The sequence below is a fragment of the Variovorax sp. PBL-E5 genome (assembly GCF_901827185.1).
Lineage (GTDB): Bacteria > Pseudomonadota > Gammaproteobacteria > Burkholderiales > Burkholderiaceae_C > Variovorax.
Genome location: NZ_LR594671.1, coordinates 2,793,428 through 2,851,098, shown reverse-complemented (window position 1 = coordinate 2,851,098; position 57,671 = coordinate 2,793,428). Strand labels below are relative to the sequence as shown.

The 57,671-nt window shown below is 67.5% G+C and carries 47 protein-coding genes (1 of these 47 cut by a window edge); 36 read left to right on the top strand and 11 right to left on the bottom strand.

Going from position 1 to position 57,671, the window contains the following annotated elements:
- From WDLP6_RS13855 to WDLP6_RS13820, 8 genes are all read left to right on the top strand, one after another.
- Positions 1 to 533: the 3' portion of a LysR family transcriptional regulator gene (locus tag WDLP6_RS13855; RefSeq protein ID WP_162567762.1), read on the top strand. The gene continues 385 nt to the left of window position 1, outside the view; the window shows 533 of its 918 coding nt (coding positions 386–918); its start codon lies off the left edge, out of view; the stop codon is at positions 531 to 533.
- Between the two features lie 100 nt (positions 534 to 633).
- Positions 634 to 1,275 carry a peroxiredoxin gene (locus WDLP6_RS13850; RefSeq protein ID WP_162592788.1) on the top strand — a complete coding sequence of 214 codons (642 nt, stop codon included), beginning with the start codon at positions 634 to 636 and terminating at the stop codon, positions 1,273 to 1,275.
- A 6-nt stretch (positions 1,276 to 1,281) separates the two neighbouring features.
- Complete coding sequence (locus WDLP6_RS13845) at positions 1,282 to 1,860, top strand: RBBP9/YdeN family alpha/beta hydrolase (protein ID WP_162592787.1); 579 nt, start codon at positions 1,282 to 1,284, stop codon at positions 1,858 to 1,860.
- Positions 1,857 to 2,858, top strand: a complete 1,002-nt coding sequence (locus tag WDLP6_RS13840) for a sulfate ABC transporter substrate-binding protein (protein ID WP_162592786.1) — start codon at positions 1,857 to 1,859, stop codon at positions 2,856 to 2,858. Before WDLP6_RS13845 ends, WDLP6_RS13840 begins: the two co-directional genes overlap by 4 nt.
- Positions 2,859 to 3,755 (top strand): sulfate ABC transporter permease subunit CysT, encoded by an 897-nt coding sequence (cysT, locus tag WDLP6_RS13835; protein WP_162567758.1) that lies wholly within the window; start codon positions 2,859 to 2,861, stop codon positions 3,753 to 3,755.
- A complete protein-coding gene (gene cysW / locus WDLP6_RS13830; protein WP_162592785.1) occupies positions 3,752 to 4,669 on the top strand; it encodes a sulfate ABC transporter permease subunit CysW in 918 nt (305 codons plus the stop codon). Before cysT ends, cysW begins: the two co-directional genes overlap by 4 nt.
- Entirely contained in the window at positions 4,666 to 5,775 is a 1,110-nt protein-coding gene (locus WDLP6_RS13825; RefSeq protein ID WP_162592784.1) for a sulfate/molybdate ABC transporter ATP-binding protein, read from the top strand. The genes cysW and WDLP6_RS13825 overlap by 4 nt, the downstream gene beginning before the upstream one ends.
- Before the next feature lies 1 nt (position 5,776).
- Positions 5,777 to 6,301 (top strand): disulfide bond formation protein B, encoded by a 525-nt coding sequence (locus tag WDLP6_RS13820; protein WP_162592783.1) that lies wholly within the window; start codon positions 5,777 to 5,779, stop codon positions 6,299 to 6,301.
- On the opposite strand, the gene WDLP6_RS13815 is transcribed toward WDLP6_RS13820, so the two are convergent.
- Both WDLP6_RS13815 and WDLP6_RS13810 read right to left on the bottom strand, forming a co-directional pair.
- Positions 6,271 to 6,963, bottom strand: coding sequence for a mobilization protein (locus WDLP6_RS13815; protein ID WP_162567754.1), 693 nt, complete (start codon positions 6,961 to 6,963; stop codon positions 6,271 to 6,273). The genes WDLP6_RS13820 and WDLP6_RS13815 overlap by 31 nt on opposite strands.
- Positions 6,964 to 7,028: 65 nt before the next feature.
- Complete coding sequence (locus WDLP6_RS13810; RefSeq protein ID WP_162592782.1) at positions 7,029 to 7,778, bottom strand: hypothetical protein; 750 nt, start codon at positions 7,776 to 7,778, stop codon at positions 7,029 to 7,031.
- A gap of 115 nt (positions 7,779 to 7,893) precedes the next feature.
- On the opposite strand from WDLP6_RS13810, the gene smc reads away from it, so the two are divergent.
- The 5 genes from smc to def all read left to right on the top strand — a co-directional run bounded on the left by smc (position 7,894) and on the right by def (position 15,737).
- Positions 7,894 to 11,409, top strand: a complete 3,516-nt coding sequence (gene smc / locus WDLP6_RS13805; protein WP_162592781.1) for a chromosome segregation protein SMC — start codon at positions 7,894 to 7,896, stop codon at positions 11,407 to 11,409.
- Positions 11,410 to 11,428: 19 nt separating this feature from the next.
- Positions 11,429 to 12,526 (top strand): cell division protein ZipA C-terminal FtsZ-binding domain-containing protein, encoded by a 1,098-nt coding sequence (locus WDLP6_RS13800; RefSeq protein ID WP_162592780.1) that lies wholly within the window; start codon positions 11,429 to 11,431, stop codon positions 12,524 to 12,526.
- A gap of 27 nt (positions 12,527 to 12,553) precedes the next feature.
- Positions 12,554 to 14,629 carry an NAD-dependent DNA ligase LigA gene (gene ligA / locus WDLP6_RS13795; RefSeq protein WP_162592779.1) on the top strand — a complete coding sequence of 692 codons (2,076 nt, stop codon included), beginning with the start codon at positions 12,554 to 12,556 and terminating at the stop codon, positions 14,627 to 14,629.
- A 95-nt stretch (positions 14,630 to 14,724) separates the two neighbouring features.
- Complete coding sequence (locus WDLP6_RS13790; protein ID WP_162592778.1) at positions 14,725 to 15,153, top strand: hypothetical protein; 429 nt, start codon at positions 14,725 to 14,727, stop codon at positions 15,151 to 15,153.
- A gap of 44 nt (positions 15,154 to 15,197) precedes the next feature.
- On the top strand, positions 15,198 to 15,737 hold the full coding sequence (gene def, locus WDLP6_RS13785) for a peptide deformylase (RefSeq protein WP_162592777.1): 540 nt from the start codon (positions 15,198 to 15,200) through the stop codon (positions 15,735 to 15,737).
- Between the two features lie 121 nt (positions 15,738 to 15,858).
- Here the strand turns inward: def and WDLP6_RS13780 are convergent, their stop codons facing one another.
- Complete coding sequence (locus WDLP6_RS13780; RefSeq protein WP_162592776.1) at positions 15,859 to 16,263, bottom strand: DoxX family protein; 405 nt, start codon at positions 16,261 to 16,263, stop codon at positions 15,859 to 15,861.
- 148 nt (positions 16,264 to 16,411) lie between these two features.
- Between WDLP6_RS13780 and WDLP6_RS13775 the strand changes: the two genes are divergently transcribed.
- Genes WDLP6_RS13775 through WDLP6_RS13765 form a run of 3 tightly spaced genes read left to right on the top strand, consistent with a single transcriptional unit; the run spans position 16,412 to position 19,502 of the window.
- Positions 16,412 to 17,446 carry an amino acid ABC transporter substrate-binding protein gene (locus tag WDLP6_RS13775; RefSeq protein WP_162592775.1) on the top strand — a complete coding sequence of 345 codons (1,035 nt, stop codon included), beginning with the start codon at positions 16,412 to 16,414 and terminating at the stop codon, positions 17,444 to 17,446.
- Positions 17,443 to 18,447: an amino acid ABC transporter permease gene (locus tag WDLP6_RS13770; protein WP_162592774.1), complete on the top strand. Its 1,005-nt coding sequence runs from the start codon at positions 17,443 to 17,445 to the stop codon at positions 18,445 to 18,447. The genes WDLP6_RS13775 and WDLP6_RS13770 overlap by 4 nt, the downstream gene beginning before the upstream one ends.
- Positions 18,444 to 19,502 (top strand): amino acid ABC transporter permease, encoded by a 1,059-nt coding sequence (locus tag WDLP6_RS13765; protein WP_162567744.1) that lies wholly within the window; start codon positions 18,444 to 18,446, stop codon positions 19,500 to 19,502. Before WDLP6_RS13770 ends, WDLP6_RS13765 begins: the two co-directional genes overlap by 4 nt.
- Before the next feature lie 6 nt (positions 19,503 to 19,508).
- Here the strand turns inward: WDLP6_RS13765 and WDLP6_RS13760 are convergent, their stop codons facing one another.
- Positions 19,509 to 22,097: a [protein-PII] uridylyltransferase gene (locus tag WDLP6_RS13760; protein WP_162595093.1), complete on the bottom strand. Its 2,589-nt coding sequence runs from the start codon at positions 22,095 to 22,097 to the stop codon at positions 19,509 to 19,511.
- Between the two features lie 29 nt (positions 22,098 to 22,126).
- A complete protein-coding gene (gene map, locus WDLP6_RS13755) occupies positions 22,127 to 22,951 on the bottom strand; it encodes a type I methionyl aminopeptidase (RefSeq protein ID WP_162592773.1) in 825 nt (274 codons plus the stop codon).
- Between the two features lie 126 nt (positions 22,952 to 23,077).
- Here map and purL point away from each other — a divergent pair, with 126 nt between their 5' ends.
- Positions 23,078 to 27,187, top strand: coding sequence for a phosphoribosylformylglycinamidine synthase (gene purL, locus WDLP6_RS13750; RefSeq protein ID WP_174259936.1), 4,110 nt, complete (start codon positions 23,078 to 23,080; stop codon positions 27,185 to 27,187).
- A 144-nt stretch (positions 27,188 to 27,331) separates the two neighbouring features.
- Here purL and WDLP6_RS13745 read toward each other — a convergent pair whose 3' ends face one another.
- From WDLP6_RS13745 to WDLP6_RS13725, 5 genes are all read right to left on the bottom strand, one after another.
- Positions 27,332 to 28,117 (bottom strand): foldase protein PrsA, encoded by a 786-nt coding sequence (locus tag WDLP6_RS13745; RefSeq protein ID WP_162567742.1) that lies wholly within the window; start codon positions 28,115 to 28,117, stop codon positions 27,332 to 27,334.
- Positions 28,118 to 28,222: 105 nt separating this feature from the next.
- Complete coding sequence (locus WDLP6_RS13740) at positions 28,223 to 28,483, bottom strand: BolA family protein (RefSeq protein WP_162595091.1); 261 nt, start codon at positions 28,481 to 28,483, stop codon at positions 28,223 to 28,225.
- On the bottom strand, positions 28,483 to 29,022 hold the full coding sequence (locus WDLP6_RS13735; RefSeq protein WP_162567741.1) for a septation protein A: 540 nt from the start codon (positions 29,020 to 29,022) through the stop codon (positions 28,483 to 28,485). Before WDLP6_RS13735 ends, WDLP6_RS13740 begins: the two co-directional genes overlap by 1 nt.
- Positions 29,019 to 29,447, bottom strand: a complete 429-nt coding sequence (gene msrB / locus WDLP6_RS13730; protein WP_162567740.1) for a peptide-methionine (R)-S-oxide reductase MsrB — start codon at positions 29,445 to 29,447, stop codon at positions 29,019 to 29,021. Before msrB ends, WDLP6_RS13735 begins: the two co-directional genes overlap by 4 nt.
- Positions 29,444 to 30,925: a protein adenylyltransferase SelO gene (locus WDLP6_RS13725; protein WP_162592772.1), complete on the bottom strand. Its 1,482-nt coding sequence runs from the start codon at positions 30,923 to 30,925 to the stop codon at positions 29,444 to 29,446. The genes msrB and WDLP6_RS13725 overlap by 4 nt, the downstream gene beginning before the upstream one ends.
- A gap of 117 nt (positions 30,926 to 31,042) precedes the next feature.
- Between WDLP6_RS13725 and WDLP6_RS13720 the strand changes: the two genes are divergently transcribed.
- Positions 31,043 to 32,686, top strand: coding sequence for a 3-(methylthio)propionyl-CoA ligase (locus tag WDLP6_RS13720; protein ID WP_162592771.1), 1,644 nt, complete (start codon positions 31,043 to 31,045; stop codon positions 32,684 to 32,686).
- A gap of 18 nt (positions 32,687 to 32,704) precedes the next feature.
- Here the strand turns inward: WDLP6_RS13720 and WDLP6_RS13715 are convergent, their stop codons facing one another.
- Entirely contained in the window at positions 32,705 to 38,557 is a 5,853-nt protein-coding gene (locus WDLP6_RS13715; protein WP_162592770.1) for a DUF7379 domain-containing protein, read from the bottom strand.
- A gap of 263 nt (positions 38,558 to 38,820) precedes the next feature.
- Between WDLP6_RS13715 and WDLP6_RS13710 the strand changes: the two genes are divergently transcribed.
- The 18 genes from WDLP6_RS13710 (at position 38,821) to WDLP6_RS13625 (ending at position 57,660) form a co-directional block, all read left to right on the top strand.
- A complete protein-coding gene (locus WDLP6_RS13710) occupies positions 38,821 to 40,059 on the top strand; it encodes a branched-chain amino acid ABC transporter substrate-binding protein (RefSeq protein ID WP_162592769.1) in 1,239 nt (412 codons plus the stop codon).
- Between the two features lie 72 nt (positions 40,060 to 40,131).
- A complete protein-coding gene (locus WDLP6_RS13705; RefSeq protein WP_162567735.1) occupies positions 40,132 to 41,085 on the top strand; it encodes a branched-chain amino acid ABC transporter permease in 954 nt (317 codons plus the stop codon).
- Between the two features lie 3 nt (positions 41,086 to 41,088).
- Entirely contained in the window at positions 41,089 to 42,384 is a 1,296-nt protein-coding gene (locus WDLP6_RS13700) for a branched-chain amino acid ABC transporter permease (RefSeq protein ID WP_162592768.1), read from the top strand.
- Entirely contained in the window at positions 42,381 to 43,151 is a 771-nt protein-coding gene (locus WDLP6_RS13695; protein WP_162592767.1) for an ABC transporter ATP-binding protein, read from the top strand. Before WDLP6_RS13700 ends, WDLP6_RS13695 begins: the two co-directional genes overlap by 4 nt.
- A gap of 4 nt (positions 43,152 to 43,155) precedes the next feature.
- Complete coding sequence (locus tag WDLP6_RS13690) at positions 43,156 to 43,851, top strand: ABC transporter ATP-binding protein (protein ID WP_162567732.1); 696 nt, start codon at positions 43,156 to 43,158, stop codon at positions 43,849 to 43,851.
- Between the two features lie 146 nt (positions 43,852 to 43,997).
- Positions 43,998 to 46,103: a 3-hydroxyacyl-CoA dehydrogenase NAD-binding domain-containing protein gene (locus WDLP6_RS13685; protein ID WP_162592766.1), complete on the top strand. Its 2,106-nt coding sequence runs from the start codon at positions 43,998 to 44,000 to the stop codon at positions 46,101 to 46,103.
- A gap of 19 nt (positions 46,104 to 46,122) precedes the next feature.
- Positions 46,123 to 47,592, top strand: coding sequence for a M20 family peptidase (locus tag WDLP6_RS13680; RefSeq protein ID WP_232077459.1), 1,470 nt, complete (start codon positions 46,123 to 46,125; stop codon positions 47,590 to 47,592).
- Between the two features lie 34 nt (positions 47,593 to 47,626).
- The gene (locus WDLP6_RS13675) at positions 47,627 to 48,802 is read left to right on the top strand and encodes an acetyl-CoA C-acyltransferase (protein ID WP_162592764.1); all 1,176 of its coding nucleotides are present in this window, start codon (positions 47,627 to 47,629) and stop codon (positions 48,800 to 48,802) included.
- Positions 48,803 to 48,878: 76 nt separating this feature from the next.
- A complete protein-coding gene (locus WDLP6_RS13670) occupies positions 48,879 to 49,382 on the top strand; it encodes a nucleotidyl transferase AbiEii/AbiGii toxin family protein (protein WP_162592763.1) in 504 nt (167 codons plus the stop codon).
- Positions 49,375 to 49,584, top strand: coding sequence for a hypothetical protein (locus WDLP6_RS13665; protein WP_162592762.1), 210 nt, complete (start codon positions 49,375 to 49,377; stop codon positions 49,582 to 49,584). Before WDLP6_RS13670 ends, WDLP6_RS13665 begins: the two co-directional genes overlap by 8 nt.
- Entirely contained in the window at positions 49,581 to 51,413 is a 1,833-nt protein-coding gene (locus WDLP6_RS13660) for an acyl-CoA dehydrogenase (RefSeq protein WP_162592761.1), read from the top strand. Before WDLP6_RS13665 ends, WDLP6_RS13660 begins: the two co-directional genes overlap by 4 nt.
- Entirely contained in the window at positions 51,413 to 51,619 is a 207-nt protein-coding gene (locus tag WDLP6_RS13655; protein ID WP_162567727.1) for a hypothetical protein, read from the top strand. The genes WDLP6_RS13660 and WDLP6_RS13655 overlap by 1 nt, the downstream gene beginning before the upstream one ends.
- Positions 51,616 to 52,410: an SDR family oxidoreductase gene (locus WDLP6_RS13650; RefSeq protein ID WP_162567726.1), complete on the top strand. Its 795-nt coding sequence runs from the start codon at positions 51,616 to 51,618 to the stop codon at positions 52,408 to 52,410. The genes WDLP6_RS13655 and WDLP6_RS13650 overlap by 4 nt, the downstream gene beginning before the upstream one ends.
- Position 52,411: 1 nt before the next feature.
- Positions 52,412 to 52,861 carry a PaaI family thioesterase gene (locus WDLP6_RS13645; protein ID WP_162592760.1) on the top strand — a complete coding sequence of 150 codons (450 nt, stop codon included), beginning with the start codon at positions 52,412 to 52,414 and terminating at the stop codon, positions 52,859 to 52,861.
- A 26-nt stretch (positions 52,862 to 52,887) separates the two neighbouring features.
- Positions 52,888 to 53,904, top strand: coding sequence for an NADP-dependent oxidoreductase (locus tag WDLP6_RS13640; protein ID WP_162592759.1), 1,017 nt, complete (start codon positions 52,888 to 52,890; stop codon positions 53,902 to 53,904).
- Positions 53,905 to 54,024: 120 nt separating this feature from the next.
- Positions 54,025 to 55,701, top strand: a complete 1,677-nt coding sequence (locus WDLP6_RS13635; RefSeq protein WP_162592758.1) for an isovaleryl-CoA dehydrogenase — start codon at positions 54,025 to 54,027, stop codon at positions 55,699 to 55,701.
- Between the two features lie 26 nt (positions 55,702 to 55,727).
- Positions 55,728 to 56,666, top strand: a complete 939-nt coding sequence (locus tag WDLP6_RS13630; RefSeq protein WP_162567722.1) for a glutathione S-transferase family protein — start codon at positions 55,728 to 55,730, stop codon at positions 56,664 to 56,666.
- 88 nt (positions 56,667 to 56,754) lie between these two features.
- Complete coding sequence (locus WDLP6_RS13625; protein ID WP_162592757.1) at positions 56,755 to 57,660, top strand: SDR family oxidoreductase; 906 nt, start codon at positions 56,755 to 56,757, stop codon at positions 57,658 to 57,660.
- The last annotated feature ends 11 nt before the right edge of the window (positions 57,661 to 57,671 follow it).

Genomic DNA, 57,671 nt, shown 5'->3' with positions numbered 1-57,671 from the left:
ACCGGCCGGTCGATCCGGTCGAGGAGGGCGTGGATCTGGCGCTGCGCGTGCGGCCGCAGATCGAGGACAGCGCCACGCTCGTGGCCAAGACCTTCGGCGTCAGCCGCGGCATCCTGGTCGCGAACCCGGAGCAGCTCCGAAAGCAGGGGCCCGTGCGCACGCCGGCCGATCTGTCGAAGCTCGACACCGTCTCGATGTCGAGCGGCGAGGGACGCACTCACTGGCGCCTCGAAGGGCCCGATGGCGCCGTGGAGACGCATTCGCACACGCCTCGCTATGTGGCCGACGATCTGTTGACGCTCAAGTTCGCCGTGGTGCAGGGGACCGGCGCGTCGGTGCTGCCGGACTACATGTGCCGCGGCGAACTGAAGGCCGGCCAACTGGTGGAGGTCTTGCCGGGATGGGGGCCGGCGCCGGGCATTACGCACGCCATGTTCCCGGCGCGCCGGGCGCTCGTCCCCGCCATTCGGCGTCTGATCGATTTCCTGGCCGAAAACCTGAACGGCGACGAACCTCACGCGCTGGCCGGCTGAGCTCGTTATGCGCAAAACGCCATATTCAAACAAGTAGATATTCGTTTACGGATGAAGAGCGGATTCCGACAATCCTCAGTTCACCTTCTCCGGAGCAACCATGGCCACCCTGCGACTCGGCGACATCGCCCCCGATTTCACCCAAGACTCCAACGAGGGTCCGATCGATTTCTACAGGTGGGCCGGGGATGCCTGGGTGGTGCTGTTCTCCCATCCCGCCGATTTCACGCCCGTGTGCACCACGGAACTGGGCAAGACCGCCGCGCTGTCGGGCGAGTTCGCCAGGCGCGGCGTCAAGCCGATCGCGATCAGCGTCGATCCGGCGGACAAGCACAAGGAATGGATCGGCGACATCAACGACACGCAGAACACCACCGTCGACTTTCCGATCCTGGCCGACGCCGACCGCAAGGTGGCCGACCTCTACGACCTGATCCATCCGAACGCTTCGACCACGGCGACCGTGCGCAGCGTGTTCATCATCGATCCGAAAAAGGCAATCCGCGCCACCATCACCTATCCCGCGAGCACGGGCCGCAACTTCGACGAGATCCTGCGCGTGATCGATTCGCTGCAGCTGACCGACAGCCACAAGGTCGCGACGCCGGTGAACTGGCAGGACGGCGACGATGTCGTGATCAGCCCGAGCATCCAGGACCCGGCGGAGCTCGCGCAACGCTTCCCGAAGGGCTTCAAGGCCATCCGGCCCTATCTGCGATTGACACCGCAGCCCAACAAATAAGCCCGCGTGACGAAACCGACCATCGTCATCGTGCCGGGCTGGCGCGATTCCGGGCCGGGACACTGGCAGAGCCTGTGGGCGGAGCGCATGCAGGGCGCGGTGCGCGTGGTGCAGGACGACTGGCTCACGCCGGGCCGCGCGGCGTGGGTATCCATGCTCGAGACCCGCGTGCTCGAATGCCCCGGTCCGGTGGTGATCGTCGCGCACAGTCTCGGCTGCATCGCGACCGCGCATCTGCCCGAGGCCGCTGCCGCACGCATCAGCGGCGCGCTGCTGGTGGCGCCGGCCGACCCCGAGCGCCGCGCGGTGCTGTCGGATTTCGCGCCCGTTCCCCATGCGAAGCTGCCGTACCGCAGCATCGTGGTGGCGAGCAGCAACGACCCCTATTGCCCGGTCCGGCTGGCCGGCGCCTATGCCCGTGCCTGGGGCAGCGAATTCGTTCGCATGCAAAATGCCGGCCACATCAACCTCGAATCGGGGCATGGTGACTGGCCGCTCGGTCTCGCATTGCTCCAATCCCTGACGGACGAGCCCGCGAGCCTCCCGGCCGGCCGCAGCAATATCGAACCTTTGGCAACCCTATGACTTCCAGAATCAAGATGATCCTCGGCGCCCTCGTGCTCGCCGCAAGCGGCGCCGCATCCGCCCAGACCACCTTGCTCAATGTCTCCTACGATGTGGCGCGCGAGTTCTACAAGGACTACAACACCGCCTTCGTCGCGCATTACAAAGCGACCACCGGCAAGGACGTCAAGATCGACCAGTCGCATGCCGGCTCCAGCGCGCAGGCGCGCGCGGTGGCCGACGGCCTCGATGCCGATGTGGTGACCATGAACACCACCACCGACATCGAGTTCCTCGCCAATGCAGGCGTGGTGGCCAAGGACTGGGCCAAGCGCTTCCCGAACAACGCGGCGCCGACCACCTCGACCATGCTGTTCCTCACGCGCAAGGGCAACCCCAAGGGCATCAAGGACTGGGACGACCTGATCAAGCCCGGCGTGCAGGTCGTGGTCGTCAATCCCAAGACCGGCGGCAACGGCCGCTACGCCTACCTGGCTGCGTGGGGCTACGTGAAGAAGAAGGGCGGCACCGACGCCCAGGCCGCCGAGTTCGTCGGCAAGCTGTTCAAGAACGTGCCGGTGCTCGCGCGCGGTGGCCGCGATGCGACGACCGCCTTCCTGCAGCGCAATATCGGCGACGTGCTGATCACCTTCGAATCGGAGGTCGTGTCGATCGACCGCGAGTTCGGCGCCGGCAAGGTCGATGCGGTGTATCCGTCGATCAGCATCCTGGCCGAGAACCCGGTCGCGGTGGTCGAACGCACGGTGGCGAAGAAGGGCACCGGCGAACTCGCGAAGGCCTACCTCGACTACCTCTATTCGGACGAGGCGCAGGAGATCGCGGCCAAGCACGCGCTGCGCCCGCGCTCGGAAGCGGTGCTCAAGAAATACGCCGCGACCTTCAAGCCGCTGCAGCTTTTCACGGTGCAGGAACTGTTCGGTAGCCTCAGCGAAGCGCAGAAGGTGCACTTCAACGACGGCGGTCAGTTCGACAAGCTGTACACGCCTGGCGCCAAGTAAATGGCTGGGGTTGTATCGTCGGCGCTGCCGTCCGCCACGGCGGCGCCGCTTGCGCGTGCGGGCAATACCGGCGTGTCGCGGCGCGTGCTGCCCGGCTTTCACATCACGCTCGGCTTCTCGCTGCTGTACCTGTGCCTGATCGTCCTGATCCCGCTGTCCGCGCTGGTCTTCAAGACCTTCACGATGAGCTGGGACCAGTTCTGGGTCGCGGTGACCGCGCCGCGCGTGATGGCGTCCTACCGCCTGACCTTCGGCGCGTCGCTGATCGCCGCGCTGGTCAACCTCGTCTTCGGCCTGCTCGTGGCCTGGGTGCTGGTGCGCTACAAGTTCCCGGGCAAGCGCATCGTCGATGCGCTGGTCGACCTGCCGTTCGCGCTGCCCACCGCGGTCGCCGGCATCTCGCTGACCGCGCTCCTGGCGGGCAACGGCTGGATCGGCCAGTACCTCGAACCGCTCGGCATCAAGCTGGCCTTCACGCCGGCGGGTATCGTGATCGCGCTGATCTTCATCGGCCTGCCGTTCGTGGTGCGCACGGTGCAGCCGGTGCTCGAAGACACCGAGAAGGAACTCGAGGAGGCCGCGACCAGCCTGGGTGCGACCCGGCTGCAGACCTTCACGCGGGTGATCCTGCCCTCGATCATGCCGGCGCTGCTGACCGGCTTTGCGATGGCCTTCGCGCGCGCGATCGGTGAGTACGGCTCGGTGATCTTCATTGCCGGCAACATGCCGATGATCTCGGAGATCACGCCGCTGATCATCATCGGCAAGCTCGAGCAGTACGACTATGCAGGCGCCACCGCGGTGGCCTTGGTGATGCTGGTGCTGTCCTTCGTGCTGCTGCTGGTCATCAACGGCCTGCAAGCCTGGCAGCGGCGCCGCTCGGGGGCTTCGTCATGAGCGCGCCAGCCAGGGTGGTCCGGCGTGCCGCGGCCGGCACCACCGAATCGGCCTGGGTGCGCTGGACGTTGATCGGCATCGCGCTGGCCTTCATGCTGCTGTTCCTCGTGCTGCCGCTGGCCGCCGTCGCGGCCGAAGCGCTGCGCAAGGGATTCGGCGCCTACTTCCAGGCGCTCGAGGAGCCCGATGCCTGGAGTGCGATCCGCCTGACCCTGCTCACGGCCGCGATCGCCGTGCCGGCCAACCTGGTCTTCGGCGTGGCAGCGGCCTGGGCGATCGCCAAGTTCGAATTTCGGGGCAAGGCTTTTCTCACGACGCTGGTCGATCTGCCCTTCGCCGTGTCGCCGGTGGTCGCGGGGCTGATCTACGTGCTGGTGTTCGGCGCGCAGGGCTGGTTCGGTCCCTGGCTGGCCGCACACGACATCAAGATCATCTTCGCTGTGCCCGGTATCGTGCTGGCCACAGTGTTCGTGACCTTTCCCTTCATCGCGCGCGAGCTGGTGCCGCTGATGCAGGCGCAGGGCACCGAGGAGGAGCAGGCCGCCATCGTGCTCGGTGCCACGGGCTGGCAGACCTTCTGGCACGTGACCCTGCCGAACATCAAATGGGGGCTGCTGTACGGCGTCATTCTGTGCAATGCGCGCGCCATGGGCGAGTTCGGCGCGGTGTCGGTCGTGTCGGGCCACATCCGCGGCCAGACCAACACCATGCCGCTGCATGTCGAGGTGCTCTACAACGAGTACCAGTCGGTGGCCGCGTTCGCGGTGGCCTCGCTGCTGGCCATCCTGGCACTGGTCACGCTGGTGATCAAGTCCTTCATCGAGTGGCGGCACGAGCGCGAGATGAAGGCCATCGCAGAACTGCCGCCGGAGCGGCCGCAACCCGCCGTCGCGGCCCTGGGAGGAACATCATGAGCATTGAAATCCGCAACGTCAGCAAGCGCTTCGGCGAGTTTCACGCGCTGCGCGATGTCAGCCTCGACGTGGCGTCAGGCGAGCTCGTCGCGCTGCTCGGCCCCTCGGGTTGCGGCAAGACCACGCTGCTGCGCATCATCGCGGGGCTGGAGACCGCCGACACCGGCAGCATCCTGTTCGCCGGCGAGGACACGACCGACGTCCATGTGCGCGAGCGCCAGGTCGGCTTCGTGTTCCAGCACTACGCGCTGTTCCGGCACATGACGGTGTTCGAGAACGTCGCCTTCGGCCTGCGCGTGAAGCCGCGCGGCGTGCGCCCGGCCGAGGCGCAGATCAAGGCCAAGGTGCACGACCTGCTCAAGCTGGTGCAGCTCGACTGGCTGGCCGACCGCTATCCGGCACAGCTGTCGGGCGGCCAGCGCCAGCGCATCGCGCTGGCCCGTGCGCTCGCGGTCGAGCCCAAGGTGCTGCTGCTCGACGAGCCTTTCGGCGCGCTCGACGCCAAGGTGCGCAAGGAACTGCGCCGCTGGCTGCGCCGCCTGCACGACGAGCTGCACGTGACCAGCATCTTCGTCACCCATGACCAGGAGGAAGCGCTCGAAGTGGCCGACCGCGTGGTGCTGATGAACAGCGGCCGCGTCGAGCAGGTCGGCTCGCCGCAGGATGTGTGGGACCGGCCGGCCAGTCCCTTCGTCTATGGCTTTCTCGGCGACGTCAACCTGTTCCATGGCCGCGCCCACGAAGGCGAGGTGCATGTGGAAGGCATTCGCATCGATACGCCGGAAAGCCGCGGGTTGCGTGACGGCAAGGCGCTGGCCTATGTGCGGCCGCATGACCTCGACATCGCGCGCTATGTGCCGGCCACGACAGCGAACGGCTCCGCACGGACCCAGGGCATCGTCGCGACGCTGAGCCGTGCCATTGTGGTCGGTCCGATCGCAAGGCTGGAACTCGAACCGGTCGAATCGAATCCTGATAATCCGGGGTCCGGAACCATCATCGAGGCGCAACTTCCTGCGCAACAGTTCCGGGATCTCGGCTTGCGGGAAGGCGAAACAGTGGTCGCCACGCCGCGCCGGGCCCGTGTGTTCGTGGAGGGACCATAGCTTGATCGACTGGTATTTCGGTGCGCCGCGGCGCGCGTTGGCGCTGATCTGCGCCGCCTGCGTGGCGATGCTCGCCTTCGGGCTGTATCTGCAACATGTGGTGGGCCTGGAGCCGTGCCCGATGTGCGTCGTGCAGCGTTATGCGCTGGTGCTGCTGGCGGTCTTCGCCGGGCTGGCGTCCACGAGCCGCCGTCGCGGCTTGCAGTGGACGGGCGCCATGCTCGCACTGGTCATGGCCGTCGGCGGCGCCTACACCGCTGCGCGCCAGAGCTGGCTGCAATGGCATCCGCCGGAAGTGGTGAGCTGCGGCCGCGACATCTACGGAATGATCGAGACCTTTCCGCTGCAGCGCGCCTTGCCGATGATCTTCCGCGGCAGCGGCGACTGCTCCAAGATCGACTGGACCCTGTTCGGCCTGTCGATCGCGAACTGGTCCTTCATCGCCTTCACGGTGCTGGGCCTGCTGCTCCTCGTGCTGCTGCTGCGCCGCGCGGGTCAGAGCGGCAGGGTGTCGAAGGCGGCATAGGCCGTCGCCAGCCAGCCCTTCACGCGCTGGCGCTCCAGCAGCCCGAGTGCGTGCGGGCCTTCGCGGTCGTTCACCGCCTTCCAGAAGCTGGTGTTGCGCCCGTCGATCTTGCGCATGCTGGCGTCGTGCAGGCGCGGCAGTGCAATGACGCGGGCGCCGTTCGTGATCGCCTTGCTGAGCGACTGCGAGCCGAGCAGCAGCGCGAAGTCGTTGCCGCGGCCGTAGTTCTGCACCACGATGTAGTTGGGCCGGTTGCCGAAGGTGTCGACCAGCGTGCCGAGCAGGTCGCTCGAATCCTTGCCGTCGTCGAGCACGTGCCAGAAGTTGACCGCCACGCCGAGTTCGGCGAACACGTCGAACAGGTCCGACTCCTTGATCCATCGCGACAGCGGTGCCAGCGTCTGTGCCGCGAGGTCGACGATCACGCTTTGATGGGGATTGGCCTCGAAGCCGTTCACCACCGTGTCGAGGCCCTCGAAACTGTCGACCACCACCTGCGAGGCGAAGCCTTCGTAGAAGCGGGTGAACGAGTTGTGCGAGCGGTCGGTGTCGAAGCCGACGAAGGGCCGGCTGTGGTCGATGAAGTACTGCGCCAGAACCCGTGCCGTGACCGACTTGCCGACACCGCCCTTTTCGCCGCCGATGAAATTGATCGAACTCATGGAATTCCTCGGAGAGAGTGGGATGGAAAAGTGCGAAGCATTCTAGGTGCGGCGCCGCGCGCGGCCTACCTCGGCACCATCGAGAAGAAGGGTCCGAGGCTGCCGAGAAACCAGTTCTGGCCGAAATCGAGCGCCGCACGGCGGTACTTCTCGTCGGCCTGCGCGGCCAGCAGATCGAGGCGCGCCACCACCTTGGAGAGCTCGCGGTCGACCACCAGATTGCGGCCGCGCTCGCTGATCTCGGTGGCCAGCAGCAGGGGCTGGCCGTCCGGGCCGGTCTTGGAGCCGATGAGCCAGAGCGAGATCTCGACATTGCGTGCGGCCCGGTAGCTGTTCTCGGCATTCACGCCGTCGAGCATGCTCTGCTCCCAGGTGCCGCCATTGGCCTGCTTGAGCAGCGACGCCCAGCCGACCACCAGCGCCGCGACGCGGTCGCCCGCATAGGGCTTCGGATGGGTCTCGAAGGCCATGCGGATTGCGTCGATGCCGGTCGCACCCTGCAGGTCGGGCAGGGAGCTCTGTTGCGAGATGGCGTCCCAGGTGCGTTGAATGGCGTCTTCCGCGCTCGTGGCCCATTTGTGCCATTCGCGCGGGTTGCGGCGATAGAGCGACAGCTGCACCCGGCGGATCGATTGCAGGTTGTCGCGCAGCGCGAGGTTGGCGATGCGGTTGGCGCTGGTCTGGATCCATTCGTTGCCGGCGTAGGGTTGCGCGCGCTCCGTCGTCGTGCAGGCCGCAAGGCCCAGCAGCATCGCGGCCACGCCGAACAGCAGCGCGCGATGCCATACGCAAGGGGAAACGGGGAAATCGCTCATGGGCCGCACGTTATCATCGTCGCCTCGGGTGTCGGCCGGTCTTCGGACTACGGGCCGCTGAATTTTTCTTACAAATCAACACCTTGGCAAAAGCCAGGCTCAAGGCCGACCCGTCGTGCGTCTCAATTCCATCAAGCTTTCCGGCTTCAAGTCCTTCGCCGAACCCACCAACTTCCTGCTGCCAGGTCAACTCGTCGGCGTCGTCGGGCCCAACGGCTGCGGCAAGTCGAACATCATGGATGCGGTGCGCTGGGTGCTCGGCGAATCGCGTGCTTCGGAGCTGCGCGGCGAGTCGATGCAGGACGTCATCTTCAACGGCACCACCACGCGCAAGCAGGCCAGCCGTTCGAGCGTCGAGCTGGTGTTCGACAACGCCGACCACCGGGCCGGCGGCCAGTGGTCGCAGTTCGCTGAGATCGCGGTGCGGCGCGTGCTCACGCGCGACGGCAATTCGAGCTACTACATCAACAACCAGCCGGTGCGCCGGCGCGACGTGCAGGACGTGTTCCTCGGCACCGGCCTCGGCCCGCGTGCCTACGCGATCATCGGCCAGGGCACGATCAGCCGGATCATCGAATCCAAGCCCGAGGAGCTGCGCCTCTTCCTCGAAGAAGCCGCCGGCGTGTCGAAGTACAAGGAGCGCCGCCGCGAGACCGAGAACCGCCTGGGCGACACGCGCGAGAACCTCACGCGCGTCGAGGACATCCTGCGCGAGCTCAACAGCAACCTCGAGAAGCTCGAGAAGCAGGCCGAGGTCGCCGCGCGCTACAACACGCTGCAGGGCGATGCCACGCGCAAGCAGCACCAGCTCTGGTTCCTGAAGCGCAGCGAAAGCGAAGCCGACCAGGGCAAGATCAAGGCCGACGCCGAGAAGGCGATCAACGACCTCGAATCGCGCACCGCCGACCTGCGCCACATCGAAGCCGAACTCGAGACCGTGCGCCAGGCACACTACGCCGCCGGCGACCAGGTCAACCAGGCGCAGGGCAAGCTCTACGAGGCCAGTGCCGAGGTCGGGCGGCTCGAAGGCGAGATCCGTTTCGTGGTCGAGGGCCGCCAGCGCGTCGAGCAGCGCCTCGGCCAGCTGCGTGAGCAGATCGCGCAATGGAGCACGCGCCGCGAGGATGCCGAGGCCGAGATCGAAACCCTGGCTGGCCAGGGCGTCAATGCCGAGGAGCAGGCCGAGCTGCTGGCCGCGCAGCTCGAAGAGCACGACGCCCGCATGCCCGAGCTCGAAGAGGCGCAGCAGCGCGCGCAGGACGAGGCCAATGCGCAGCGCGCCACGGTCGTCCAAGTGCAGCAGCAGATCCAGGTGCTGGCCGCCGATCAACGCAATATCGAAGATCAGAGCCGCCAGCTCACGCTGCGCGCCGAACGCTTGCGCAGCGACCAGAGCGCGCTTGCCGCCCCCGACGAAACCCGCCTGCGCGATCTGCAGGCGCAACTGGCCGCGGCGCAGGAGGCCTCCACCGAAGCCGATGCCCGCCTGCACGAGCTGCAGGAAGCCGTGCCGCAGCTCGACGACGACCGCCGCAACCGCCAGCAGGCCGTCAACACCGAAGGCGCGCGCCATGCCGAACTCTCGGCACGACTGGAAGCGCTGCGCGCGCTGCAGGAAAAGGTCAAAACCGACGGCAAGCTCGCGCCCTGGCTGGCCAAGCACGGCCTCGAAAGCCTGCAAGGCCTGTGGAGCCGCATCCACATCGAGCAGGGCTGGGAGAACGCACTCGAATCCGCATTGCGCGAGCGCCTGGGTGCGCTCGAGGTCAGCCGGCTCGACATGGTCCGTGCCTTCGGCGGCGATGCACCGCCGGCCAAGCTGGCCTTCTACACGCCGCCAGTGGCGGGCCTGCCGCAAGCGCCCAGCGCCTTGCCGCGCCTGTCGGATCTGCTGCGCCTCGGCGATGCCGGACAACAGGCCTTGCTGGCCGAATGGCTGCATGGCTGCCACACCGCCGCGACGCTCGAAGAGGCGCTGGCCCAGCGCGACAAGCTGCAGCCCGGCGAGGTGATCTACGTCCAGAGCGGCCATGCCGTCACCGCGCACAGCGTGAGCTTCTACGCGCAGGATTCCGAGCAGGCCGGCCTCCTGGCGCGCCAGCAGGAAATGGAGAACCTCGAGCGCCAGCTGCGCGCCCAGACGCTGATCAGCGAGGAGTCGCGCACTGCCCTGGCACGCGCCGAGGCCGCGTACGGCGATGCCGCTCAGCGGCTCGTCACGGCGCGCCGCGAAGCGGCCGAGACACAGTCGCGCGCGCATGAACTCCAGGTCGAGACGCTGCGCCTGTCGCAATTGGCCGAGCAGACCCGCGCGCGCAGCGAGCAGCTGTCATCGGACCTCGGCGAAGTCGACGCCCAGCTCGAAGAGCTGCAGGAAAAGCGCGTCGCCGCCGAAGGCCGCTTCGACGAACTCGACATGCAGCTGGCCGACAGCCAGGAGCGTCATGCGCAGCTCGACGAGCGCGTGATCGAGGCCGCCCGCGTGCTGGCCGCCAGCCGCGAGCAGCATCGCAGCCTGGAGCGCCAGGCCCAGGAGGCCACCTTCGCCCAGCGCACGCTCGAAGCGCGGCGCGGCGAACTCGGCCGCGCCATCGAGACCGCCGTGCAGCAGACCACCTCGCTCACCGAAGAGGACGAACGCGCGCGTGCCGAACTCGGCCGCCTGTCCGACGCAGCCGCACAGGCCGGCCTGCAGGATGCGCTGGCGCTCAAGCTCGAACGCGAAACTGCGCTCGGCGGCTCGCGCAGCCAGTACGACGACCTCACGCTCAAGCTGCGCGCCAGCGACGAACGGCGCCTGCAGCTCGAGCGCGAACTCGATCCGCTGCGCCAGCGCATCACCGATTTCCAGCTCAAGGAACAGGCTGCGCGCCTGGGCTTCGAGCAGTACCAGCAGTTGCTGGCCGATGCGCAGGCCGATCTCGAAGCGGTCGCGCTGTCGATCGAGACCGACAAGGTGCGGCTCGGCGGCCTGCAAAGCGAGATCGACCGCCTGAACCGCGAGGTCGCTTCGCTCGGTGCGGTCAACCTCGCCGCGCTCGACGAACTCGCCGTGGCCAGCGAGCGCAAGACCTTCCTCGATGCCCAGTCGGCCGACCTGAACGAGGCGATCACCACGCTCGAGGACGCGATCCGCAAGATCGACGCCGAAACCCGCGACCTGCTGGGCGGCACCTTCAAGATCGTCAACGAGCACTTCAGCCGCATGTTCCCCGAGCTCTTCGGCGGCGGCAATGCGCGGCTCATGATGACCGGCGACGAGATCCTCGATTCGGGCGTGCAGGTCATGGCGCAGCCGCCGGGCAAGAAGAACCAGACCATCCACCTGCTCTCGGGCGGCGAGAAGGCGCTGACGGCCATCGCGCTCGTGTTCGCGATCTTCCAGCTCAATCCGGCACCTTTCTGCCTGTTGGACGAGGTGGATGCGCCGCTGGACGATGCCAACACCGAGCGCTATGCCAAACTCGTGACCGCCATGAGTCGTGAAACCCAGTTCCTCTTCATCAGCCACAACAAGATCGCGATGGAGATGGCCGAACAGCTGATCGGCGTGACCATGCAGGAACAGGGTGTGTCACGCATCGTGGCGGTCGACATGGAAGCTGCGGTGTCCATGGTCGAAGCCGCTTGAACAGGGACATGGACCGCGCATGAGCAGCCTCACCGTCGCGCTGGCGATCCTCGGCGGCCTCGTGCTGGCCGCAGTCGTCGGCTTCAACACGTGGATGTCGCGCCGCAACGAGCCGCGCCAGCCCGATGCGCGAGACAGAGAAGCGCCCGACACTGTTCGGGCGGAGTCGACGCAGGACCAGGAACCGGTGCTGCATGTCGAGCCGCAATTGATGCACGGCACCGAGCGGCACGAGCCGCTGTTCGACCCCGACCTGCCGGCGCCCAGCGCGTTGCCCATGCCGACGGCCGAGCGGCGCGGCGGGCTCGATCCGTTGATCGACGTGATCGCGCCGGTGTCGCTCGATGGCCTCGCCTCGGGCGATGCGGCCATTGCGGCCATGCCGGCCACGCGGCGCGCCGGCAGCAAGCCGGTCGCGATCGAGGGCCTCAACGAACACACGGGCGAATGGGAACTGCCGGCGCCGGGTCAGCGCTACGGTGCCTTCCAGGTCGGCGTGCAGCTGGCCAATCGCACCGGCGCGCTCAACGAGATCGAGTACTCCGAATTCGTCGTCAAGGCTCAGGCCTTTGCCGATGCGCTCAACGGCGCGCCCGAGTTTCCCGAGATGCTGGACGAGGTGGCGCGCGCCCGCGAGCTCGATCAGTTCGCGAGTTCGCACGATGCGCAGCTGAGTTTCGTGCTGCGCGCGCTGCATGCGGCATGGAGTCCCGGCTACGTGCAGCAGAACGCGGCGCGCCTGGGCTTCGTGGCGGGCATCATTCCGGGCCGCATGGTGCTGCCCGCGGGCGAGGTCGGCCTGCCGCCGATCCTGGGCCTGTCCTTCGACACGCAGGCCGCGCTGGCCGACGATCCTGCGCAGTCGGCGATCCGCGAACTCGCGCTGAGCCTCGACGTGCCGCAGGTCGATCGCGGCGAACGGCCCTTCGAGCGCATGCGCGAGGCCGCGGCCACGCTGGCGCGCGAGATGGACGGCGTCGTGACCGACAGCGATGGCCAGCTGCTGCGCGACGACACGATGGACGTGATCGGTGCGGATCTCGAACAGCTTTATGACACGCTGGATACGCGCGATCTCTCGGCCGGCTCACCGCTGGCGCGGCGCTTGTTCAGCTAAGCTGTCCGGCTTGTTCAGGAGACTTTCATGACAACGCGAGAGAAGGCGGCTCGCGAAGCGGCCGCATTGGCTGAACAGCTGCACCGCCACGCGCATCTCTACTACGTGCTCGATGCGCCCGAATTGCCCGATGCCGAGTACGACAAGCTGTTCCAACGCCTGCAGGCCATCGAAGCGGAATACCCCGAGCTGCGCACGCCCGATTCACCCACGCAGCGCGTCGGCGGCAAGCCGCTCGACGGCTTCGTCAAGGTGCGCCACAAGGTGCCGATGCTGTCGATCCGCACCGAGACCGACATCACGCCCGCGGGCGCGAGCGCCTTCGATGCGCGGGTACGCAAGGAGCTCGGCCTGGCGGAGGACGCGCCGCAGGTCGAGTACGTGTGCGAGCTCAAGTTCGACGGCCTGGCCATCAACCTGCGCTACGAGCACGGCGTGCTGGTCCAGGCCGCGACGCGCGGCGACGGCGAGATCGGCGAAGAGGTGACACAGAACATTCGCACGATGCAGCAGATCCCCCTGCGCCTGCATGGCGAGGCTTCGGCGCTGCCGCCGGTGGTCGAGGTGCGCGGCGAGGTCTACATGCGGCGCGACGACTTCGAGAAGCTCAACGAGCGGCAGCGCGAGAAGATCGCTGCCGGCCAGAAGAACGAGAAGGTCTTCGTGAACCCGCGCAATGCCGCGGCCGGCGCCGTGCGCCAGCTGGATCCGGCGATCGCGGCCGACCGGCCCCTGAGCTTCTTCGCCTACGGCCTCGGCGAGGTCACGCCGCCGGAGCAGGGCGGGCCGGACTGCGCGACGCAATTCGACTGGCTGACCCAGTTCGATACCTGGGGCTTTCCGGTTTCGACGAAGAGAACGCGCGCCCGTGGTGCGAGCGACCTGATCGAGTTCCACGAGACGATGGGACGTGAGCGCGATACCTTGCCCTACGACATCGATGGAGTCGTCTACAAGGTCGACAGCCTCGAGCTGCAGCGGCAACTCGGCTTCGTCTCGCGCGAGCCGCGATGGGCCGTCGCGCACAAATACCCGGCGCAGGAGGCGATGACGCGCGTGCTGGGCATCGACGTGCAGGTCGGGCGGACCGGCAAGCTGACGCCGGTCGCGCGGCTGGACCCGGTATTCGTGGGCGGCACCACGGTGGCGAACGTGACGCTTCACAACCTGTTCGACATCCGGCGCAAGAAGGTGCGCGTGGGTGACATGGTCATCGTGCGGCGAGCGGGCGACGTCATTCCCGAAGTGGTGGGCATCGTGGGCGATTCGCGTCGGTCCTATGTTCCGAACTTTCGCATGCCGCGTCACTGTCCGATCTGCGAAAGCGACGTCGTGCGCGAGCGGGGCGAAGTCAATCACCGCTGCACGGGCGGCCTCTTCTGCGCGGCCCAGCGCAAGGAAGCCATCCTTCATTTCGCCGCGCGGCGCGCACTCGACATCGAAGGCCTCGGCGACAAGCTGGTCGAGCAGCTTGTCGATGCCGACCTGATCCGGACCTTGCCCGATCTCTACAAGCTCGGCTTCACCACGCTGGCAGGCCTGGACCGCATGGCCGACAAGTCGGCCAAGAACATCGTCGATGCGCTCGAGGCGTCGAAGAAGACCACGTTGCCGCGCTTCCTGTTCGGCCTCGGCATCCGCCATGTCGGCGAGAGCACCGCGAAAGACCTGGCCAAGCACTTCGGCACGCTGGACGCGATCATGGATGCCAGCGAGGAGCATCTGCTGGAGGTCAACGACGTCGGGCCGGCGGTCGCGACCAGCCTGCGCACCTTCTTCGATCAGCCGCACAACCGCGAAGTGGTCGAGCAGCTGCGCGCCTGCGGCGTGCACTGGGAAGAGGGCGAGCCGGCCGCGCGCATCCCGAAGCCGCTGGCGGGCAAGACCTTCGTCATCACCGGTACTCTTCCTACGCTCAGCCGCGACGAAGCGAAGGACAAACTGGAATCGGCCGGCGCCAAGGTGGCGGGCTCGGTGAGCAAGAAGACCGACTATGTGGTGGCGGGAGAGGAAGCCGGCAGCAAGCTCGACAAGGCGCGCGATCTTGGCGTGGCCGTGATCGACGAGGAGCGCATGCTGGAGATTCTTCGGAGCGGACTCTGAGCGTCGCACCTGTCTTTACCGGACGTTACGCAGGCTTCACACGTGCGCGGTCAACAGCGCCTACAACCGTCCGTTGAAAGAACCAGGAGTCCATCATGAACAGAATTCGTCTACTCGGTACTTGCATTGCGCTCGGCGGTGTCGCCGTCCTGAGCGGCTGCGTCGCGGTCCCCGCGGGGCCGGCTTACGGCGGGGCGGTCTATTCGGGCGGACCCGTGTATTCGGAACCCTACTACGACCCGGCGCCCGTCGTGGTGGCGCCGCCCTCGGTGTACATCGAAGGCGGTGGCGGCTATTACGGACGGCCCGGCTACTACGGGCGACCGGGCTATTACGGCAGGCCGGGTTACTACGGCCCGCGTCCCGGCTTCGTGCCGCGACCGGGCGTCGGGCCGCGTCCGGGCATGGGGCCGAGGCCGGGCTTCCCGCGCGGCGGCGTGGCACCCGGTGCAGGCGTGGGCGGCCTGCGGCTGCCGCCCACGGGCATGCCGCGTGGCGGCGGTCAGCACGGCGACGGACCCTGACCCCACGGCCGACCGCGTGATGGGGCCATCGCGATAATCCCGCCATGGCCATTCGCGAAATTCTCAAGATGGGCGACCCGCGCTTGCTGCGCATCGCGCAGCCCGTCGCCGCCTTCGACACCGACGAGCTTCATCTGCTGGTGCGCGACATGTTCGAGACCATGCACGCCGTCCACGGCGCGGGGCTCGCGGCGCCGCAGATCGGCGTCGACCAGCAGCTCGTGATCTTCGGCACCGACGCCGTCAATCCGCGCTATCCGGACGCGCCACTGGTGCCGCGCACCGTGCTGCTCAATCCCGTCATCACGCCGCTGGGCGACGAGGAGGAAGAGGGCTGGGAAGGCTGCCTGTCGGTGCCCGGCCTGCGCGGCGTCGTGCCGCGCTTCGCGCACATCCGCTACACCGGCTTCGATCCTTATGGCGATCCCATCGACCGCACCGTCGAGGGTTTCCATGCCCGCGTGGTGCAGCACGAGGTCGATCACCTGCTGGGCAAGCTCTACCCGATGCGGGTGCGCGACTTCTCACGCTTCGGCTACACCGAGATCCTGTTTCCGGGCCTCGATGCGAGCGAGGACGATTGAGAGCAGTTGGCCGGCGCAGCCGGGCCCCTTCGGGAAACACCGCGGGTCCGGCTCTGCCGGTCCGCAGGTGTTGCCCCCTGCAAGGGGGTGGGCGGCCACACGAAGTGGGCAAGCCTGGGGGTTAGTTCAGTCTTCCGCTGCTGCCGCCGATGCTGAAGCGGCCCGCGCCGAGGAAGGTGATTGCCAAGGCGGCGAACAGGTAGAGGCCTTCCAGTTCCAGCACCCAGCCGCCGCTCTTGCCGAGCGACCACAGGTTGTTGCCATGGACGAGCCAGAAGGTGAACAGCATGTTGATCACGACGATCCATGCCGCCGGCCGCGTGTAGAGGCCGATGATCAGCAGCACCGGCGCGACGATCTCGCCGACATAGACAAGATAGGCGACCGCACCCGGAAGGCCCTGCCCGGCCAGCATGCCGGAGATGCCGGCGACGCCGGCATGGAGCTTGGCAATGCCGTGCAGCAGAAGCAGGACGCCCAGCGTGACGCGCAGAACGAGTTTGCCTGTGTCGTCGGAACGGATCATGTCGAATCGCCTTTCTTGTTTGAAGGCGCGATTGTGGTCGAAGCCGGCGGCGTTTGCCGGAATGAGCTTCCAACTGCTGGTTCTTTGGCAGAGTCCGGGGCGCCACCGTAAACTGCCCGCTGCCGTCAATTCCCAGAGGAACCCGAGAATGAACAACCAACGCATCCGACCCGCACTGGCCGCCGCAGCCGCCGCCCTGGCCTTCGTCGCCGCCCCCGCCTTCGCCGGCAAGACGCTCGACGCGGTCAAGCAGCGCGGCACCGTCAAGTGCGGCGTGACCAACGGCGTCGCCGGTTTCTCGGCGCCTGACACGCAGGGCAACTGGTCGGGTCTGGACGTCGACACCTGCCGTGCCGTCGCGGCCGCGGTGCTGGGCGATGCGAAGAAGGTCGATTTCGTGCCGCTCAATTCGCAGCAGCGCTTCTCGGCCCTGCAGGCCGGCGAGGTCGACATCCTCGCGCGCAACACCACCTGGAACCTGACGCGCGATGCCTCGCTCGGCTTCAACTTCACCACCATCACCTACTACGACGGCCAGGGCTTCCTGGTGCCGAAGAAGCTCAAGGTGACCAGCGCCAAACAGCTCAAGAACGCCACCATCTGCACGCAGTCCGGCACCACCAACGAGAAGAACGTCGCCGACTACTTCAAGGCGCAGAACATCCCCGTCAAGACGGTGGTGTTCGAAAGCTTCGAAGCCTCGTTCAAGGCCTTCTTCGCGGGCCGCTGCCAGGCCTTCACGACCGACTCCTCGGCGCTCGCAGGCCTGCGCAACAAGGAAGCGCCGAATCCGGATGACTACGTGATCCTGCCCGAGCTGATCTCCAAGGAGCCGCTCGCGCCGCTGGTGCGCCGCGGCGACGATGAGTGGTTCGCCATCGTCAAGTGGGTGCCCAACGCGCTGATCGAGGCCGAAGAGGCCGGCATCACGCAGGCCAACATCGACGATCTCAGGGCCAACAGCAAGGACCCGGCGCAGCAGCGCCTGGTCGGCAGCGGCGACGACCTGGGCAAGCTGCTCGGCCTCGACAAGGACTGGTCGTACCGCGCGATCAAGGCAGTGGGCAACTACGGCGAGATCTTCGAGCGCAACGTCGGTCCGAAGTCGGTGCTCAAGCTGCCGCGCGGCGCGAACAATCTCTGGAGCAAGGGCGGCCTGATGTACGGATTGCCCGTCAGATGAGTCGGCCGGCGCCGGGCGGGCGTCGTGCCGTCTGGCTCGCGTGGGCGGTGCAGGCCCTGTTGCTGGCGGCCGTGCTCGGCGGCGTGCTCTGGCTGGGCCACCACGCGCTGGAGGTGCTGCGCGCACGCGGCGTGCGCTCGGGCTTCGACTTTCTGCTGCAGTCGGCCGGCTTCGAGATCTCCGAAGGCTGGCTCGACTTCGACGCCGGCCAGCCTTTCTGGCGCGCGTTCCTCGCCGGGCTGATCAACACCATTCGCGCCTCCATTCCCGCGGCGGTGATCGCCGTCGTGTTCGGCACGTTGCTGGGCATCGGCCGGCTGGCGCCGCACGTGCTGGTGCGCGGCATCTGCGCGGCCTACGTGGAGACGGTGCGCAACGTGCCGTTGCTGGTGCAGCTGCTGATGCTGTACTTCGCACTCACGCAGCTGCTGCCCGATTCGACCGAACCGCTCGAACTCGCGCCCGGCTTCTGGCTGAGCAAGGGCGGCCTGTCGATGCCCTGGCCCGTGGCCGGCGAGGGCGGCTTCTGGCCCACGCATTTCGACTGGCCCGAACGTGGCAGTTTCAACGTCAGCGGCGGTGCGGCACTGAGCCCGGAATACCTGGCCGTGGTGATCGCGCTCGCGCTCTACACGGCCGCTTTCGTGGCTGAGATCGTGCGCGCCGGCATCGCGTCGGTCTCGCAAGGCCAGAAACTGGCAGCGCAGGCGCTCGGGCTTTCGCCGCACCAGCAGCTGCGCATCGTGGTGATGCCGCAGGCCCTGCGCGTGATCGTGCCGGCACTGACCAACCAGTTGCTGAGCCTGACCAAGAATTCCTCGCTCGCGGTCGCGGTGGGCTACCCCGAGCTGGTCTCCATTGCCAACACCTCGCTCAACTCGACCGGCCGTGCCTTCGAATGCATCGCGGTGATCATGGCGGTGTATCTGCTGATGTCGTTGCTGATTTCTGGGGTGATGAACCGCTACAACGCGCGTGTCGCGCTGCGAGGGTGGCAATGAACCGTACGGTGCGGCCGGCCATCGAGTGGCGCAGGGACCTCTGGGGTTCGCCGCTGCGGGCGCTCGCGACGCTGGTGCTGGCACTGCTCATCGTATGGGTGGCCCTGCACGCGCTCGACTGGGGCGTGGTGCACGCCGTGTTCCGCCCCGATGCCGAAGCCTGCCGCGCGTTGCGGCATGGCGCCTGCTGGGGTGTGATCGCGGAGAAGTGGCGACCCTTCCTGTTCGGCCGCTATCCCTATGAAGACCAATGGCGCCCGGCGATTGCGGTCGGCGTGCTGTCGGCGACCACCATGCTGAGCGCCTGGCCGCGCAGCTGGCGCGTCTGGCTGCTGCCGCTGTGGGTCGTCGTGCTCGCGCTGTTCGTGGTGCTGATGCGCGGCGGCGTGCTCGGCCTGGCCATGGTGCCGACCAGCCGCTGGGGCGGCCTGCCGCTTACGATCGGGCTCGCGGTGGTTGGGCTGGCGCTCGCGTTTCCGCTGTCGCTGCTGCTGGCGCTGGGCCGGCGTTCGCAATGGCCGGTGGCGCGCACGCTCAGCGCCACCTACATCGAGCTGGTGCGGGGCGTGCCGCTGATCTCGGTGCTGTTCATGGCCTCGTTCCTGCTGCCGCTGCTGTGGCCCGCGAGCTGGCAGCCGGACGTGCTGGTGCGCGTGCTGGCCGGCCTTGCGCTGTTCGTCGCGGCCTACCTGGCGGAGATCATCCGCGGCGGCCTGCAGGCCGTGCCGCGCGGCCAGATCGATGCCGCGATGGCGCTCGGCTTCGGCCGCTGGGCGGTGCAGCGCGACATCGTGCTGCCGCAGGCGCTGCGACTGGTCGTGCCGGCAATTACCAACACCGTCGTCGGAACCCTGAAGGACACCTCGCTGGTGACCGTGGTTGGCCTCTTCGAACTGACCGGCGCGCTGGGGCTGGCCCTCGGCGGCGATCCGACATGGCGGCCGTTCTACCTCGAGGGCTACCTGTTCCTGGCGCTGGTGTATTGGGTGATGTGCTTCGGGTTGGCGAGGTACGCCGGGTGGCTGGAGCGGCGACTCGCTGCCGGCCGGGACTAGCGACGCTCAGGCCGCCAGCGCCTCGAGCAGTTCGGTCTCGATCGCCAGCTGCGCGCGCTGCCCCTGCAATTCCGGTCCGCTGATCAGGAAGGTGTCCTCGACCCGTTCGCCGAGCGTCGTCACCTTCGCGAGCTGAAGATTCAGATGATGCCGCGCCAGCACGCGTGCGACCGAATACAAGAGGCCGGTGCGATCGCTGGCCGAGATGTTGAGCAGCCAGCGCTGCGCCTTCTCGTCGGGCAGGAGGCTGATGCGCGGCTTGATCGGAAAACTCCGCACCCGGCGCGAGACGCGGCCCTTGCTCGGCGGCGGCAGCGGCCCGGCTTCGCCGAGCGTTTTCGCCAGCCCGGTCTCGACCATGCTGATCAGGTCGCGGTAATGCTCGGGAATGAAGGTCGCGACGACCTGGAAGGTGTCCAGCGCATAGCCGTTGCTCGCCGTGTGGACCTTGGCATCCAGGATGCTGAACGAGGCCTGATCGAAGTAGCCGCAGATGCGTGCGAACAAGTCGGGCTGATCGGGCGTGTACACGACCACCTGCAGGCCTTCGCCCACCGGCGACAGCCGGGCGCGCACCAGGGCCGGCGCATGCGGATCGACCGGTATGCCGCGCGGCGGCACGTGGCGCGACAGCTGCTTGGTGTGCCACGCGATCTCCGACGCATCGTGGCGCATGAAGTAGCCGACGTCGAGCGTCTCCCACAGCGCCTTGTGCGCCTCGAAGGGTTGCGCATACAGCGCCAGCTGGATCAGCGCGTCGCGCTTGCGCGCCTCGACCTCGGCGCCCGGATCCGGCATGCGTCCGCCCAGCGCGCGCAGCGTCGATCGGTAGAGGTCTTCGAGCAGCTTGCCTTTCCAGGCATTCCACACGCGCGGCGAGGTGCCCCGGATGTCGGCGATGGTCAGCAGGTACAGCGCCGTCAGATAGCGCTCGTTGCCCACGCGTTTGGCGAAGGCGCCGATCACCTCCGGGTCGCTCAGGTCCTGCTTCTGCGCGACCTGGCTCATCACCAGGTGCTCAGCCACCAGGAACTCGATCAGCCGGCTGTCCTCGCGCTCGATCTCGTGCTGGCGGCAGAAGCGCCGCACGTCGCGCGCACCGAGCTCGGAGTGGTCGCCGCCGCGGCCCTTGGCGATGTCGTGGAACAGCGCGGCGACGTACAGGATCCACGGCTTGTCCCAGCCCGCGGCGAGCTGCGAGCAGAACGGATACTCGTGCGCATGCTCGGCGATGAAGAAGCGCCGCACGTTGCGCAGCACCATCAGGATGTGCTGGTCGACCGTGTAGACGTGGAACAGGTCGTGCTGCATCTGCCCGACGATGCTGCGGAACACGCGCAGGTAGCGCCCCAGCACCGAGGTCTGGTTCATGAGCCTGAGCGCGTGCGTGATGCCGCGCGGCTCCAGCAGCATGCGCATGAAGGTCATGTGGTTCACGCGGTCGTTGCGGAACTTGCTGTCCATCACATGGCGCGCGTTGTAGAGCGCGCGCAGCGTGCGCGGCGCGAGGCCGTTGACGCCGATCGTCTTCTGGTAGAGCAGGAAGGTCTCGAGGATCGCGTGCGGATCCTTCAGGTAGAGATCGTCGCTCGCCACCTCGATCAGCCCGGCCTTCTCGAAGAAGCGGTCGTTGATGCGCGTCGCTTCCTCGGCCTGCGGCTGCAGGCGTTCGGCGATGTTGAGCAGCAGGATCTGCGTGAGCTGCGACACCGCCTTGGCGGCCCAGTAGTAGCGGCGCATCAGCGCTTCGCTCGCCCTGCGCTGGGACTCGCCGGCATAGCCGAAGCTGGCGGCGACGGCGGTCTGCAGGTCGAACACCAGCCGGTCCTCGCGGCGGTTGGCGATCACGTGCAGGCGCGCGCGGATCAGGCTCAGCAGCGCCTCGTTGCGCTTGATCTGCTGCACCTCGAAGGGCGTGGCCAGGCCGGACTTCGCGAGGTCGTCCCAGCGGTTGCCGAAGCCCGCCGCCTTGCTCATCCACAGGATGGTCTGCAGGTCGCGCAGGCCGCCGGGCGATTCCTTGCAGTTGGGTTCGAGCGCATAGGGCGTGCTGTCGAACTTCTGGTGGCGGTGCCGCATCTCCTGCGACTTGGCGGCGTAGAAGGCTTGCGGGTCGATGGCAGCGAGGAAGCGCTTGCGAAATCCCGCATAGAGCCGCTTGTCTCCGACCACGAGCCGCGATTCGAGCAGCGAGGTCTGGACCGTGACGTCCTTCGAGGCCTCGGCCAGGCATTCATCGACCGTGCGCACGCTGGAGCCGATCTCGAGGCCCGCATCCCAGCACTGGCCGATGAAGGCTTCGAGCCGCTCGGGCGCGATGTCGGCCGCATGATCGTCGGGCAGCAGCAGCAGCACGTCGACATCCGAATAGGGGAACAGCTCGCCGCGCCCGAAGCCGCCGACCGCGACCAGCGCGAACGCATGCGCGAATCCGGCCTCGGCCCACAGTGCGCCCAGCGTTTCATCGGCCAGCGCCGACAGCTGCCGCAATGCGGTGTGGACGCTGCGCGTCGGCGCGCGCGCGCTGCGCAACTGGTCGAACAGCGCGAGCTTGCGCGCGCGATAGGCGTCACGCAGCGACGGGATGTCGACCATGATGGCAGCCACGGGCGGCCGATACGGCGTCAGGCCGCGGCGCTGACGAAAGCGGGCGGCGGGGGGCTGCCGGCGGACAGCGTGAGCACCTCGTAGCCGGTCTCGGTGACCAGGACCGTGTGCTCCCATTGCGCCGACAGCGAATGGTCGCGCGTGACGATGGTCCAGCCGTCGTACTGGCCGCCCTTGGCGTCTTCCTTGATGTCGCGCTTGCCGGCGTTGATCATCGGCTCGATGGTGAAGGTCATGCCGGGCTTGAGTTCTTCCAGCGTGCCGGGCTTGCCGTAGTGCAGCACCTGCGGCTCCTCGTGGAAGCCGCGGCCGATGCCGTGGCCGCAGAACTCGCGCACCACCGAGAAGCCGTTGCTCTCGGCAAAGCGCTGGATCGCGAAGCCGATGTCGCCCAGGTGGATGCCGGGCCTGACCTTGACGATGCCGTGCCACATGGCTTCGTAGGTGAAGGCGCACAGGCGCTTGGCTGCGATCGAGGCGTCGCCGACCACGAACATGCGGCTGGTGTCGCCGTGCCAGCCGTCCTTGATGACGGTGATGTCGCAGTTGACGATGTCGCCCTTCTTGAGCGGCTTGTCGTTCGGGATGCCGTGGCACACCACGTGGTTGACGGAGGTGCAGATCGACTTGGGGTAGGGCGTGCTGCTGGCGCCCATGTAGTTGAGCGGCGCCGGGATCGCGCCCTGGACCCCGGTGATGTAGTCGTGCGCAAGCTTGTCGATCTGGTTGGTGGTCACGCCGGGCTGGATGTGCGGGGTCAGGTAATCCAGCACCTCGGACGCGAGGCGGCACGCGACGCGCATGCCGGCCACGCCTTCGGCGTCTTTGTAGGTAATGCTCATGCCCCGAATTATCCCATCGAGCCCGTTAAACTTCAGGGTTATCGCGGATGGCCCCAGTCAGCGGCCGCCGCCTCATTGCTTGACTCCCAACGCGGCCTGCCGGCCGATCCGAACGTGACGTTGCCCGTGAACCCGTCTGCCCATCCCGTCGTCCCCGTGGTGACCTTCTTCGAGGGCGGCAGCGCACTCAGCGATTTCCGGGCGCGCCAGCTGCTGCCGCGCCTGCAGGCTATCGAACCGCGCATCGAGGGCATCGGCGCCCGCCACGTCCACCTGGTGGTGACCGACGCGGCGCTCGCGGATGCGGACCGCGCGCGCTTCGAGGCGCTGCTGAGTTACGGCGAACCCTTCGCCGCGCCCGGAAAGGCCGGCCCGACGGTCGTGGTCACCCCGCGCCTGGGCACGGTGTCGCCCTGGGCCTCGAAGGCGACCGACATCGCCCACAACTGCGGCCTCGCGCTGCGCCGCGTCGAACGCGTGACGCAGTACCACCTGGTGCTCAAGGCGCCCCTGCTGGACAAGGCCTTCGGCAAGTCGCCGACGCTCGAAGGAGACCAACTGGCCGCCGTCGCAGCGCTGCTGCACGACCGCATGACCGAGTCCGTGCTGGCCACGCTCGACCAGGCCGCCAGCCTGTTCGCCGAGCTGCCGGCGCAGCCGATGGCGCAGGTCGACGTGCAGGGCGGCGGCCGCGCGGCGCTGGTGGCGGCCAACACCACCTTCGGCCTGGCGCTGGCCGAGGACGAGATCGACTACCTGGTCGACGCCTTCACCCGCATCGGCCGCAATCCGAGCGACGTCGAGCTGATGATGTTCGCTCAGGCCAACAGCGAACACTGCCGGCACAAGATCTTCAACGCCGATTTCATCGTCGACGGCGTGGCGCAGCCGCAGAGCCTGTTCTCGATGATCCGCCACACCGAGCGCCAGAACCCGCAGCACACGGTGATCGCTTATTCCGACAACGCCTCCGTCATGGAGGGCACGCAGATCGAGCGCTTCGTCGCTGCCTCCGGATCGGGCCGCTACGGCAAGGCGCAGGCCCGCAGCCACGTGCTGATGAAGGTCGAGACCCACAACCATCCGACCGCCATCTCGCCCTTTCCGGGCGCCTCGACCGGCGCCGGTGGCGAGATCCGCGACGAGGGCGCGACCGGCCGCGGCTCGAAACCCAAGGCCGGCCTGACCGGCTTCACCGTGTCGACGCTGTGGCCGGCCGAGAACGGCTTCGGCAAGCCCGCGCACATCGCGAGCCCGCTGCAGATCATGACCGAGGGGCCGCTCGGCGGCGCCGCCTTCAACAACGAATTCGGCCGACCGAACCTGCTGGGTTATTTCCGCGAGTACGAGCAGTCGATCGTGAGCGACATCGATACCTTGCAGCGCGGCTATCACAAGCCCATCATGATCGCCGGCGGCCTGGGCAGCATCGATGCGACGCAGACAAAGAAGATCCGCTTTCCGGCCGGCGCCTTGCTGATCCAGCTCGGCGGCCCTGGCATGCGCATCGGCATGGGCGGCAGCGCCGCCAGCTCGATGGCCACGGGCGCCAATGCGGCCGAACTCGATTTCGATTCGGTGCAGCGCGGCAACCCGGAGATCGAGCGGCGCGCGCAGGAGGTCATCAACCACTGCTGGCAGCAGGGCGACGCGAACCCGATCCTGGCGATCCACGACGTCGGCGCGGGCGGCCTGTCGAATGCATTTCCCGAACTCACCAACGACGCCGGCCGCGGCGCACGCTTCGATCTGCGCGCGGTGCCGCTCGAGGAGTCGGGCATGGCGCCCAAGGAGGTCTGGTGCAACGAGAGCCAGGAGCGCTACGTGCTGGCGATCGCGCCGGAATCGCTCGCGCAGTTCCGCACGTTCTGCGAGCGCGAGCGCTGCCCGTTCGCAGTGGTCGGCGTCGCGACCGAGGAGCGGCAACTGGTGGTGGCGCAGGGCGTGCCCCTCACCCCGACCCTCTCCCCAGAGGGGAAAGGGAGCCGAGCGGACTTGCCCCCTCTCCCTCTGGGAGAGGGTTGGGGTGAGGGCCACCCGGCCGTCGACATGCCCATGGACGTTCTCCTCGGCAAACCCCCGAAGATGCTGCGCGACGTTACGACCCTCGCGCGCCGCTTCAAGCCGCTGGACCTGACCGGCGTCGACTTGCAGAAGGCTGCGATCGACGTGCTGTCTCATCCCACGGTCGCTTCCAAGCGCTTCCTCATCACCATCGGCGACCGCACGGTCGGCGGCCTCAGCCACCGCGACCAGATGGTCGGCCCGTGGCAGGTGCCGGTGGCGGACTGCGCCGTGACGCTGGCCGATTACGCGGGCTTCGCGGGCGAGGCCATGAGCATGGGCGAACGCACGCCGCTGGCCGCCATCGACGCGCCGGCCTCGGGCCGCATGGCGGTGGGCGAGGCCATCACCAATTTGCTGGCAGCGCCGATCGAACTCTCGCGCGTCAAGCTCTCGGCCAACTGGATGGCCGCCTGCGGCGAACCGGGCGAGGACGCGGCGCTCTACGAAACCGTCAAGGCCGTCGGCCTCGAACTGTGCCCGGCGCTCGGCGTGTCGATCCCGGTCGGCAAGGACTCGTTGTCGATGCGCACCCAGTGGCAGGACGATGGCGTGCAGAAGAAAGTCACCTCGCCCGTGAGCCTGATCGTGAGTGCCTTCGCCACGCTGGCCGACGTGCGGGGCACGCTCACGCCGCAGCTCGATGCCGTCGAGCCCGACACCACGCTGGTGCTGGTCGACCTCGGCCGCGGCCGGCAGCGCATGGCGGCCAGCATCCTGGCGCAGACCCTGGGCCAGAGCGGCGACGTGGTGCCCGACCTCGACCGTCCCGAAGACCTGGTGAATCTCGTGGCCGCGGTGAACGCGCTGCGCGCCGAGGGCAAGCTCCTCGCGCTGCACGACCGCAGCGACGGTGGCCTGTTCGCCGCCGCCTGCGAGATGGCCTTTGCCGGCCACGTGGGCGTGGCCCTCAACGTCGACATGCTCGTGACCGAAGGCGACGGCATCAGCGACAGCCGCGCCGAATACGGCGACGCCAAGAACTGGGCCGGGCAAGTCAGCGCGCGGCGCGAGGAACTCACGCTCAAGGCGCTTTTCAACGAAGAATTGGGCATGTTGCTGCAGGTGCGCACCGCCGAGCGCAACGAGGTCATGCAGACCTTGCGCGCGCACGGCCTGAGCACCCACAGCCATTTCGTCGGCAAGACCCGGCCGGCCAGTTCCGCGATGGATGCGGGCAAGGGCAAGCTCGAGGTCTGGCGCGATGCCAAGGCGGTCTTCAGCGCCAGCCTGCACGACCTGCACCAGGTGTGGGACGCGGTGAGCTGGAAGATCTGCCGCGAGCGCGACAATCCCGCCTGCGCCGATGCCGAGCACGCGGCCGCCGGCGATCCGGCCGATCCCGGCGCGCACGTGCTGCTGGCGCCGGGCGCCGCCGACGACGTCGGCGCGCCCTTCCTGAACCTGGCCAGACCGAGGGTCGCGATCCTGCGCGAGCAGGGCGTCAACTCGCATGTCGAGATGGCCTATGCGTTTGCCGAGGCGGGCTTCGAATCCTTCGACGTTCACATGACCGACCTGCAGACGGGCAGGGCGGACCTGGCCGACTTCAAGGGCGTGGTCGCCTGTGGCGGCTTCAGCTACGGCGACACGCTGGGCGCCGGCATCGGCTGGGCGCGCAGCATCACCTTCAATCCGAGGCTGGCCGATCAGTTCGCGCGCTTCTTCGGCCGCGGCGACACCTTCGGGCTCGGCGTCTGCAACGGCTGCCAGATGTTTGCCGAACTGGCCGACATCATCCCGGGCGCCGAGGCCTGGCCGCGCTTCACCACCAACCAGAGCGAGCGTTTCGAGGCGCGGCTGGCGATGGTCGAGGTGCTCGACTCACCAAGCCTCTTCTTCGCCGGCATGGCCGGCAGCCGCCTGCCGATCGCGGTGGCGCATGGCGAGGGTTATGCCGACTTCCGGCATCGCGGCGATCCGGCCCGGGCCACTGCCGCGATGCGCTTCGTCGACAACCACGGCCAGCCGACCGAGGCCTATCCCTTCAACCCGAACGGCAGCGCCGGCGGCCTCACTGCGGTGACCACGTCCGACGGCCGCTTCACCGCGACCATGCCGCATCCCGAACGCGTGTTCCGCAACGTCCAGATGAGCTGGACTTCGGGCGACAAGAGCGAGTTCAGCCCGTGGATGCGGATCTGGCGCAACGCCAGAAAGTGGGTGGGTTGAAGACTGTAGCTCCGACACCAACAAGAAAGCGGCCCATGGGCCGCTTTCTTGTTCCAGAAACACCGCGGATCCGGCTCCGCCGGTCCGCCGGTGTTGCCCCCTGAAAGGGGGTGGGCGGCCACACGAAGTGGGCAAGCCTGGGGGTTATTCAACCTTTGCTTTGGCGCGCAGTTCTTCCTGGTATTTCTGCAACTGCTGCTGCTGCAACTGCTGCACGATCTGCGGCTTGACTTCCTCGAGCTTGGGCATCTGCGCCTGGCGGATGTCGTCGACGCGGATGATGTGGTAGCCGAACTGCGACTTGACCGGCACGGTCGTGGTCTCGCCCTTCTTGAGCTTGATCATCGCTTCCGAGAACTCGGGCACGAAGCTGCCCGGTGCGGCCCAGTCGAGGTCGCCGCCGTTGGCGCCCGAACCCGGGTCCTTGCTCTGCTTCTTGGCGATGTCCTCGAACTTCGCGCCCTTCTTGAGGTCGGCCAGGATCTTCTTGGCCTGGTCCTCGGTCTCGACCAGGATGTGGCGTGCCTTGTATTCCTTGCCGCTGTTGGCGGCGGCGAACTTGTCGTACTCGGCCTTCACGTCGGCGTCCGAGATCGGGTTCTGCTTGCGGTAGTTGTCGAACAGCGTGCGGATCAGGATGGCCTGGCGCGCCAGCTCGAGCTGGTTCTTGTAGTCGTCGGTGGCGTCGAGGCCCTGCTTCTGCGCTTCCTGCATGAAGACTTCACGCGCGATCACTTCTTCTTTCAGCTGCGGCTGCATCTCGGGCGTGACCGGCCGGCCGGCGCTGGCCAGCTGCTGGGCCAGCACGTCCATGCGCGCCTTGGGCACCGGCTTGCCGTTGACGACGGCGACGTTCTGCGCCAGCGCAGCGACCGGCAGTGCGCCGAAGAAAACGGCTGCGGCAATGCCTTGCAAGAGTTGTTTTTTCATGAGGAAGACTCCGGGGGGGATGCGCGCCATGGAAAAGCGCTGGAATGAAAAAGAGGGGGGTGGATGCGCCGCCCGCAATGGCGGCGGTGAGTCAAAAGAAGCGCTTCAAAGCGTCTCGATGGCAATCGCGTGAAGGCCCTGTGCGATGAAAACTTGCAGCGCATCATACACAAGCCGATGCCGCGCCACGCGGGCCTTTCCGGCGAACAGCGGCGAGGCGACGCGCACCCGGAAATGGGTGCCGTAGCCTTGCGGGCCGGCGCCCGCATGGCCGGCGTGTGCGGCGCTTTCGTCGATCACTTCGAGCAGCGTGGGTGCGAGCGCATCGCGCAGGCGTCCCTCGAGCTGGGTGGCGGTGGGCGGCATCATGCGGCCGGCTCGTCCGACTTGAGGTGGGGCGAGATGTAGAGGCCCTGCGCGACCAGGAAGACGATCGGGAACGCATAGCCCCAGAGCTTGAAATTGACCCAGGCCTCGGTGCTGAAATACGCCGCCACATAGCCGTTGACGACGGCCATGAAGAGGCAATACCCGATCCAGGCGACGTTGAGCCGACCCCAGATCTGCGCCGGCAATTCGAGTTGCGCGCCCAGCAGCATCTTGAGGAAATTCTTCCTGAATCCCCACAGCGCGACCGCCAGTGCCACGGCCATCGCGCCGTACAGCACCGTCGGCTTCCACTTGATGAAGCGGTCGTCGTGCAGCGCCAGCGTGAGCGCGCCGAAGAGCAGGATCAGCACCAGCGTCGCCTTCTGCATCGGCTCCAGTCGCCGGTGCATGAACCAGATGATCGCCATCTGCACGACCGTCGCGGCCATCAGCACGCCGGTCGCCATGTAGATGTCGTAGAGCTTGAACGCGCCGAAGAACAGCAGGATCGGAAAGAAGTCGAGGATCAGTTTCATGTGCCGTCCGAACCGCTTTTCTTCTGGAAATCGAGCGAGGCCGAGTTCATGCAGTAGCGCAGGCCGGTCTCGGTCGGGCCGTCGGGAAACACGTGGCCCAGATGGGCGCCGCAGTTGGCGCAGACGTTCTCGGTGCGCGTCATGCCGAGCGAACGGTCGACGATGTTCCTGATCGCGCCGGGCACGGCCTCCTGCGAGAAGCTGGGCCAGCCGCAGCCGGCATCGAACTTGGTGGCCGACTCGAACAGCTTGGCGCCGCAGCAGATGCAGTGGTAGGTGCCGTCTTCCCAGTGGGCTTCGTACTTGCCGGTGAAGGGACGTTCGGTGGCCGCATGGCGCGTGACCTCGAAGGCGCCGCGCTCGGCGCCTTTCTCGGCCAGCAGCGCCTTCCATTCGGCATCGGTTCGGGGCAGGGGTGCGGTCATGATGAGCAGCTGATCTCGATGGTGGAAGCCCAGTCGGGCGGGAAGCCGGCGAAAGCCTCGTGGCCGGCATGTTCTTCAAATGGGGATTCGAGCAGCCTGAGCAAGGTGGCGACGCCCGAGAAGTCTTTTTGCAGCGCCGATTCGATCGCCTGCTGGCCCAGGTGGTTCCGCAGCACGAACTTCGGATTGGTCCGGCGCATGAGCCCGGCGGCCAGCTCCGATGGCGTCTGGGCTCGCCGCTCTGAAAAGGATAGCAGCCAGGCGTCGAGCCCGGCCCGGTCGAGGAACAGGTCGCGCACCGGCTCCGGGTTGCCGTCCGCCACGCAGGCCGACAGCCGGCGCCAGAAGATCGTGTAGTCGACCTTTTCCTTGGCCAGCAGCTTGAGCGCGTCCTCGATCAGCACGCGGTCAGCAGGGGCCGAATCCGCGAGCCCGAGCTTGGCCCGCATGCGGGCCTCGAAGGCGTCCGGGAACACGGTCCGGTACGACGCCAGCGCAGCGAGCGCGATCTCCTGGTCGCCGATCAGCGGCAGCAGCGCCTGGGCCAGGCAATGCAAGTTCCAGTAGGCCACGTTGGGCTGCTGGTTGAAGGCATAGCGGCCGGCGGTGTCGCTGTGGTTGCAGATGTGGCGCGGATCGAAGCCGTCGAGGAACTGGAACGGCCCGTAGTCGATGGTGAGGCCGAGGATGCTCATGTTGTCGGTGTTCATCACGCCATGGCAGAAGCCGATCGCCTGCCATTGCGCGAGCAGGGCGGCGGTGCGCTCGCTCACCGCTTCGAGCAGCGCGGCATAGGCGTTGCCGTCGAAGCGGGACGTGGTGCGGCAGGCCGGATAGAAGTGGTCGATGACGTGATCGGCCAGGGTCCGCAATTCGGCGTCGCGCCCGTTGGCCGCGAAATGCTCGAAGTGGCCGAAGCGGATGAAGCTGGGCGCGGCGCGCGTGACGACGGCCGCGGTCTCGATCTCCTCGCGCCGCACGCGCGCATCCGAACCCGTCACGCACAGCGCGCGCGTGGTCGGGATGCCGAGTGCATGCATGGCCTCGCTGCACAGGAACTCGCGAATGCTGGAGCGCAGCACCGCGCGGCCGTCGCCCATGCGCGAATAGGGCGTCAGGCCCGCGCCCTTCAACTGCAGCTCCCAGCCGCTGCGCGTCTCGCCCAGCAGGATGGCGCGGCCGTCGCCCAGCTGGCCGGCCCAGACGCCGAACTGGTGCCCGCTGTAGACGCTGGCCAGCGGATCGCTGCCGGCCAGCAGTTCGTTGCCGGTGAAGACCTCGAGCGCCTCGGCCGAGGCGAACCAGCCGGCATCCAGACCGAGCTCGCGCGCCAGGCCTTCGCTGCGGCCGACCCAGTAAGGCTCCGGCAATGGCGTCGGCTGCAGCCGCGTGTAGAACGCCGGACCCAGGGTCGCGAAGCGGTGGTTCCACTGCAGGCCGGTGTCGGCCGCCAGCGCAGCCTCTGAAATCAGGGTCATGCCTGCGATTGTCCGGCACTTCGAAAGGCCGCACCGCGGGCATTCCCGCATCGCCTGTCTGCTGCGCTGCGCAATACTGATGGCAACGCTTTTTTACCAATTCGAGGAGTTTGCGCGATGCTGGGTTTGATGCAGGACCAACCGCTCTTGATCTCGTCGCTGATCGAGTTCGCGGAGCGCCATCACGGCGACGCCGAGATCGTCTCGCGGCGTGTCGAAGGAGACATTCACCGTACCACCTGGCGCCAGATCGCCGCGCGCTCGCGGCAGGTCGCCAACGCACTGGACGACGAGCAGCTGCTGTTCAGCGACCGGGTCGCGACACTGGCGTGGAACGGCTACCGCCACGTCGAGATCTACTACGGCGTGAGCGGCACCGGCCGCGTGTTGCACACCATCAACCCACGGCTGCATCCCGACCAGATCGCCTGGATCGCCAACCATGCCGAAGACCAGATCCTCTGCTTCGACCTGAGCTTCCTGCCGATCGTCCAGGCCATGCATGCCAAGTGCACCACCATCCGCAAGTGGATCGCGCTGTGCGATGCCGACAAGCTGCCGGCCGACAGCGGCGTGCCCAATCTGGTCAGTTACGAGGCCTGGATGGGCCAGCGTTCCACCACCTACGCCTGGCCGAGCTTCGACGAGAATTCCGCCTCCAGCATGTGCTATACGAGCGGCACCACCGGCAATCCCAAGGCCGCGCTCTACAGCCATCGCTCGACGCTGCTGCATGCCTATGCCGCCGCCCTGCCCGACGTGATGTGCCTGTCGGCGCGCGATTCGGTGCTGCCGGTGGTGCCGATGTTCCACGTCAACGCCTGGGGCATTCCGTACTCGGCCGCGCTGGTCGGCGCCAAGCTCGTGTTTCCGGGTCCGGCGCTCGACGGCAAATCGGTGTTCGACCTGATCGAGTCCGAGAAGGTCACCTTTGCCGCCGGCGTGCCGACGGTCTGGCAAATGATGCTCGGCCACATGCAGGCCAACGAGCTGAAGTTCTCGACCTTGAAGCGCACGGTGATCGGCGGCTCGGCCTGTCCGCCGGCCATGATCAACACCTTCCAGCAGGTCTATGGCGTCGAGGTGCTGCATGCCTGGGGCATGACCGAGATGTCGCCGCTCGGCACGCTGTGCACGCTCAAGAACAAGCACCTCGGCCTGCCGCAGGCGCAGCAGACCGCGATCCGCATGAAGCAGGGCCGGGCGATCTTCGGTGTCGACATGAAGATCGTCGACGGCGAGGGCGGGGAGCTGCCCTGGGACGGCAAGGCTTACGGCGACCTGCTGGTCAAGGGCCCGTGGATCGTCAAGGAATACTTCAAGGGCGAGGGCGGCGATCCGCTGATCCCCGACGACCAGGGCCGAGGCTGGTTCCCCACCGGCGACGTCGCCACCATCGATGCCGACGGCTACCTGCAGATCACCGACCGCAGCAAGGACGTGATCAAGTCCGGCGGCGAATGGATCAGCTCGATCGACATCGAGAACATCGCCGTCGCCCATCCGGCGGTCGCGATGGCGGCGTGCATCGGCGTGGCGCATCCGAAGTGGGACGAGCGCCCGATCGTCGTCGTGGTGAAGAAGCCCGGCGCGCAAGTCACGCGCGACGAGTTGCTGGCTTTCTACCAGGGCAAGACCGCCAAGTGGCAGATCCCGGACGACGTGGTGTTCGTCGAATCGATCCCGCTCGGCGCGACCGGCAAGATCCTCAAGACCCGGCTGCGCGAGCAGTTGCGCGACTACAAGCTGCCGGGCGTCTGAGAACGGCGGCGGCGCGCGTCAGAGGCGCTCGGCCCGCGGCTTGGCAATGCACGCCAGGGCATCGTCGGCCCAGCGCGCGAGCTTCGCGAGTTCGGGTTCCCTGGCGCTGCGCTCGGCCGCTGCCAGGACCTGCTTCATGAGCTGGAAGCGATGCTCCAGGCTTTCGCGCTCGGCGGGAGAAGGCCAGCGCTCCATCGCGCCTTGCAGCAGCCGGCGCGCGCGGTCCAGTTCATCGGTCTTCGTCGCACCGCCGTCGACCGCCGTGCGCAGGTTGCTGGCCGTCAGCAGTTCGAGCGTGTTGGTGTAGTGCCAGAAGCGCGTCGACAGGCTTTCGGCGTCGATCTCTGCGATGAGATCGGACACCGCCTCCTGCAGCGCCCGATGCAGCTGCGCATCCGGTGCCGCGTCGCCGCGCGACAGATCGGCGAGCGCGCCCGCCAGCAAGGCATTGGACAGCGCGAAGGCACGCCGGTCGGCACTGTCGCGCGGCTTGCCGCACTTGTTCTCGTAGCCGCGCCGGAAGCAATCCGCAGCCTGGTCCAGCAGCGCGGTGCGCTGCGCACCGTCCTTCGCAGCCTGGCGCAGCTTGTCGCCGCCGAGCAGGCACAGATGCTCGGAGGCGGCACTCTCGTTCACCGCCTGCTCGTCGGGAACGTCGGCCGGCAGCGGCCATCGCGTGCTGTCGTCGGCCAGGCCGTCGAGCCATTTCAGCAGCGCCGCCGAGGCGTTGTGCGGATCGGGCGCGCCATCGCCCTGCTCGATGCGGGACAGTGAATTCGCCATCAGCTCGATCTGGCGCAATTGGAGCTTCGAGTAGGCGATGCGGGCAGCGCTCTGGAACCAGCGCAGCGCATCGCGGTGCGCGCCGAGCTCGCGATAGGCCTCGCCGAAAGCCGTGTGGACCACCGAGGCATTGAGCCAGCTCTTGCGGTCCGGATCGTCGGCCAGGCTGCGCTCCAGCTCCGACAGCTGCCATTTCAGCTCCGCCTGCGGCTTGTCTCCGGCCAGCGCGACCGCCTGCATCACGCGCTGGGCCAGCTCGCGCGGACTCATGCAGCTTTCGATGCCGCGCAGCCGCGAGCTTCCTTCGCGCCGGACGGCGGCGCCGGCGCGCGCCTCGCTCTTGGCCAGCTGCCATTCGGCGTCGCCATAGCATTGGTACGCACCCCAGGTGTTGCCGCGCTGCGAACTGCTGTCCCACACATGGCTGCGCGCGCGATGGACCGCTTCGCCGAAGGTGCTGCCGTCGAGCAGGCTCTGATAGAGCGAGGTGGCGAAGGCCTGCCCGGCATCGTCCTCGATCTGCCAGCCCGCGGCGACCACCGCCTTGGAGCCCATGCGGATGAACTGCAGCGCCAGGCTGGCGGCCAGCACGGGGTAGTTGCGCCGGCCCTCCGCCGATGCCGCATCGGCCGCCGAATCGCGCGCCGAGTAGCAGCAGTTGATGAAGACGAACTCGGGGGCCGGGTCCATCTGGTCCACGTCGGCCGCGGTCAGGATCTGCTGATGGCTCAGCACCATGCCGGTCTTCGTCACCGGACGGCGCTCTCCGCCCCGGACGGTCTCGTTCGCCACCCACTGGTCGACCACGCCGTGGCCGCACAGATGGAGCAGGCGGCAAGGCCGCGCCAGCAATTCGGTGCGCACCTGCTCGAAGGTCACGAGCGGGCCGATCAGCGGCTTGATGCGCCAGGGCCGATCGTCACCGGTCAGCGCGTCGACCGCGAGTTCGGCTTCGCGCAGCGCGCCCGCCAGCGGCGCATAGGCGAGCGGCTGGCCCTGCGCGTTCTTCCAGCCCTCGGTGCTCGTCGCGCCGACGACCAGCGCATCCCAGCCGTCGGAAATGTTGGGCAGGCGGCGGAAATCCTCGGTGCTGCGCTGCCGGATCAGGCCGGCCTGCACGCCCAGCGGAAAGGCTTCCTCGACCCGGCCGGCATCGCGCGCGGGCGGCCTGAGCAGTTCCCAGGGCAGGCTGGCCGCCTCGTCGTCGAGCACCAGGATCGTGTTCTCGAAGTTGGCGATGCGGCTCTTCAGATCCTGCGGCAGCAGCAGCTGGAACAGCACGCGGCCCAGGTCGGTGCCGCTGCCTTCGCTGGCGCTGCGCAGCGCCTCTTCGTTGCTGACGCGCGCGATGTACGGCGCGAGACTGCCGATGTCGGAGAAGGTGCGCGTCGATTCGACCCGTGCGCGCTCGGCGATCAGCGAGTAGTGCAGCCCGGCCAGCCCTTCCTGCTTCTGCACGACCAGCCGCTGCCATACGGTGTTCGAGTAGCGCGGGCGGTAGCCGCTGAGCCCGCCGTCGCGGATCTCGAGCACCTGCTTGCGCCAGGTCAGCCGCTGGCGCCACTCGGGGCGGCGCAGCAGGTCGCGCAGTTCGTAGGCCGCATCGAGCGCGACCGATTCGATGATCTCGACGATCTCGACTTCGGCCAGGCACACGGGCCGCCCGATCGGTGCGTCGCGCGCCAGCAGCTGGGCGGCGCGCCAGATGCCGTTCAGCACGCCGGTCAGGCTGTCGCGCGCCGAGATCGCATGCACGTGGGTGCCGATCAGCAGCGTCGACAGGCGCAGCTGCACCGGGTCGTGCCGGTCGACGAAGGGATCGACATGCACATGCTCGAAGGCGAAGCGCAGCAGGCCGCGCGTGACGGTGTCGGCCAGCGAAGCCGGCGTCAGTTCGCCCACCGTGCCGAGGCCGAGCACCAGGGTGCCGGGATAGGAGGGCGGTTTGCCGTCCTCGGTCCTCGGACGCAGGTAGATGCCGGTGCGCGAGGCGCCCTCGAACAGGTGCAGGTCGAGCATCCGCTGCAGCATCCCGCCGAGCTTCTCGTCGACGCGCTTGCCGGCGCCGATCAGCCGCTCGTTCAGGTAGTGGCCGACGATCAGCGGGAAGCGTGCGTAGTCGAGGCTGCCGTGCACCACCCGGACCTCGATCGGCTGCGGCGCCGTGGCAGCCGGCGCCTGCGAGCGCATGCCGAGCAGGAAGGCCATCGGATCGGCGGGCAGGCTCGGCAGCGTTTCCTCGGCGGGGCGAAGCATCGGCGCCTGCGGCGCATCGGAGGCCGCATCGGGCGCTGCGCGCGACACCGGCCGCTGCTGCGGCAGCGCCGCGGTGCGGCCGGTGTGGAGCAGCTCGAAGTACGCCTCGAAGGCCGAGACATGGTCGGCCAGGTCGCCATGTCCGCACGCGGCGTACCAGGTGCGCTGGCCGTCGAGCGTCGAGTTCCAGCCGACAGTGCCGTCGCCCTCGCGCCGATAGCCGAAGGCGATGCCGGCGGTGTCGGTCTGCGCGATCTCGCCGAAGCCCGCCCAGGCTTGCGGCTCGACCTTCACCAGCGCCACCGGGGTGTCGCCCTGGCCGGCGACGTAGAGGACGTTCGGATCTTTCTTCAGGTCGGCAAAGCTCGCCTGCATGGCCGCTCGGAAGCGGCCGGCGCGCTCCAGCGTGCCCGGGTCGGGCGCGTGCGCGCGGCGGTCCTCGCGCAGCAGCCGGTCCCAGGTCGCGGGGACGAACCAGTCGCCGAAGGTGGGATCGGCGTCGTGCGGCAGCATGTCCATCAGGCCTTCGAAGCGGCCGCCCCAGCCGGCCAGGTCCTCCGGCGTGACCTTGCGGGCCGCCATGGCGAGCCACTGGCCGAGCCGATGCTGCTGCATCAGCAGCATGACTGGCGCATAGGAGCCCGCATTGGGCGTGCCGAGCATCAGGAGGCGGCTGCCGCGCTGCTTGAGCTCGGTCCAGAGCGCGGGCGAATCCTGGAGCAGCGCGGCGCGTGCGACCAGCCCGCCCATGGAATGCGCGATCAGGTGGATGGGGTTCGCGGGCGCCAACTGCCGGATGTCGCGCAGCAGGCCGGCCAGCGCGCGGCCGCTGTCCATGATCGGCGCGCGCCAGTCGTAGGGGAAGGTCACGACGTTGAACTGCGCGCTCGCGCGCTCCAGCAGGCGTTCATAGGCGATCGCCACCAGGCCGGAGGCGCCCAGCGCCTGCGCGGATTGCGTCAGCCACTCGAGCTTCGCGAGTTCGCCCTTCAGCGCGGCCGAGGGAGACAGCCAGACGCGTTCCCCGGGCTGGCCATCCAGACAGCTCAGCTCGCTGCCCATGATGCCCGGCAGCACCACCAGCACGGGCCGCGCCGGCATCTGGCCGATCGCTGCGAGCCAGCGCTGCCGCGGCCAGCGCGAACGCGGATCGGCGGTCAGCGCCTGCAGCAGGCCGCGCGTGCGCCGCTCGTCCTCGGCCAGCGACAGCCAGCCGTCGTCCTGCCCGGCCAGCACGCCCATCAAGGGCCGCCGCGACAGTGCGTCGGCCTTGAAATAGCCGAAGTGGGTGACCGACTTGTCGGCCACGCGCAGGCTTCTGGCATCGGCGCGCTCGAAGCCGCCGAACATGGAATGGGTGTGCACGACGAAGTCGTGATCGTGCAGGCCGTAGAAGAGGTCGCCCAACATCGTCGTGAGGCCGCCCCAGCCGAGGCCGTCGCTGTCGCCCGCGATCACGCGCAGGCGTTCGGGCAGCACCACCGTGCAGCCGTTCAGCGCCAGGGTCAGCGGCGAGCCCGGGATCATCGCTTCCAGCCCGGGGATGCTGCGCGCATCGCCGCGCGCCGCCACCAGCGAACGCACGAAGCCGTTGAAGCGCTCGTACATCGTTACGCCGTTGGTGCCGAAGGCCAGCCCGATGGCGCGCAGCATCAGCGACAGGTACAGGTCGGTGCGGCGGTCGGCCAGCAAGGTGCCGCGCGCCGGGCAGGCGACCCGCACGAAGGTGCCGATCCTGAAGCGCGCGCCTTTGGCGAGCAGCGCGAAGAGGCGCTCGATCCGGGATCCGTCGGCCGGCGTGCCGTCCGGGTGGCCGCCTTCGTAAGCCCTTTTGAACAGCGCCTCGAGCTGCGTCCATTGCGTCGTCGTGATGCTGCCGGCACCGGCGAGGCACAGCAGTTCACCGATCATGCCGCCGCGGGAGTGCGACACCAGATCGATGGTGCCCGCCTCGGGCATGGCATCGAGCGCCTCGAGCAGTTCGATGGCGTTGTCGATCGGGCTGCGGGTCAGGCTGCGGTGCTCCCAGGCGAGCAGGCTGTCGTAGCGGCTGCAGAGCGCCAGGAAATCCGGCGCGGCCGTCTTTCGCTCCGCGCTGTCCGCCTTGGCATCCGGCATCCAGAGCCGGCTGAAGCTGCCGCGCGTGCTCGACGCGGTGCCGTGGAGGAACAGCAGGATCCTGTCGCGCGGCGCCGCCTGCGACAGCTCGCACGGCCGCCAGTCGCATTCGGCCGCCGCCCATTCGAGCAGGCAGCCGCCGGCGCGGCCCACGCCGGCGTCGAGCACCGCGTCTTCGTAGGTCGCGCAGAGCCCGGCCGCGACCCATGCGCCTGCGTGCATCGGCCTGGCACCGAGCCAGCGGTCGATGACATCGGTCGCGATCGCGCCGGTGTCGTAGAGACGGTCGAGCAGCGTCGGCGGCGTCAGCCGCGCGATCCTGTACATCTCGACGGGTGTAGCTGCCGGGCCGGCGCCGCCGCTGCGGGTCGCCTCGGCCGGGCGCTGGAGTTCGAACGGAAGGACCACGCGGGGCCGGTGCTCGGGACGCGCCGGCGCCGGCCCGTCGGCGCCTCGTCCGCGCGCTTCCACCACCGCGGCGAGGGATGCTGCGGACGCATGGCGCGCGGCGAATTCGGCGGGCGAGGTGTGCAGCACGGAGCCATCCGAGAAATGGACGCTCAGCACGTCGGCCGCGGCGTACTGGTCCGGGTCGAAGCCGTCGCCCGCGCCGGCGCCGCGGGCGCCCTGCTGCACGGTGGCGATCTCGTCCAGGTGGCTGCGGATCAGCAGGTCGAACGCGTTCATCTCTGCGGGCCGTGTCTCGGGTGGCATGGCGTTCCCTCCTCGTGCCGCGATGTAGCGCCGGCGGTCGGGCTTCGTCAATACGCCAAACGAGGTGGGAGCGCGCCGGCGCGCCCATGGCATCGGCCGCGATGGCTCGTCCTACCGCCCGGTAGAACGGCGCGGGCGGCGCTGTCGCATGGGTGATAGAAACCGCTCCGGCGGCAGGGCGCTTACGGGCATTCCCTGACGGGCGAGGTGCCAAAGGCTTGTAACCTCATCTCGCCTTGACAGCAGACCAGGAGACATACATCGTGAACTTTCACCTGAGACTCGTAACCGCCGCCGTTCTGGCCGCCAGCGCCACCGGCGCCTTTGCCCAGAAGGGCGAAACCGTGAAGATCGCCTGGATCGATCCGCTGTCGGGCCTGATGGCCTCGGTCGGCACCAACCAGCTCAAGACCTTCCAGTTCTTCGCCGAGGAATTCAGCAAGAAGAACGCGGCCGGCGTGAAGTTCGAGATCATCGGCATCGACAACAAGCTCAGCCCGCAGGAAACCACCAGCGCCTTGCGCTCGGCCATGGACCAGGGCGCGCGCTACGTCGCGCAGGGCAATGGCTCGGGTGCGGCGCTCGCGATCATCGACGCGCTCGAAAAGAACAACGCGCGCAACCCGGGCAAGGAAGCGCTCTACCTGAACTACGCGGCCGTCGACCCCGACCTGACCAACAGCAAGTGCAGCTACTGGCAATACCGCTTCGACGCCGACACCTCCATGAAGATGGAAGCGCTGACCACCTACATGAAGGACCAGCCGGACATCAAGAAGGTCTACATCATCGGCCAGAACTACTCGCACGGGCAGCAGGTGTCGAAGTTCGCCAAGGAAGACCTGAAGGCCAAGCGCCCGGACATCCAGATCGTCGGCGACGACCTCCATCCGCTCGCACAGGTGCGCGACTTCTCGCCCTACATCGCCAAGATCAAGGCCTCGGGTGCCGACACCGTGATCACCGGCAACTGGGGTTCCGACCTGGCGCTGCTGATCAAGGCCGCCAACGACGCCGGCCTCAACGTCAAGTTCTATACCTACTACGCCGTGACCACCGGCACGCCGACCGCCATGGGTGCGGCTTCCGACGGCAAGGTCTACCAGGTCGGCTATGCCCACTACAACATGGGCGGCGACATGCAGCGCTATGCCAACGAGTTCAAGAAGAAGTTCAACGACGATCTCTACACCTCCGACGTCTACACCGTGTTCCAGGCCCTGGTGGAAGGCTTCGTCAAGGCCAAGTCGACCGATCCGGTCAAGGTCGCCGCCGCCATGGAAGGCATGAAGTTCAAGAGCTTCAACGGCGACGTCGAACTGCGCAAGAGCGATCACCAGATGCAGCAGGGCCTGTACATCGCCCGCTGGGAGAAGGCCAGCGCCAAGTACCCGTACAGCCCCGAGAACACCGGCTACACGCTGGCACCGGTGAAGTACTACGACGCCTACGTGGCCAGCACGCCCACCTCGTGCCAGATGAAGCGGCCGGGCAGCCCCTGATGGCGGCTTGACCGGTCGAGGCCCGACTTCAACACTCGGGCCTTTTTCATTTCCATTTGATCCCGAGGACCGATGAACGTTGAATTCTTCGTCATCTCGCTGCTCAACGGCGTGAGTTACGGGCTGCTGCTGTTCATGCTGAGTTCCGGCCTCACGCTGATCTTCAGCATGATGGGCGTGCTGAACTTCGCCCACACCAGCTTCTACATGCTCGGCGCCTACCTGGCGTACACGATCTCGGGCGTGGTCGGCTTCTGGCCGGCGCTGGTGCTGGCGCCGCTGATCGTGTTCGCGCTCGGCGCGGCCTTCGAGCGCTACAGCCTGCGGCGTGTGCACAAGTTCGGCCATGTGCCCGAGCTGCTCGTGACCTTCGGACTGTCCTACCTGATCCTCGAACTGGTGCAGCTGATCTGGGGCCGCTCCACCGTGCCCTACGGCTTGCCGACGCAATTGCAGGGGCCGCTCTTCACGCTGTTCGGCACCCAGTTCCCGAAATCGCGCTCCTTCATCATGCTGGTCGCCGTGCTGATGCTGATCTCGGTCTGGCTGCTGCTCACGCGCACCCGCGTCGGGCTGGTGATCCAGGCTGCGCTCACGCACCCGGAGATGGCCGAGGCGCTCGGCCACAACGTGCCGCGCGTCTTCATGCTGGTGTTCGGCGGCGGCGCCGCGCTGGCGGGACTGGCCGGCGTGATCGGCGGCAACACCTATATCACCGAGCCGGCCATGGCCAACTCGGTCGGCTCGATCATCTTCGTCGTCGTCGTGGTCGGTGGCATGGGCTCGCTGGCGGGCGCCTTCCTGGCTTCGCTGCTGATCGGCATCATCCAGACCTTCGCGGTGGCGATGGACCAGTCGCTGGCGACCGGGCTGCAAGCGCTCGGCGTCGCCGTGACGGAGCAGACACCGGGCTACGAACTGCTCAAGCTCACGATCTCGCAGGTGGCGCCGATCCTGCCCTACCTGTTCCTGGTGCTGATCCTGATCTTCAGGCCCAAGGGCCTGCTCGGTACGCGGGAAGACTGACGCATGGCCACGCAGTACTACCGCTTCAAGCCCTGGAACATCGGGCGCATCGGGATCTGGTCGCTGTTCGCGATCGCGCTGATCGTCGCGCCGCTGCTGTTCAGGAGCAGCCTCGCGCTGACCATGCTGTCGCAGATCGGCTACCTCATCATCATCTGCCTGAGCTACAACATGCTGCTGGGGCAGGGCGGCATGCTGAGCTTCGGCCATGCCGTCTACGTCGGGCTGGGCTCCTTCATCGCCATCCACACCATGAACCTGGCCACTGCCGGCCACCTCCCGCTGCCGCTGGTGCTGATCCCGCTGGCCGGCGGGCTGGGCGGCATGTTCTTCGCGGTGCTGTTCGGCTTCGTGACGACCAAGAAGTCCGGCACCACCTTCGCGATGATCACGCTCGGCATCGGCGAGCTCGTGGCTTCGATGGCGCTGATGTTCCCGAGCTTCTTCGGCGGCGAGGGCGGCATCACGACCAACCGGGTCTACGGCGCGCCCTTCCTCGGCCTGACTTTCGGCCCGCAGATCCAGGTCTATTACCTGATCGCCGTGTATTGCTTTGTCTGCACGGCACTGATGTACGCCTTCACGGGCACGCCGCTCGGCCGCATCCTGAACGCGGTGCGCGACAACCCCGAGCGCGTGGCCTTCATCGGCTACAACACCCAGCGCGTGCGCTACTTCGCCTTCATCATCGCGGGCTTCTTCGCCGGCATCGGCGGCGGGCTCAACGCCATCAACTTCGAGATCGTCAACGCATCGGACAGCCTGAACGGGTTGCGCTCGGGCAGCTACCTGCTGTTCACCTTCCTGGGCGGCGCGACCTTCTTCTTCGGGCCGATCATCGGCGCGGCGCTCCTGGTGTTCGCGCTGGTGCTGCTGTCGGAACTCAGCAAGGCCTGGCTGCTGTACGTCGGCCTGGTGTTTCTCTTCATGGTCATGTTCGCACCCGGCGGCGTCGCGAGCCTGATCATGATGAACCTGCGAGTCGCGAAATTCGGCAAGTTCAAGCGCTTCTGGGTGCTCTACGCGGGCCTGATCGCGACCGGCGCGCTCGTCATCGCGGGCGCTGCGGCCATCGTCGAGATGATCTATCACATGCAACTCGATGCGGCCCTCGGGCCGGAACTCGCCTTCGCCGGCATGACGCTCGATACCTCGGCGCCCACGAGCTGGTTGGTTTGCACCGCCATGCTGGTGGTCGGGCTGATCCTCCTGGAGATCGTGCGTCGGCGTTTCGTGCGGACCTGGGGGCATGCGCAGGAAGAGATCGAGCTGGAACTCAAGCGCAGGGAGGTGGCATGACCCTTGCACTTGAACTCAAGAGCCTGCGCAAGACCTTCGGCAAGACCGAGATCATCCGCGGCGTCGATCTCGCCATCGAGGCCGGCGACCGCATCGCGATCATCGGACCCAACGGCGCCGGCAAGTCCACGCTCTTCAACCTGATCAGCGGCCGGCTCGCGCCCACCAGCGGCGAGGTGCTGCTCAACGGCCAGCGCATCAATGGCAAGCAGCCCTTCGAGATCAACCGGCTCGGCCTGTCGCGCAGCTTCCAGATCACCAACATCTTCCCCAAGCTCAGCGTGTTCGAGAACCTGCGCTGCGGCGTGCTGTGGAGCCTGGGCTACCGCTACACCTTCCTGCGCTTCCTGTCGCGCCTGGACGATGCCAACGAGCGCACCGAGGCGCTGATCCGCCAGGTCGGCCTGGAGAAGAAGCGCGACGTGCTGGCGGTGAACCTCACCTATGCCGAGCAGCGCGCGCTGGAGATCGGCGTCACCATCGCCGGCGGCGCCAGCGTGATCCTGCTCGACGAGCCGACCGCCGGCATGAGCAAGACCGAGACCGCGCACTTCATCGCGCTGATCAAGCAGGTCACGGTCGGCAAGACGCTGCTGACGGTGGAACACGACATGGGCGTGGTGTTCGGCCTGGCCGACAAGATCGCGGTGGTGGTCTACGGCGAGGTGATCGCCTTCGACACGCCGGCCGCGGTGCGCGCGAATGCGCGCGTGCAGGAGGCCTACCTCGGCTCCTCCGTGGCCGATGCGCAAGGGCAGGGACACTGACGACATGCTCAAGCTGCAAGACATCCACGCCTACTATGGCAAGAGCCATGTGCTGCATGGCGTTTCCTTCGACGTCGGTCCGGGCGAGATCGTCGCGCTGCTGGGCCGCAACGGCTCCGGCCGCTCGACCACCGCCAAGGCCATCATGGGCCTGGTGCATGCCGAAGGCACGCTGCGCTGGAAGGAGCAGGACATCCTGCGCCGCAAGGCCTACGAGATCGCGCACCTGGGCATCGGCTATGTGCCCGAGAACCGCGACATTTTCCCCAAGCTCACCGTGCACCAGAACCTGCTCTTGGGACAGAAGGGCAAGGGCACCGGCAGCCGCTGGCAGTTCGAGGACATGTACGGCATGTTCCCACGCCTGAAGGAACGCCAGCACACCGAGGCCGGTGTGCTCTCCGGCGGCGAGCAGCAGATGCTGACCTTGTGCCGCACGCTGATGGGCGACCCCGACCTGATCATCATCGACGAGCCGACCGAAGGCCTCGCGCCCAAGATCGTCGAACTGGTCGGCGAGTATCTGCGCACGCTCAAGGACAAGGGTATCTCGGTGCTGCTGATCGAGCAGAAGCTGACGATCGCGATGCAGATCTCCGACCGCGCCCTGGTGATGGGCCATGGGAGCATCGTGTTCGACGGCACGCCGGACAGCCTGCGCGCCGATGCGGCCACCCGCAAGGAGTGGCTCGAAGTCTGAACGCTTCGGGCCGTTTGTCTCGGCAGCGACTGCGAGGTCGTTGCGGGGTCATGCGAAACGCCTAGAATTCAATAAAAAAGAACACTCGTGCTTTTTGGCGCGAAGCTGGATTTTTCCGATCCCCTCCCATCCCAAAGGAACGCAGCATGACGGCTGAATACAAAGTGATCGGCGATGTCGCCGTGATCACCCTGACCAATCCCCCGGTCAACGGTCTCGGTTACGCGACGCGCGTCGGCATCACCGACGGACTGTCCAAGGCCGCGGCCGATCCGGCCGTCAAGGCCATCGTCGTCACCGGCGCCGGCAAGGCCTTCTCGGGCGGCGCCGACATCAAGGAATTCGGCACGCCCAAGGCGATCCAGGAGCCCAACCTGCTGAGCGTGATCCGCGCGCTCGAAGCCTCGGACAAGCCGATCGTCGCCGCGATCCACTCGGTCTGCATGGGCGGCGGGCTCGAACTCGCCATGGGCTGCCACTACCGCGTGGCCGCGCCCGGCACCAGCGTCGCGCTGCCCGAGGTCAAGCTGGGCCTTCTGCCCGGCGCCGGCGGCACCCAGCGCCTGCCGCGCCTCCTGGGCGTGGAAACCGCGCTCAACATGATCGTCAGCGGCGAAGCCGTCAAAAGCGAACTGCTGGCCTCGCTGCCGGGCCAGAAACTGTTCGACAAGCTGGCCACCTCGCCCGAATCCCTGTTCGACGACGCGCTCGCGTTCGCCAAGTCCGTCATGGGCAAGACCGGCGACGCGCTGCCGCTGGTGCGCAACCTGCCGTGCAAGCATCCGCAGGGCGATGCCTACTTCCAGTTTGCGCGCAACATGGTCGCGGGCATGTCGAAGAACTACCCGGCGCCGCTCAAGTGCGTGGACGCGGTCGAGGCGGCGACGAAGATGAAGTTCGAGGACGGCATGGTCGAAGAGCGCAAGACCTTCATGGCGCTGATGTTCACGCCCGAGTCGATCGCGCTGCGCCACCTGTTCGTGGCCGAGCGCGCCGCATCCCGCATCCCCGACGTGCCCGAGGACACGCCCAAGCGCACGATCCAGTCGGTCGGCGTGATCGGCGCCGGCACCATGGGCGGCGGCATCTCGATGAACTTCCTGAACGCCGGCATCCCGGTGAAGATCCTCGAGATGAAGCAGGAAGCGCTCGACCGCGGCGTCGCCACCATCAAGAAGAACTACGAGGCCCAGGTCAAGAAGGGCAAGCTCAAGCAGGCCAAGTACGACGAGCGCATGGCGCTCCTGAGCACCACGCTGAGCTACGACGAACTGAAGGACGCCGACCTGATCATCGAGGCCGTGTTCGAGGAGCTCGGCGTCAAGGAGAAAGTGTTCAAGGAACTCGACCGCATCGCCAAGCCCGGCGCCATTCTGGCGTCCAACACCTCGACGCTCGACGTCGACAAGATCGCGGCCTTCACGAAGCGCCCTCAGGACGTGGTCGGCATGCATTTCTTCAGCCCGGCCAACGTGATGAAGCTGCTCGAAGTGGTGCGCGGCAAGCAGACCGGCAAGGACGTGCTGGCCACCGTGATGGCAGTGGCCAAGAAGATCAAGAAGACGGCCGTGGTTTCCGGCGTCTGCGACGGCTTCATCGGCAACCGCATGATCGAGCAGTACTCGCGCCAGGCCGGCTTCCTGCTCGACGAAGGCGCGACGCCGCAGCAGGTCGACCGCGCCGTCGAGAAGTTCGGCTTCGCGATGGGTCCGTTCCGCATGGGCGACCTCGCGGGCAACGACATCGGCTGGGCGATCCGCAAGCGCCGCGCGACCGAGCGCGCCGACATGAAGTACAGCAAGACCGCCGACAAGCTCTGCGAACTGGGCCGCTTCGGCCAGAAGACCGGGGCAGGGTGGTACGACTACCTGCCCGGCAAGCGCGACGCGATCCCGAGCCCGGTGGTGGCCGAGCTGATCGAGAAGCACCGCAAGGACGAGGGCATCACGCCGCGCAAGATCTCCGACGAGGAAATCGTGCAGCGCCTGGTCTATTCGCTGGTCAACGAAGGCGCCCACATCCTCGAGGACGGCATCGCCAGCAAGTCCGGCGACATCGACATGGTCTACCTCACGGGCTACGGCTTTCCGCTCTGGCGCGGCGGCCCGATGCACTATGCCAACCAGGTCGGCCTCTACAACGTGGCCGAGGCGATGAAGCGCTTCGCGAAGAACCCGCGCGACGACGCGAGCTTCTGGCAGCCGGCACCGCTGATCCAGACGCTGGTGGCCGAAGGCAAGCAGTTCAGCTGAGCACACGGCGGTGCCGACAGTGATCAAACGGGTCCTGCTCGTCGTCCTGCTGGCGCTGCTCGCGCTGGCGGCGGTGGTCGCGGTCAACACCTGGCGCATGCCCTCGCGGCAGCTGCGCGTGGATGCGATCGAGAAGATCGCGGTCGACCCGGACGCCGCGGCCCGCCGCCTCTCGGGCGCGATCCCGTTCCGCACAGTGTCGAGCTTCGACGGCATGGAGCGCAACGGCCAGGAGTTCAGGAAGCTGCAGGCCTACCTGGCCGAGCAGTTTCCCCGGCTGCATGCGACGCTCAAGAAGGAAGTCATCGGCGACAACGCCTTGCTCTACACCTGGACCGGCAGCGATCCGTCGGCCAGGCCGGTCGCGCTGATGGCGCACCAGGACGTGGTGCCGATCGCGCCCGGCACGGAGAAAGCCTGGTCCGCCGATCCCTTCAGCGGCGCGATCAAGGACGGCTTCGTCTGGGGTCGCGGCACCTGGGACGACAAGGGCAACCTGCTGGCGCAGATGGAGGCGATCGAGATGCTGGTCGCCAGCGGCTTCCAGCCGCGGCAGACGGTCTACCTGATCTCCGGCGACGATGAGGAAGTCAACGGGTTGCGCGGCGCGCTGCCGATCGCGCAGCTCCTGAAGTCGCGCGGCGTGCGGCTCGACTGGGTGCTCGACGAAGGCCTGCTGGTCACCGAAGGCGTGCTTGCAGGCCTGGACAAGCCGGCCGCGCTGATCGGCATGGCCGAGAAGGGCTACGGCACCTTCTTCCTCACGGTCGACACGCAACCTGGCCACGCCTCGATGCCGCCGAGCCGCAGCGCCATCGGCATCCTCAGCGCGGGACTCGCGAAGCTCGAAGCGAACCCGATGCCGGCGTCGATCGGCGGCGTCGCGGCCGACATGTTCAACGCGCTGGCACCCGAGATGCATGGCGCCAACCGGGTCTTCATGTCGAACCTCTGGCTGTTCGGCCCGCTGGTGCGCCACGAGCTCGAGAAGTCCGCGAGTACCAGCGCGGTGCTGCGCACGACCACGGCGCTGACCATCGTGCGCGCCGGCAACAAGGACAACGTGCTGCCGGGCCGGGCCGAGGCCGCGGTCAATTTCCGCGTCCTGCCGGGCGATACGCTGGCCTCGGTGCAGGAACACATCCGCAAGACCGTCGATGACCCGGCGATCACGATCAAGGCCTATCCGGGCAACGCGGAGCCGACGCCGGTGGCATCGTCGACGAGCGACAGCTACCGAATGCTTCAGACGACGGTGCAGCAGACCTTCCCCGATGCAATCGTGGTGCCGGGCCTGTACATCGCCGCTTCGGACTCGCGCCATTTCGTCGACATCGCCGACAGCGTCTACCGCTTCGAGCCGGTGCGTGCGCGGCCCGAGGACCTGGGACGCTTCCATGGCACCAACGAGCGCGTCTCGATCGCCAACTACGTCGAGATGATCCAGTTCTATCACCAGCTGCTGCGCAACACGGCACAGCCCCGGTAACCTCATTCATTCTTCTTTCCAAAAGGACTCCATCATGACCCGCGCCGTCATCGTCTCCACCGCCCGCACGCCGCTCGCCAAGAGCTGGAAGGGCGCCTTCAACATGACGCACGGCGCCACGCTCGGCGGCCATGCGGTGCAGCATGCGGTCGCGCGCGCGGGCATCGATCCCGCGACCGTCGACGACGTGATCATGGGCTGTGCCAACCCCGAAGGCGCGACCGGCGCCAACATCGCGCGCCAGATCGCGCTGCGCGCCGGCCTGCCGATCACCACCTCGGGCATGACCATCAACCGCTTCTGCTCCTCGGGCCTGCAGACCATCGCCACCGCGGCGCAGCGCATCGTCGCGGGCGAGGGCGAGGTCTACGTGGCCGGCGGCGTCGAGAGCATCTCGTGCGTGCAGAACGAGATGAACAAGCACATGCTGGCCGATCCCTGGCTGGTCAAGCACAAGCCCGAGATCTACTGGAACATGCTGCAGACGGCCGAGCAGGTTGCCAAGCGCTACAACATCGGCCGCGATGCGATGGACGAATACGGCGCCGCCAGCCAGCAGAAGGCCACTGCCGCGCTCGAGGCCGGCCGCTTCAAGGAAGAGATCGCGCCGATCACCGTGACGGCCGGCGTGGCCGATGCGGTGATGGGCCTGCGCACCAAGGAAGTCACCGTCGAGAACGACGAAGGCATCCGCGCCGGCACCACCAAGGAAGGCATCAGCGGCATTCGCTCGGCCGTGCCTGGCGGCCTGATCTCGGCCGGCAACGCGAGCCAGTTCTCCGACGGCGGCGGCGCCTGCGTGGTGGTCGAGGAGAAGTATGCCGAGCAGAGGGGCCTGAAGCCCCTCGGGCGCTTCCTCGGCTTCGCGGTCGCGGGCTGCGAGCCCGACGAAATGGGCATCGGCCCGGTGTTCGCGATCCCCAAGGTGCTCAAGCGCCTCGGCCTCAAGATCAGCGACATCGATCTGTGGGAACTCAACGAGGCCTTCGCGGTGCAGGTGATCTACTGCCGCGACAAGCTCGGCATCCCGGGCGAGCTGCTCAACGTCGATGGCGGCGCGATCGCGGTCGGTCATCCTTACGGCGTGAGCGGGCAGCGGCTGACGGGCCACGCGCTGATCGAGGGCAAGCGGCGCGGCGCGAAGAAGGTCGTGGTCACGATGTGCATCGGCGGCGGGATGGGTGCTGCCGGCGTTTTTGAAGTTCTTTGACTTCAGGGGTACCGTTGCGCGTCCTTCGATCGCGGCCGAAGCGATGTCATAGGCTGCGCACCGGTACCATCCAGCGATGAAAACGATCCCCGATATTCTTCGCGCCTTGGGCGATGCCGAGGTCCGATTCGTTCTCGTGGGTGGTTTTGCAGTTCAACTGCACGGCTTTGTCCGCACCACGCTCGACCTCGATCTCGTACTCGCGATGGATGACGACAACCTCGGCCGTTTCATCTCGGTTGCCCGGAAGTTCGGCCTTGAGCCGGTGATTCCGGTGCCGCTGGAATCCTTGGCAGACAGCTCAAAGATCGAGCAGTGGCACCGCGAAAAGGGCATGCTTGCTTTCGCATTGCGTGAGCCGCAGGTCGGTGGCAGCGTTGTCGATGTCCTTGTCCGCCCCGACGTTCCATTCGACCAACTGCTGGCGCGAAGCGTGGACGTCCAATTGTTCGATCGAAGCATGAAGATCGCATCCATCGATGACCTCTTGACCATGAAGCGCGTTGCGAATCGCCCGAAGGACCGCATCGACATCGAAGCACTCGAGAAGATTCAGCGCGGGGAGGATCCTCATGCCTGAGCACAGCCAACGCAGGTCCATACCGCGCGAAACCGCGCAGGCGCGGGTGCAACAGTCCCTCGCTCTGACAGATTTTTTTGTTTCCGTGTGGGCTTCCAATCCGAAGCTCGCGCGCCAGGCTGGCCGCAAGGTGGAGGAATTCATGATGACGCGCGAGGAGGTCCGGCGCCGTCATCTACACGATCTGGACGGCAACCCATGAGCCTTCGCCCGACCCTCGACTTCCTGCTCTACGACTGGCTGCACGCCGAGTCGCTCAACGCGCGCGCGCGCTTTGCCGACCACTCGCGCGAGACCTTCGATGCGGTGCTCGACACCTGCGAGCGCATCGCGCGCGAGAAGTACGCGCCGCACAACCGCACCGTCGACACGCAGGAGCCGCAGTTCGACGGCGAGCGCGTGATCCTGCCGCAGGCCACGCACGATGCGCACAAGGCCTTCGCCGAGTCCGGCATGCTGAGTGCCGCGCAGGATTACGAGATCGGCGGCATGCAGCTGCCTTACACGGTGCAGGCCGCCGCAGGCAGCTTCTTCGCGATGGCCTCGGTGAGCATCGGCGCCAACATGCTGACCAGCGGCAACGCCAACCTGCTGATGGTGCACGGCACGCCGATGCAGCAGGCAGTCTTCGCGAAGAACGAATTCTCCGGCCGCTGGGCGGGCACCATGTGCCTGTCGGAGCCGCAGGCCGGCTCCAGCCTGAGCGACGTCGCGACACGCGCCGTGCCCGACGGCGACGGCTTCCAGGACGATCCGCTCGGCCCGCGCTATCGGCTCACGGGCCACAAGATGTGGATCTCGGCCGGCGACCACGAGCTGACCGAGAACATCGTTCACATCGTGCTGGCCAAGATTCCCGACGCGCACGGCAAGCTGGTGCCGGGCACGCGCGGCATCTCGCTGTTCATCGTGCCGAAGAAGATGGTGGACACCGAGGGGCGATTGACCGGCGAACGCAACGACGTCGCCCTGGCCGGCCTCAACCACAAGCTCGGCTGGCGCGGCACCACCAACACGCTGCTCAATTTCGGCGAAGGCCGGTTTCCGGTGGACGGCAAGGCGGGTGCGGTCGGCTACCTGGTGGGGCAGCCCGGCAAGGGCCTGCACTGCATGTTCCACATGATGAACGAGGCGCGCATCGGCGTCGGCACCGCGGCCACCATGCTCGGCATGGCCGGCTACTACGCCTCGCTCGACTACGCGAAGAGCCGGCCGCAGGGCCGGCCTCAGGGGCCGGCCGGCAAGGACGCCGCCAGCCCGCAGGTGCGCATCATCGAACACGCGGACGTGCGCCGCATGCTGCTGGCGCAGAAGTCGTATTGCGAGGGCGCGCTGGCGCTGGAGCTCTATTGCGCACGCCTGGTCGATGAGCAGAAGACCGGCGATGCCGAGGCCGCGGACGACGCGCGGCTGCTGCTCGAAGTGCTGACGCCGATCGCCAAGAGCTGGCCGAGCGAATGGTGCCTGGAAGCCAATTCGCTCGCCATCCAGATCCATGGCGGCTATGGCTACACGCGCGACTTCCCGGTGGAGCAGTACTGGCGCGACAACCGCCTCAACATGATCCACGAAGGCACGCACGGCATCCAGGCGGCCGACCTGCTCGGCCGCAAGGTGCTGATGGAGGAGGGCCGCGGCCTCACGCTGCTGGCCGCGCGCATCGCCGAGACGATGCGGCGCGCGGCGGGCGTGCCCGCGCTGGCGGCGCATTCGAAGTCGCTCGGCGAGGCGCTGGAGCGCGTCGGCGCTGCGACCCGCGAGGCCTGGGCGACCGGCCATCCGCAGGAGGCGCTGGCCAATGCGGTGCCGTACATGCAGGCCTTCGGCCACATGGTGCTCGCATGGATCTGGCTCGATGTCGCGCAGCGCGCGCTCGAACGGGATGCCGCCAAGGCGTTGCCGGCCACCGTGGGCCGCCTCGGCGCGGCCGACTATTTCTTCCACTATGAACTGCCCCGCATCGGCGCCTGGCTGAACGTGGTCGAACGCCGCGACCCGACCTGCGCCGCGCTGCCCGAGGAGGCCTTCTGATGGCCGCGCCCCGCGCACACGCCACGCTGGAGGCATGGATCTGGGTGCTGATCTATGGTGGCCTCTTCATGCTCATCCTCGGCATCGCGACCGGCCGCACGAGCCCGGGTCTGGGCTGGTCCATGGCCGTGCCGGGCGTGGCGCTGGCCGCGGTCGGCGTCGTGCTGATCTATGTCCGTTCCCGCCTGAAAGAGAAACAACCATGACCGCAAGAAGCATCCAGAAACTGTTCGACCTCGGCGGCAAGACCGCGCTGATCACCGGCGGCTCGCGCGGCCTCGGCCTGCAGATGGCCCATGCGCTCGGCGAGGCCGGCGCGAAGATCATGCTGAGCTCGCGCAAGGCCGCCGATCTCGAAGAGGCCGCGGCCGAGCTGCAGGCGGCCGGCATCGACACGCGCTGGATCGCGGCCGACTGTTCCAGGGAAGAGGACACGCGCCGCCTGGCCGACGAGACGCTGGAACGCATGGGCAGCGTCGACATCCTGGTCAACAACGCCGGCGCCAGCTGGGGTGCGCCGGCCGAGGACCATCCGGTCGAAGCCTGGGACAAGGTGATGAACCTCAACGTGCGCGGCTATTTCATCCTGTCGCAGCAGATCGCCAAGCGCTGCATGATCCCGAAGAAGTCTGGGCGCATCATCAACATCGCGTCCATCGCCGGCCTCAACGGCAACCCGCCCGAGATGCAGACCCTGGCCTACAACACTTCCAAGAGCGCGGTGATCGGCTTCACCCACACGCTGGCGGCCGAATGGGGCAAGTACAACATCAACGTCAATGCGATCTGCCCGGGCTTCTTCATGACCAAGCTGGCGGCTGGGCTGATCAAGTCGATGGGCGAGGAGAAGATGGCCTCGCATGCGCCGCTCGGCCGGCTGGGCGACGACGAGGACCTGAAGGGCATCGCGCTGCTCTACGCGAGCGACGCCGGCAAGCACATCACCGGGCAATGGCTGGCCGTCGACGGCGGCGTGAGCGTCGTGCTGGGCGCCTGACGTGGACGACATCAACGTCCGTTCCTACACCAGCCAGATCCCGTTCGCGGTCCACCTGGGCTTCGAGCTCACGAAGTTCGAAGGCGGCGAATCGGAGATCCGCTACACCGCGAAGCCCGAGCACCTCAACACCTTCGACGTCACGCACGGCGGCGCCTGCATGACGCTGCTGGACATCACCATGGCCGCGGCAGCGCGCAGCCAGACGCCCGAGACCGGCGTGGTCACGATCGAGATGAAGACCACCTTCATGCAGCCTTCCGTGGGGCCGCTGCATGCGCGCGGCCGGCTCATGCACCGCACCGCCACGCTGGCCTTCACCGAGGCCACGATCTACGACGCGCAGGAGCGTGCCTGCGCCCATGCGACCGGCACCTTCAAGTACGTGAAGCGCCGCCTGCCCACGGGTCCGGGTAGCGCCAACGCGATGCGTCCGCCATCCACCGACTGACCCGATTCCATCGAGGAGACACAACCATGCCCACCAATCGCCAGCAGCTGCTCGACAACCGGCCGGAGGGCGAAGCCGTCGCCGGCAATTTCAGGCTCGTGAGCGTCCAGACGCCTGCGCTCAAGGACAACCAGGTGCTGGTGCGCCACCACTACATGAGCCTGGACCCGTACATGCGCGGCCGCATGAACGATGCCAAGAGCTACGCACAGCCGCAGCCGCTCGGCCAGGTGATGCAGGGCGGCACGGCCGGCGAGGTGGTCGAGAGCAGGCATCCCAAGTACGCGGTGGGCGACAAGGTCGTCGGCTTCGGCGGCTGGCAGGAATACAGCGTGGTCGATGCCTCGCAGCCCGGCGCGCTCAAGAAGGTCGACACCACGCACGTGCCGCTGTCGCACTACCTGGGCGCGGTCGGCATGCCGGGCGTGACGGCCTGGTACGGGCTGGTGAAGATCATCGCGCCGAAGGCCGGCGAGACGGTCGTCGTCACCGCTGCCAGCGGCGCGGTCGGCAGTGCCTTCGGCGCGCTGGCCAGGGCGCGCGGCTGCCGCGTGGTCGGCATCGCGGGCGGTCCGGACAAATGCAAGTACGTGACCGACGAACTCGGCTTCGATGCCTGCATCGACTACCGGCAGCATCCGGACGTGAAGCGCATGAGCGCGGCACTCAAGGAAGCCTGCCCACAGGGCATCGACGGCTATTTCGAGAACGTCGGCGGCTACATCTTCGACGCGGTGCTGCTGCGTGCCAATGCCTTTGCGCGCGTCGCGTTGTGCGGCATGATCGCGGGCTACGACGGGCAGCCGCTGCCGCTCGCGAATCCCGCGCTGATCCTGATCAACCGCATGAAGATCGAAGGCTTCATCGTCAGCGAGCACATGGAAGTGTGGCCCGAGGCATTGGCCGAACTGGGCCAGCTCGTGGGCAGCGGCAAGCTGCGGCCGCGCGAGTCGGTCGCGCAGGGTATCGAGTCGGCGCCCGAGGCCTTTCTCGGGCTGCTCAAGGGCAGAAACTTCGGCAAGCAGCTCGTCAAATTGATCTGAGCTCGCCCCCAGGCTGCGCGCACTGCGTGTCGCTTCGCCAACCCCCTGCCGGGGGCAACACCAGCGGCCCGGCAAAGCCGGTTCCGCGGTGTTTCTGGAAATGAATCGCTGGAGCCGTATATGAACGATGCAACGCACGAGGTCTTCAACCAGCCAGCGCCGCTGGTCGGCTACAACCTGTTCGAAACCAACCGGCCGTTGCGCGACGCGCTGAAGTTCAACGCGCCGGCACTGCAATTGGCGCCGCTCGAGCACCTGGGCGCGCTGGCGGGCACGGCCGAGATGCAGATGCATGCGCGGCTCGCCAACACGAACACGCCGGTGCTGCATACGCACGACCGCTTCGGGCGGCGCATCGACGAGGTGGAGTTTCATCCGAGCTATCACGCGCTGATGGCGGAAGCTGTTGGAGCTGGGTTGCATGGGACGCCGTGGGGGAGCCCTCACCCCAACCCTCTCCCGGAGGGAGAGGGGGCCATGCCTTCGCCCCACGTCCAGCGCGGCGCCGGCTTCATGCTCTTCACCGAGCTCGAGCCCTCGATCCTGTGCCCGATCTCGATGAGCTACGCCGTCACGCCCGCGCTGCGCGGCAATGCGGCGATCCATGCCGACTGGGGACCGAAGCTCGCGAGCCGCTGGTACGACCCGGCGCTCAAGCCCTGGCGCGACAAGCCCGGCGTGACCATGGGCATGGGCATGACCGAGAAGCAGGGCGGCTCCGACGTGCGCGCCAACACGACGCGTGCCGTGCGCGCCGGCAGCGACGCCTGGGGCGAGCGCTACGAGATCACCGGCCACAAGTGGTTCTTCTCGGCGCCGATGTGCGATGCCTTCCTGGTGCTCGCGCAGGCGCCCGCCGGGCTCTCGTGCTTCTTCATGCCACGCGTGCTGCCCGACGGCAGTCGCAACGCGATCCGCATCCAGCGCCTGAAGGACAAGCTCGGCAACAAGGCCAATGCCAGTTCCGAGGTCGAGTTCCAGGGCGCGAGCGCATGGCTGGTCGGTGACGAGGGCCGCGGCATTCCGCAGATCCTCGAGATGGGCACGATGACACGCCTGGACTGCGCGCTCGGCACCAGCGGGCTGATGCGGCAGGCCCTGAGCCTCGCGCTGCACCACACCGCCGAGCGCCAGGCCTTCGGCAAGCCGCTGATCGGGCAACCCTTGATGAAGAACGTGCTGGCGGATCTCGCGCTCGAAAGCGAGGCCGCGACCGCGCTCGCGATCCGGCTCGCGCGCACCTTCGATCACCCGGACGACGAGCATGAACGCCTGATGGCGCGCCTCCTGACGCCGGTCGCCAAGTTCTGGATCTGCAAGCGCGGCAGCCACTTCGCGCAGGAGGCGATGGAATGCCTCGGCGGCAACGGCTATGTGGAAGAGGGCGGCGAAGGCGTGATGGCGCGCATCTACCGCGAGATGCCGCTCAACTCGATCTGGGAAGGCGCCGGCAACATCATGGCGCTCGACCTGCTGCGCGGCCTGCGCAAGGGCGATGCGGTCGCTGCGCTGGCGCATGAACTGGCCCCGGCGCGCGGTGTCGACCAGGCACTCGACCGGCTGGCCGATGCGCTGCCCGCACGCGTCGAGGCCATGGCCACCGAGATCGAGGCACGCCGCCTCGCCCAGGATGTCGCGCTCGCGGTGCAGGCCGCACTGCTGGTGCAGACCGCGCCGGCCGCCGTCGCCGGCGCGTTCTGCGCCTCCCGCCTCGGTGGCGACTGGGGCCAGGCTTTCGGCACGCTCGGCGCCGGCACCGATGTCGATGCGATCATCACGCGCGCCCGGCTGCACTGAGCAGCAACACCCCGCAAGGAAACACGATGGCAGACCTGATCCTCCACCACTACGCGACCTCCCCCTTCTCGGAGAAGCTGCGCCTCATCCTCGGCTACAAGAAGCTGGCCTGGAAGTCGGTGATCATCCCGGCGATCATGCCCAAGGCCGACGTGATCGCGCTCACCGGCGGCTACCGCCGGACGCCGGTGCTGCAGATCGGCGCCGACATCTACTGCGACACGGCGCTGATCTGCGACGTGCTCGAGCATCTCGCGCCGGTGCCCTCGCTCTATCCCGAACCGGGCAAGGGCCTCGCGCGCGTGATCGCGCAATGGGCCGACAGCAGCCTGTTCTGGGCCGCGATGGGCTACAGCTTCAGCCCCAAGGGCGCGGCCGACATGTTCGCCAATGCGCCGCCCGAAGCGGCCAAGGCCTTTGCCGACGACCGCCGCGCGATGAGCGTCAATATGGTGCGGCATCGCCCGGCCGATGCCGCGGCGGCCTACAAGTCCTATCTGCGCCGCATGTCGGACATGCTGGACGATGGCGACTTCCTCATGGGTGCGTATCCGACGGTGGCCGACTTCGCCTGCTACCACCCGCTGTGGTTCACGCGCAAGCGCACGCCGTCGATGGCCGGCATCCTGCAGCTCACGCCGGCCGTGCAGGACTGGATGGACCGCATGTCGGCGATCGGCCACGGCACGATGGAAAGCTTCGATGCCGCGCAGGCCATCGCCGTCGCGAAGGCGTCGACGCCGCACACGCTGCTGTCCGACAGCACCTTCCAGGACGAGCACGGCATTCCGCTCGGCGCGCGCGTCACGGTTGCGGCCGAGAGCTTCGGCCCCGAGCCGACCGAGGGCGAGCTGATGGCCGCCACGCGCACCCACTACACGCTGCGCCGCACGGACGAGCGAGCCGGCACCGTCCACGTGCACTTCCCGCGCATCGGTTTCACGCTGCGCAAGGTCGAAGGCTGAAGGTCGCGCGAGCACCTTTGCGACTGCGTCGGCGAGTTTTTCGTATTTCAATGGCGTCTCCTGCAACGAGACCCAAGGACACGCGCAAATGATTCAGGATTTCAAGGGCACCACGGCCGTTCTCACCGGTGCCGGCTCCGGCTTCGGCCTCGAATGCGCGCGCATCGGCGCGGCGCGCGGCATGAACGTGGTGCTGGTGGACGTGCAGCAGGATGCGCTCGACCGCGCGCAGGCCGAGATGGAGGCCGCGGGCGCGCAGGTGCTGGCGCGCAAGGTCGACGTGTCGGACGCCGCGCAGATGGAGGCACTCGCCCAGGCCGTGCAGCAGCGCTTCGGCGCGCCGCATTTCGTCTTCAACAACGCCGGCGTGGGCGCGGGCGGTCTGGTCTGGGAGAACACGGTCGCCGACTGGGAATGGGTGCTGGGCGTCGACCTCTGGGGCGTGATCCACGGCGTGCGCCTGTTCACGCCGATGATGCTCGAGGCCGCGGCCAAAGACCCCGCCTGGCGCGGCCACATCGTCAACACGGCCAGCATGGCGGGCCTGCTCACACCACCCAACATGGGCATCTACAACGCCGCCAAGGCCGCGGTGGTGAGCCTGACCGAGACGCTCTACCAGGACCTGAAGCTGATCACCGACCAGGTCGGCGCCAGCCTGCTGTGTCCGTACTTCGTGCCGACCGGCATCACCAGCAGCGAGCGCAACCGGCCCGGCGCGCTTGCGGCCGGCGAGCTGACGAAGAGCCAGCTGATCGGCCAGGCAATGACCAACAAGGCCGTCAGCAGCGGCAAGGTGACCGCGGCCGAGGTCGCGCACAAGGTGTTCGAGGCCATCAGCGCAAACCAGTTCTACGTGTTCAGCCATCCGAAGGCGCTGGGCAACGTGAAGAGCCGCATGGAGAACATCGTGTCGCTGACGAACCCGGCCGATCCGTTCCTGGAGCGGCCCGAGATCGGCGCGACCCTGCGCGCGCAACTGCGCGCCGGCTGACCCGGCCCCGC

Excerpts from the sequence above, each read along its gene's own strand:
- WDLP6_RS13850 (WP_162592788.1), top strand. The coding sequence starts at position 634 with ATGGCCACCCTGCGACTCGGCGACATCGCCCCCGATTTCACCCAAGAC.
- WDLP6_RS13840 (WP_162592786.1), top strand. The coding sequence starts at position 1,857 with ATGACTTCCAGAATCAAGATGATCCTCGGCGCCCTCGTGCTCGCCGCA.
- cysT (WP_162567758.1), top strand. The coding sequence starts at position 2,859 with ATGGCTGGGGTTGTATCGTCGGCGCTGCCGTCCGCCACGGCGGCGCCG.
- cysW (WP_162592785.1), top strand. The coding sequence starts at position 3,752 with ATGAGCGCGCCAGCCAGGGTGGTCCGGCGTGCCGCGGCCGGCACCACC.
- WDLP6_RS13825 (WP_162592784.1), top strand. The coding sequence starts at position 4,666 with ATGAGCATTGAAATCCGCAACGTCAGCAAGCGCTTCGGCGAGTTTCAC.
- WDLP6_RS13815 (WP_162567754.1), bottom strand. The coding sequence starts at position 6,963 with ATGAGTTCGATCAATTTCATCGGCGGCGAAAAGGGCGGTGTCGGCAAG.
- WDLP6_RS13810 (WP_162592782.1), bottom strand. The coding sequence starts at position 7,778 with ATGAGCGATTTCCCCGTTTCCCCTTGCGTATGGCATCGCGCGCTGCTG.
- WDLP6_RS13800 (WP_162592780.1), top strand. The coding sequence starts at position 11,429 with ATGAGCAGCCTCACCGTCGCGCTGGCGATCCTCGGCGGCCTCGTGCTG.
- ligA (WP_162592779.1), top strand. The coding sequence starts at position 12,554 with ATGACAACGCGAGAGAAGGCGGCTCGCGAAGCGGCCGCATTGGCTGAA.
- WDLP6_RS13790 (WP_162592778.1), top strand. The coding sequence starts at position 14,725 with ATGAACAGAATTCGTCTACTCGGTACTTGCATTGCGCTCGGCGGTGTC.
- def (WP_162592777.1), top strand. The coding sequence starts at position 15,198 with ATGGCCATTCGCGAAATTCTCAAGATGGGCGACCCGCGCTTGCTGCGC.
- WDLP6_RS13780 (WP_162592776.1), bottom strand. The coding sequence starts at position 16,263 with ATGATCCGTTCCGACGACACAGGCAAACTCGTTCTGCGCGTCACGCTG.
- WDLP6_RS13775 (WP_162592775.1), top strand. The coding sequence starts at position 16,412 with ATGAACAACCAACGCATCCGACCCGCACTGGCCGCCGCAGCCGCCGCC.
- WDLP6_RS13770 (WP_162592774.1), top strand. The coding sequence starts at position 17,443 with ATGAGTCGGCCGGCGCCGGGCGGGCGTCGTGCCGTCTGGCTCGCGTGG.
- WDLP6_RS13765 (WP_162567744.1), top strand. The coding sequence starts at position 18,444 with ATGAACCGTACGGTGCGGCCGGCCATCGAGTGGCGCAGGGACCTCTGG.
- WDLP6_RS13760 (WP_162595093.1), bottom strand. The coding sequence starts at position 22,097 with ATGGTCGACATCCCGTCGCTGCGTGACGCCTATCGCGCGCGCAAGCTC.
- map (WP_162592773.1), bottom strand. The coding sequence starts at position 22,951 with ATGAGCATTACCTACAAAGACGCCGAAGGCGTGGCCGGCATGCGCGTC.
- WDLP6_RS13745 (WP_162567742.1), bottom strand. The coding sequence starts at position 28,117 with ATGAAAAAACAACTCTTGCAAGGCATTGCCGCAGCCGTTTTCTTCGGC.
- WDLP6_RS13740 (WP_162595091.1), bottom strand. The coding sequence starts at position 28,483 with ATGCCGCCCACCGCCACCCAGCTCGAGGGACGCCTGCGCGATGCGCTC.
- WDLP6_RS13735 (WP_162567741.1), bottom strand. The coding sequence starts at position 29,022 with ATGAAACTGATCCTCGACTTCTTTCCGATCCTGCTGTTCTTCGGCGCG.
- msrB (WP_162567740.1), bottom strand. The coding sequence starts at position 29,447 with ATGACCGCACCCCTGCCCCGAACCGATGCCGAATGGAAGGCGCTGCTG.
- WDLP6_RS13725 (WP_162592772.1), bottom strand. The coding sequence starts at position 30,925 with ATGACCCTGATTTCAGAGGCTGCGCTGGCGGCCGACACCGGCCTGCAG.
- WDLP6_RS13720 (WP_162592771.1), top strand. The coding sequence starts at position 31,043 with ATGCTGGGTTTGATGCAGGACCAACCGCTCTTGATCTCGTCGCTGATC.
- WDLP6_RS13715 (WP_162592770.1), bottom strand. The coding sequence starts at position 38,557 with ATGCCACCCGAGACACGGCCCGCAGAGATGAACGCGTTCGACCTGCTG.
- WDLP6_RS13705 (WP_162567735.1), top strand. The coding sequence starts at position 40,132 with ATGAACGTTGAATTCTTCGTCATCTCGCTGCTCAACGGCGTGAGTTAC.
- WDLP6_RS13700 (WP_162592768.1), top strand. The coding sequence starts at position 41,089 with ATGGCCACGCAGTACTACCGCTTCAAGCCCTGGAACATCGGGCGCATC.
- WDLP6_RS13695 (WP_162592767.1), top strand. The coding sequence starts at position 42,381 with ATGACCCTTGCACTTGAACTCAAGAGCCTGCGCAAGACCTTCGGCAAG.
- WDLP6_RS13690 (WP_162567732.1), top strand. The coding sequence starts at position 43,156 with ATGCTCAAGCTGCAAGACATCCACGCCTACTATGGCAAGAGCCATGTG.
- WDLP6_RS13685 (WP_162592766.1), top strand. The coding sequence starts at position 43,998 with ATGACGGCTGAATACAAAGTGATCGGCGATGTCGCCGTGATCACCCTG.
- WDLP6_RS13675 (WP_162592764.1), top strand. The coding sequence starts at position 47,627 with ATGACCCGCGCCGTCATCGTCTCCACCGCCCGCACGCCGCTCGCCAAG.
- WDLP6_RS13670 (WP_162592763.1), top strand. The coding sequence starts at position 48,879 with ATGAAAACGATCCCCGATATTCTTCGCGCCTTGGGCGATGCCGAGGTC.
- WDLP6_RS13665 (WP_162592762.1), top strand. The coding sequence starts at position 49,375 with ATGCCTGAGCACAGCCAACGCAGGTCCATACCGCGCGAAACCGCGCAG.
- WDLP6_RS13660 (WP_162592761.1), top strand. The coding sequence starts at position 49,581 with ATGAGCCTTCGCCCGACCCTCGACTTCCTGCTCTACGACTGGCTGCAC.
- WDLP6_RS13655 (WP_162567727.1), top strand. The coding sequence starts at position 51,413 with ATGGCCGCGCCCCGCGCACACGCCACGCTGGAGGCATGGATCTGGGTG.
- WDLP6_RS13650 (WP_162567726.1), top strand. The coding sequence starts at position 51,616 with ATGACCGCAAGAAGCATCCAGAAACTGTTCGACCTCGGCGGCAAGACC.
- WDLP6_RS13640 (WP_162592759.1), top strand. The coding sequence starts at position 52,888 with ATGCCCACCAATCGCCAGCAGCTGCTCGACAACCGGCCGGAGGGCGAA.
- WDLP6_RS13635 (WP_162592758.1), top strand. The coding sequence starts at position 54,025 with ATGAACGATGCAACGCACGAGGTCTTCAACCAGCCAGCGCCGCTGGTC.
- WDLP6_RS13630 (WP_162567722.1), top strand. The coding sequence starts at position 55,728 with ATGGCAGACCTGATCCTCCACCACTACGCGACCTCCCCCTTCTCGGAG.
- WDLP6_RS13625 (WP_162592757.1), top strand. The coding sequence starts at position 56,755 with ATGATTCAGGATTTCAAGGGCACCACGGCCGTTCTCACCGGTGCCGGC.